We start from the raw sequence: 56174 nt of genomic DNA on the forward strand, positions 1-56174 counted from the left end.
CCGAAGTAGCTACCGCCTTTCCAACCTACCCACTCGAAACAGCGAAAGGCCGAAATAGGTTCGGAGTCAGCGAAGAAAAGGTTCCGCGGCGGGCCGGGGGAAAGCTCCGGGGAACCAAGTTTTTCAGGCGAATGCTACCACCGAGACATGGGGGTTAACCCGAATACTGAAACTAAATTCCCCCCGGGTCACCGGCTGCGACACTTTTTCGACCATGCGGGGTGAAAATATGTCTTGAGACCCGGGGAAGTTCAGATCCGCGGGCCTGCAGCAACACTCAAAGAAGGGAGGTTCAGACATGAAACGCTTTCTCCTTGCCCTGATCGCCGGCGCGCTCATCGCGCTCACGGCGCCGTTCTCGACCGCCCCGGCCGTGGCCGGACCCGCCGAGGACGCGATGACGCCCCCGGGGCGCGTCTATGACAGCTCCGGGCGCTACCAGGGCCGCGTCGACGACCGCGGCCGCCGGTATGACTCGTCGGGGCGCTACCAGGGGCGCGTCGACGAGAACGGCCGCTCGTATGACTCGAGCGGCCGCTATCAGGGGCGCATTGACTCGAACGGCCGCGCTTACGACTCGTCGGGGCGGTACCAGGGCCGCGTCGACTCGAACGGCCGCGAGTACGACGCCTCCGGGCGCTACATCGGCCGCACGGACTCGAACGGCCGGCGCTATGACGCCTCGGGGCGCTACGTCGGCCGCGTCGGCGAATAGGAGCGCGGTTACTTGATGTGGTCGAGGATCGAGCGCGCGGGGTAGCCCACGGACTGCGCGGCCACGACCATCTCATCGTCCTTGAGGTGCAGCGCCTCGGCGAGCCGCGCGGCGGGGAAGCCCGTGCGGGCGACGCAGGCGAGGCGCATCGCGGCGGCGGCGAGGTAGACCGACTGGACCTTCACGCCGACGTCGAGGTGATAGGCGCGCAGTCTCATCTCCTCGAGGTCGTCCTCCTTGACGCCCGTGCGCGCGATCTTCGGCGCGAGCGTCTCGACCGCCTCGGTGAGGAGGTTCCGCGTGCGCTCCTTGTTCGTGACGTAGACGATCTCGAGCGGCGGGAGCGTGAGCTGCGTCGAGATCACGTAGCTCGCCTCGCGCACGTCGTGCTTGGCGCAGAAGAGGAGTCCCCGGCGCTCGGGAACCCAGCGCCAGATGCCGTTCGACTTGAGAAGATAGATGTCCGTCTCGCGCCAGTCGAGCGCGGAGGGCGTCGTCCGGCGGCCGTTCTTGCGGTTGATGCCGTCCGCGGCGAAGAGAAGGTTCGAGACCATCTGGTCGGTGAGCGGCTCGTTGCTGAAGTTGCGCTCGCTCCTGCGGGTCTGCAGCGCCCGCATGAGCGTCATCTGCATGCCCCTGGGCTCGGGGAGCGGGCGGAAGACCTCGTCGTCATCGCGGCGCTTGCCGAAGCGCGCCTCGATCTCGGCTCTGAGCTCCTCGTACTGGTCCTCGAGCTCGGTGCGGAATTCCTTGATTTTCTCGACAGCTTTCTTGATCGACATGGAGACGGTTCACCTTGGGCGCGCGGAGAAGACGCGCGTCCTCAGAAACTTTGGAAACTTCGGCGATTCTATCGCCTGAGGCCCGAAGCTCGCCCCGGCCCGCACGGACGGCAACATTCGCTAAAGTTAACGCCGGAATCAGGCAGAGGAAGGCCCCCTGAGCAGAAGGAGCATCGTCATGGAGTTGAGGAAAACCGCCGGCCCGGCCGGCACAGTGACCTTCACGATCACCGTTCCCGCGGCGTCCGCGCAGGCGGTGGAGACGATTCTCTCGGGCGTCGCGGGCCTCTGCGGCGCGTCGCACGCGCCCGCCGCGCAGCCCTCCGGGGAGGAAGAGGTGCGGGAGCTCCCGGGTGTTCTTCTGAAGCGCCTGCGGACCGAGGCCGGCATGACGCAGGGCGAGCTCGCGCAGGTGGCGGGCACAACGCAGATCCGCGTGTCGGGCTTCGAGAGCGGCGTGCGCAGGATTCCCCGCGAGACCGCTGAGGTCTTCGCCGCGGTCTTCGAGGTGGACCCGGCGGTGTTCGATCCGGCCTGAAATCAGACTTCGGCCCGTGCCTTCTCCGAGCGCTCGGCGGCGATCGGAATGACGTTCTCCATCGAGAAGAGCGGCAGGAAGTCGCCCGTGCTCGCGAGGTCGGCGAGCGTGATTGTGTTGAGCTCGGCGTAGAAGGCCTCGAGCGCCCGGTCGAGCGCGCGCGGCAGCCGGCAGCCCCTGGCCATGGGGCAGAGGGGTTCGGCGCAGTCGACGAGCGGCTCCGCGCCCTCGAGCGTGCGCACGATGTCCCCGAGGCGGAGTTCCGTCGCCGGAAGGGCGAGCTCGAGTCCGCCCGAGCGGCCGCGCTGCGTGCGCAGCCATCCCTCGCAGCTCATGCGGTGGACGACCTTGACGATGTGGTTGCGCGACCAGCCGATGCGTTCGGCGATTTCCGTCACGGTCGCGAGTTCCCCGGCCGGACGGGCGCTCACGTACATCAGCACGCGCAGGGAAAGATCTGTGAAGCGGGTGAAACGCATGGGGCGGAAAAATGCGCCGGGGTGCGGTTTTCGTCTGTGCCGCCCCCGGGGAGGAATTCATGATCCTCCGGCCGTGCGCTCCGTCCGGAGAGGGGAGCGCACGCGCGGAGGGGATGGAACGGATCAGACCGAGCCGGTGCCGAAGGCCTCCGTGTGGATGCGCGGGGCGATCACGCCGACCAAGCGCAGGCCGTTCGAGATGTCACGCATGAAGGACATCGGGCCGCAGACGTAGAAGTCGGCGTCCGGATCCTGGCAGAAGCTGCGGATGCGCTCGGGGGTGATGCGGCCGGCGGACTGGTAGTCCTTGCCGAGGTGGTCCTCGGCGGTCGGGCGCGTGAAGAAGACCGCGAGCGCGGCGTTCGGCATGGCCTTCACCACGTTCTCGAGATCGTTCCTCAGCGGGAAGTGCTTGCCGTCGCGGGCCGAGTAGAGCACGTGGACCTTGCGCATCGGGTTCTCGGTGGCGAGCGCGTCGAGCATCGCGAAGATCGGGGTGATGCCGATGCCGGCCGCAATGAGCACGAGCGGGTGCTCGCTCTTCACGTCGTCGGCGTCAAGGCAGAAGCGGCCCGTGGGGGCGGAGAACTCGACCGTGTCGCCGATGTTGATCGTGCGGTGGAGCTGGTTGGAGACGACGCCCTCGGGGTCGCCCTCGGCGCTCGGGATGGCCTTCACCGTGATGCGGAAGAAGCCCGTGCCGGAGGCGTGCGAAAGGGTGTACTGACGCGGCTGCGTGAGCTGCAGGCTCTGCGAGTAGACGCGCAGCGTGGCGTACTGGCCGGGCTGCCAGGCCGGAACGGCGCCGCCGTCGGTCGGACGGAAGTAGAGCGAGACCGCGTCGGCGCTTTCCTGGACGCGGTTGACGCACTCGAAGGGGCGCCAGCCGGACCAGCCGCCCTCGGCGGTGGTCTGCTTGTTGTAGATGTCCTGCTCGGCCTTGATCAGGATGTCGGCGAGCTGGCCGTAGGCGGCGGCCCAGGCGTCGACGAGCTCGGGCGTGGCGGCCTCGCCGAGGACCTCCTGGATCGAGGCGAGGAGGTGCTTGCCGACGATGGCGTACTGCTCGGCGCGGATGCCGAGCGAGCAGTGGCGCTGGGCGATCTGCTCGACGGCCGGCGCGAGCACGCCAAGGTTCTCGATGTTCTGGGCATAGGCGAGAACGGCGGCGGCGAGGGCCTGCTGCTGGGCGCCGTGGGCCTGGTGGGCGTGGTTGAAGACGTTGCGCAACTCGGGGTTGTGCTTGAGCATGCGGCTGTAGAAGTGCTTCGTCAGATCAACGCCATGGGCCTGAAGAACGGGAACGGTCGCCTTGATGAGTTCAATCTGGGACGGGGTAAGCATGTAGGGGAACTCCTTCTCTCCTGGTTGTTGCGCCGGAGCACCGCAATTTATGGTCCTGCGGCTCCTCCGGCCTCTTGATGACAGTATAGCTTAAAGTTGCATTTTTGGTGCAGCTTTTTGGTTTCCCTGCCCGTTGGAATTCACCTCCCGCGGGAGGTATCGAGACGTCTTTTTCCGGTCTTCTGACGTGCTCAGACCGTAACGGGAAAGCGGTCCCTTCTAAAATCGGTTTGGCTATGAGTGTTTCCCCCTAATACCATCGGCGGAGGTATTTCGGAAGGCGTAAAACCTAGGGGTTAGTCCTTCTAACTAGTGGATATATCGGGAAAAGGCAGTAGTTTACAAATTGATACAACTAACACGGGCAAACCTATCCTGAGGATAGTTTTACAACACGAAACCTTGGATATACTTTCTTCCGTGTTCAGCAGATTCGATCGAAGAAAAATTGATCGTTCGAATGTGCTTAACAAAGACGCGCCATGACGTCGAGGTGCTCCTCATTCACGGCCGCACTTCCTGTAAGTGTGTTTTTTCTCCTTTTTTGTGGTTGACAGGAGCAACGTGCGGTTATCGGCTGGTCCCCGGTCTCCGCTTCCGGTAAATCCGGCGACATCGTTGTTTCCTCTGGGCGGAAGCCCGGAACGCCCGGTGGTGCGTTCCCTCAAGGCTCCGTCCGCTGCGCGGCCGCTAGAAAGGGAGGTGAATTTCTCCGTTCATCTCCTGGCCGCGCAATCCCCTGGGGCGGCGATTCGGTTTTTCTCCTTTTCCGAATCGCCGCCAATTTCTTTTTACAGCTCCGCGTTTTCCGCTCCGGCGTCGGGCGGTATCCTTCAGATGTCTCCCAGAACAGAAGGATCCCCGATGCGCCGTCCCATCCGTCTCCTCCCGCTCGCGGCAGTCCTCGGCCTTGTCGCAGGCTGCTCCGTCGTGAACATCAACGGCTCCTGGCGCACAGATGACAATGCGCTCTGCCTCATCGGCCCGGAGCGCAAGGACTCCGCGATGCACGCGGCCCTCCTGCGGTTCTTGAAGCGCAAGAACTTCGACGTGACCGAGCTCCCCGCGGGCACGCCCCCCGGCGTCTGCCGGCAGACGCTCGTCTACCGCTGGGGCCTTGAGCAGTACTACCTCCCGGCGCTCGTGAAGCAGTATCCGGTGAGCTTCGACTTCTATCTCGGGGGCGACAAGTACGCGAATGCCTCGTACGACCCGACGCGGAACCTGATCTCGCCCCACGTGAAGTTCGTGCCGAGCGCGGGCTACTGGGCGAGGGCGCTCGACCGGCTCTTCCCCGGCAGGCCCGAGGCGGCCGACTGATTCCCGAAGACAAAATGAAAACCCGCCGGGGAGAGATTCCCTGCGGCGGGTTCCTGGCCGGCCGGACTCACACAGGCGTGAAGCCGGCCGTTTCCTTTGGTAGGAAGATCAGGCGAGGCCGGTGATGCGGCCGTCGACCACGTCGATCGACATGGCGGCGGGCTTCTTGGGCAGGCCCGGCATGCGCATGATCGAGCCGGCCATCGCAACGACGAAGCCGGAGCCCGCGTTGAGGATGAGGCGCTCGACCGGAAGCGTGAAGCCCTTCGGGGCGCCGAGGGCCTTCGGGTCGGCCGTGAGCGAGAAGGGGGTCTTCGCGACGCAGACCGGGAGGTTGCCGAAGCCGAGATCCTCGAGGCGCTTCAAGTCCTTCAGGGCCGCGGGGGCGAGCTTCGCGCCGGCGCCGCCGTAGACCTTGGTGACGATCGCGTCGAGCTTCTCGAGGATCGGGGCGTCCTCGGCGTAGGTGTTGACGAGCTCATGGGGCTCGGCCGCGGCGGCGACCACCTGCTCGGCGAGCTCCGTGGCGCCTTCGCCGCCCCTGGCGAAGCCGTCCGAGACCGCGAAGCGCACGCCGAGCTCGGCGCAGCGGGCGCGGATCGCCTCGATCTCCTCCTCGGTGTCCGTGTGGAAGTGGTTGAGCGAGACGACGATGTTCGGCCCGAAGTTCTTCAGGTTCGCGATGTGGGCGTCAAGGTTCACCATGCCCTTCTTCACGGCCTCGAGATTCGGCTGGCCGATCTCGGGGAGCGGGACGCCGCCGTGCCACTTGAGGGCCTTGGTCGACGTGACGATCACGACCGCGGCGGGCTTGAAGCCGGCCGCGCGGCACTTGATGTTGAAGAACTTCTCGGCGCCGAGATCGGAGCCGAAGCCGGCCTCCGTGATCGCGTAGTCGGCGAGCTTGAGTGCGGCGCGGGTGGCGGCGACCGAGTTGCAGCCGTGGGCGATGTTGGCGAACGGGCCGCCGTGCACGAAGGCGATGTTGCCCTCGATCGACTGCACGAGATTCGGGCGGCTCGCCTCAAGGAGGAGCGCGACGAGCGAGCCCGTGGCGCCGAGCTCCTTGCAGGTGAAGGGCGTGCCGTCGGGCCTGAGGCCGAGGACGATGCGGTCGATGCGGGCGCGCAGGTCGTCGAGGTCGTTGGCGAGGCAGAGCACGGCCATGAGCTCCGAGGCGGCCGTGATGTCGAAGCCCGCCTCGGTCGGGATGCCGTTGGCGGAGCCGCCGAGACCGGAGACGATGTTGCGCAGCATGCGGTCGTTCACGTCGAGGACGCGGCGCCAGTAGATCTCCTTGAGGACGACCTGCCCCTGGTGACGGGCGTTGTCGAGGAGCGCGGCGAGGAGGTTGTTCGCGGCCGTGATGGCGTGCATGTCGCCCGTGAAGTGCAGGTTGATCGCCTCCATCGGGAGCACCTGGCTGTAGCCGCCGCCGGCGGCGCCGCCCTTCATGCCGAAGACCGGGCCGAGGGAGGGCTCGCGCAGCGCGAGCGCGGCGCTCTTGCCGATCTTCTTGAGACCCTGGGCGAGGGCGATCGAGGTGGTCGTCTTGCCGGAGCCCGCCGGCATGCCGGAGGTGGCGGTGACGAGGATGAGGCGGCCCTTCTCCTTGCGGGCGGGGTCGAGGGAGACCTTGGCCTTGTCGCGGCCGTAGGGCTCGAACTCGCTGTCGGCGAGGCCGGCGGAGTGCGCGAGTTCATCGATCGGGATGAGCTTGTGCTCCTGGGCGATTTCAATGTCGGTCTTCATAGAGGGGAAACTCCGTTTGAAAGGTGAAAAAGGAAAAAAGGGAATTCGGTGGAAGGGCTGCCTCAGCCGAAGGCGACGGAGCGGGGCTCGACGTCGCGGGGGCGCTCATGTGGGGTCGTGCGCCTGGGGGAAGCTTCCGGGGCGATAGGTTAAGCCATCAAAACCCGTGCCGGGGTACGTCGTACGCAGGAAGGGTTTTCTCTTATGTAAAAGAAAGCGCCGCTCGCGGTCCGGTGAGGGACTTGCGGAAGCGGCGCTTCAGTGCGTTCAGTGCTGCGCGGTCATCAGAGCGGGTCGCCCGAGAGGAGCAGCAGACGCGCGATTTCGGCGGCGTTGTGCAGTTCAAGTTTGCGGTAGGCGCTGCCGCGGTGGACCTGGACGGTCTTCTCGGAGATGCCGAACTCGTTGGCGACCTCCTTGTTCGAGTAGCCCTGGGCGACCATGCGGATCACCTCGCGCTCGCGCTGCGTGAGCTGCTCGAGGCGCGCCTTGAACTCCGAGACCTCGGCCTGGTCGCGGCGCATCGCCTTGTTGCGGGCGACGGCGGCCTCGATCGTGTCGATGAGGCGGCTCTCCTTCGGCGGCTTCTCGATGAAGTCGAAGGCGCCGTTCTTGACGGCGTTCACGGCCATGTCGATGTCGCCGTGGCCGGAGACGAAGACGATCGGAAGGTCGCAGCCGATGTCCTTGAGCTTGTTCTGCAGCTCAAGACCGGACATGGCCGGCATGCGGACGTCCAGCAGAATGCAGCCCGGGCGGCGGAAGTCCGCGGAGGCGAGGAAGGTGCCCGCGTCGCTGTACTCGGCGCACTCGTAGTTCTCTCCGGAGAGGAGGAAGCTCCAGGAGGAGCGGACGGCGCTGTCATCATCGATGATGCGAATCAGGGGCTTGTTGAGTTTGCTGTCCATCTGTGTCTTCATTGGATAAGGAAGCGTCCGGCCTCGGGGAACCGGGCTTTCCGGGGGACTTCAGCAGCGCGGAGACAGCGTCTGTTACGCTTCACCCCGGGTGCATCACGCTATTTTAACGGTGATTTCCCCCAAGCGGGCCCAACGTGGCGCAAAATGGATAACTAAAACACCTGACGGGCCGCCAGCCTTCAGAGCGGCCTCGAAAAATAATTCACTTCGGAGACGCACGGAATGATGAATGAGAACGAGGATTTCCTTGAGGAGGCGGGCACCCGCGGCCGGCCGATGCGCCGCCGCGACCGCGAGCTCTCGCTCACCGACGCCCTGCGCGTGGTGAGGGCCGCCGGCCACGCCGTGCTCTCGACGGCCGACTCGGCCGGCATCCCGTACGGCGCCCCGGTGAGCCCGGCGCTCGACGGCGAGACGAAGCTCTACTTCCACACGACCCGCGAGAAGAGCAGGAAGGCCGACAACATGCTTGACTCGCCCGAGGTCTCGCTCTGCTTCATCGCCTATGCGAAAACCGACGTCCCCGCGTTCTCGGTCGACTATGCGAGCGCGATCGTGCAGGGGCGCGCCGCGCTCGTGATCGACGAGCCCGAGCGGCACCATGCCATGATGCTGATCGCCGGCCGCTACTCGGACGGCGACGCCTCGGAGAAGCGCGCCGCCGACACGGCCGCCTACTGGGAGGCCTCGGGCCGCGCCGTCTCGGTCTGGCGCATCGACATCTCGAACGTGACCGGCAAGTCCCGCGGCTGGGAGAAGATCCAGGCGGAGATCGCCGCCCGCGGCTTCTGAGGCACTGAATACCAAAAGACTTCAAATGAACAAGCTCATCTGCACTCTGCTTCCCGCCGCGCTCGTGGCGGGCTGCGCCGTCGGTTCCTCCGGGCCCTATGACGAGACGCCGGACTTCGCCCCCGTCTCCTACAAATCGGTGTGCCTGCTCGCCAACCCCGACGTGAAGATTCCGCGCGTGATGGAGGCCGTCGAGGCGGGCCTGAAGAGGGGCGGCGCTGAGGTGAAGCGCATCGCCGCGGGCTCGGGCACGCTCGTCTGCCCCTTCGTCATCACCTACGACCTGCCGAGCGATGACGGGATCGTGAGCTCGATCCGCTTCCAGAGCTTCGAGCACGGCATCCCTCGTCTTGACGCCGCCGGCCGCGCGCCGAAGGGCAAGGCCCTCACGATCGCCGCGGTCGAGGCCTATGCGGCGGAGTTCCTCAACCGGGCGAGCCGACGCGGCAAGCCCGCGGAGGCCGAAAAGGCGCCGGAGGCGGAGAAGCCCGTCACGGCGAGCACCTTCCGCAGCGTGCCGAACTGGCAGGCCGGGCAGAAATCGACTGAGTAAGCACCTGCGGCTCCGCTTTAAGGAGTAGTCCGCGGGAGCGCTTCCCGCGGCTAGAATGAAGGGGCAATCCATAAGTGCGCTGGAGGTATCGGCGCGCGGCTCCCCTTTCCGGGTAACCGCCGCGTCGGTTGAGAAACACTCCCACAACCGGATCAGGTTCACACCTGCGGCGGGAAGCGCTTTCAACATGCATCAGCTCCAACGCCTTCGCCGGGATCCGTCACGGGTCCTGCCGGAGGCGTTTGAGTTTTTTGATGAGTGATGCAGGTTCCCCACCCGAAGCGCACAGTCAACTTCAACATTTCCCCCTTGAAGGAGCCCGACTGTGACCAGCCATCCCTCCCCTCTGCACGACCGTCGTGCCTCCGCCGCTCCTGCGGCTGATTCCTCCGATCCCTCGGGGCTCGGCCTCTTCGCCGGGAGGCTCCCCGGCGTGCGCGCCTACGGCCTCTCGGACGCCGGCGAGCCCGTGCCCTTCCGCGCCGTGCAGCTCTCCGACACCCCGGACGCCTTCGGCGGCGGCCGCCAGCCCGTGCTGCACTTCACCGACGTGACCGGCCCCTTCGGCGAGGGGACGGGCGAGGGGCTCCCGCGCCGCCGCACCCGCCCCGCGCCCGGCTCGCCCACGCAGTACGAGTCGGCGAAAGCGGGTGTCGTCACCCCGGAGATGAGCTTCGTCGCCGAGCGCGAGAACCTGAGGCGCGCCGACCTCCTCACGTCGCTCGAGACCCTCGGCAACCCGCGCGCGAAGAAGCTCTTCGAGGCCGCGGCCTCGGCGCCGCTTCTCACGGGCGAGTCCGTCCGTCAGCTCGTCGCCCGCCGCGAGGCGGTGATTCCGCTCAACTTCTCGCACCCCGAGGCCGAGCCGATGGCGATCGGCCGCGCCTTCTCGACGAAGGTCAATGCCAACATCGGCACCTCGGTCGCCTCGAAGGACTGGCACGAGGAGATCGGCAAGCTCCGCGAGGCGCTTTTCTGCGGCGCCGACACGGTGATGGATCTCTCCACGGGCCGCGACATCCGCGCGACCCGCGAGGCGCTGCTGCGCCGCTCGCCCGTGACGCTCGGCACCGTGCCGATCTACGAGGCGCTCGAGCGCGCAGGTCGCCCTGAGAAACTCTCCTGGGAAGGGTTCCGCGACGTGATGGTCGAGCAGGCCGAGCAGGGCGTCGACTACATGACGATCCACGCGGGCGTGCTGCGCGCGCACGCGGCGCTCACCCGCGAGCGCCTCACCGGCATCGTCTCGCGCGGCGGCGGCCTCCTTGCCCTCTGGATGCACGTGACGGGGAAGGAGAACTTCCTTTACGAGCACTTCGACGAGATTCTTGAGATCGCCCGCAGGCACGACGTCACGCTCTCGCTCGGCGACGGCCTGCGCTCGGGCTCCGTGCGGGACGGCACGGACAAGGCGCAGCTCGCGGAACTGAGGACCCTCGGCGAACTCAACCGGCGGTCGGCCGCCGCGGGCGTGCAGGTGATGATCGAGGGTCCGGGCCACATCCGGCTCCCCGACGTCGTCAGGAACCAGCGCCTTGAGGAGGAGCTCTGCGACGCGGCGCCCTTCTACACCCTGGGGCCGCTTGTCACCGACATGGGCGCGGGCTACGACCACATCACCGCGGCGATCGGCGGCGCCGTCATCGGCGCGAGCGGCACGGCGATGCTCTGCTACGTGACGCCGAAGGAACATCTCGGACTCCCCGACGCCGACGACGTGCGCGTCGGCATGGCGGCCTTCAGGATCGCCGCGCACGCGGCGGACCTCGCCCGCGGCGTGCCCGGCGCGGAACTCCGCGACCTCGCGATGAGCTCCGCGCGCTTCGAGTTCCGCTGGGCCGATCAGTTCCGGCTTGCCGTCGATCCCGCGCACGCCGCGGCGCTCCACGACGAGACGCTCTCGGGCGCAGGGTCGCGCGACGCGCACTTCTGCAGCATGTGCGGCCCGGCCTTCTGCCCGATGAAGCTCGCGCGCGATCTCTTCCCGGAATCCGGTTCCGGCAGCTGATCGGTTGAGGTATTACCGAGCGGAATTCCGCGGGGCGGGGGTAAACTACATCCTCACAGACGCCCCGCGGGGGCGCTTTTCCGGGGTGCGCAGCCCCATACACGATCCTCCCGGACGCCTTCGAGGAAGGCCCAGCTCCGCCGGGGGACTTCCGAGGAAATCCTCGCTCCGTCGGAAGCCGCTGCGCACCCGCCCTGCCCACAGGATTCCACCACCCCAGTTTCCCCGTCCGCACGGCCTCAGGGCCCGGACGCAACGGGAAGCGTCTCCCCTCCAAGGAACCGTCGAGCCCCCGCACTGACCAGACCCGCGCCGGCGCTCCCTTTCCGGGGAAGACCTTCCTGAACAGATTTCAGACGTTTTTTTGAAGGATTTCTCCCATGCAGCTCAAGAACATTTTCACGACGCTCGCTCTCTCGGCCGCCGTCGCCCTCTCCATCGGCTCGGCCTCCGCCGGCGAGCTCAAGATCGGCGTCACGCCGGTTCCGCACGGCGACATCGTCAACTTCATCAAGCCCGCGCTTGAGAAGCAGGGCGTCACGCTCAAGGTGATCGAGTTCAACGACTACGTCCAGCCGAACCTCGCCCTCGCCGAGAAGGAGCTCGATGCGAACTTCTTCCAGCACAAGCCCTACCTCGACACGTTCTCCTCCGACCACAAGCTCAAGCTCGACGTCCTCGTCGCGGTGCACCTTGAGCCGATGGGCATCTACTCGAAGAGCCTGAAGAACGTCGCCGACACGCCCGCCGGCGCCAAGATCGGCATCCCGAACGACCCGACGAACGGCGGCCGCGCCCTCAAGGTGCTTGAGTCCGCCGGTCTCATCAAGGTCCGTCCCGAGGCCGGCATCCTCGCCACGCCGCTCGACGTGATCGACAACCCGAAGAAGCTCCGCTTCGTCGAGGTTGAGGCCGCCCAGCTGCCGCGCGCCCTTGATGACGTCGCGCTCGCCGTGATCAACTCGAACTTCGCGCTCGCCGCCAAGCTCAACCCGACGAGGGACGCCATCGCGATCGAGGCCAAGGACTCGCCCTACGCCAACGTCGTCGCCATCCGCACGGGTGACACCAACGCCGATCTGCAGAAGCTGAAGGCCGCCCTCACCACGCCCGAGGTGAAGAAGTTCCTCGAGGACAAGTTCCAGGGCGCCGTGGTGCCGTCCTTCTGATCCTCTGATCCAAGTTTCTTTGAGGTCTCCGTTCCGGGAGGTGCCCCTTGAATAGCTGCTGACGGGGCGCCGCCCTCCGGAACGACAAAGCCGACGTGCTGATATCCAGTCCGTCGGCTTTGTTTTGCCCGGGGCTCCGGGATACGGGCCCTGATTCGTCGCGATCAGAAGGTCACGGTGTCGGGGTGGAGCCCCGAGAAGGCCGTCTGCGGCATGAGCGAGAGCTCGCTGATCTCGTCGGGCGTGAGCTCGAAGCCGAAGACCTCGAGGTTCTCGCGCTGATGGTGGAAGTCAGTGGCCTTCGGAATCGGCGCGATGCCGAGCTCGAGGCACCAGCGGAGCGCAATCTGCGCGGGCGTGACGCCGTGGGCTTGGGCGATGCGCTCAAGCGTCGGGTGCTTCAAAAGCGTGCCGCGGCCGAGCGGGCTCCAGGCCTGCACGCGGATGCCGCGCTCCATGCAGAAGCGCACGGCCGCGCGCTGCGCGTAGCCCGGGTGGATCTCGAGCTGGTTCACCATCGGGATCACCTTCGCGCGCGCGAGAAGCGGCACGAGGTGGTGCGGCAGGAAGTTCGAGACGCCGATCGCACGGACGGCGCCGGCCTTGTAGATCTTCTCGAAGGCGCGCCAGGTGCCGGCGTTCTGCGCCTGCCAGACCATCGGCTCGCCCTGGGCGGCCGGCCAGTGGATGAGCAGCAGGTCGAGATAGTCCACCTGCATCTGCTCGCGGATGATCGAGTACGCGTCCTCGGCGCTCTCAAAGGAGCGGTGCGACGCCCAGATCTTGCTAGTGAGGAAAAACTCCGAGCGCGGAATGCCGGACTCGCGGATCACATCGCCCACGAGCGCCGCGTTGTTGTAGATCTGCGCGGTGTCGAAGTGACGGTAGCCGAGCTGGATCGCCGTCTGGATGGTGCTCTGGAAATGCTCGTTGATCGGGATCTGCCAGGTGCCGAAGCCGATCGTGGGCATCTGCACGCCGTTGGCAAGCTCGGTGGTTTCCGAGAGGGGGTGAACCTGTACTTCTTTTTTATGGGGCATTGTTCTTCGCTCGGGGGTAAGTCTGGTCCGGGTTCCGGGGCGTCATTGAAATAAGCGTCAACGAATAATCCTACATGAGTAGGAAAGACTGCATATTGATAAAAATAAAGGATGAGTCTGTATTCTGTGTTCCGGAGTGTCTCCGCCGGGCATTTCCCGGGCGCGGTTCGGGGGGCTCCCGGGCCGCAGGTACAATCACCTGAGTTTTCTCCTCGGAAATCCCTGAACTCAATGACCGCCTCCGACCAAGAACTTCTCACCTGGGTTTTCATCGCGCTCGCCGTCGCCGCGCTCGCCGGCATCTTCCTCATCGGACGTCTGCGCCGCGGCGCCGCGCCCGCAGGCTCGAAGCGTGATGCCGAGCCGCCGGCCCGTCCCCGCCGGGACCGGGTCGCCTCGCGTCCCGTCCGTCCGGAGATCCCGCGGCCGCCCGAGCCCGAGAAGCCCGTGCGCCCCGTGATCGAGGGGCCCGGCCGTCCCGCGGCGCTCGTCCTGAGGACCGCCGCCGCGGGCGAGACCGTGCTGGTGCTGCAGCGCGCCTCGGACCGCGAGGAGGCCGAACTCGAGGGCGCATCGGACATTCCGGTGCTTGAGCCTGCCGAGACGGCTTCCGGAAGCTTCGGCCGCGTGCTCGAGCGCTCGCGCGCTCTCGCCCGCGAACCCGAGGACGGTTTCGCCGGGAGCCTCTTCGCCGTGACCGTTCCCCCGGGCGCGGAGAAGCTCGAGGGTGCTCTTCAGGCGCTGTGGCTCAACGGGAAGGGTCTGCCGATGGGCGAGCCCGAACCGCTTGAGGAGACGGCCGAGTCAGTGCTCGCCGAGGCGGGCCTCATGCTCGCCCGCACCGAGCCCGGCGTCGCGGGGCTCACGGACCTTCTGTCGCTTGAGCGCGCGGGGCTCGAGGCCGCGATCGCGCGGATGCCCGCGCAGCGTGTCGACATCTGGCGGGGACTTGCCGCGAATCCGATGGCCGCCGAGGCCGCCGCGAGGCGCGTCACGGTGACAGGCGAGTTCACGGGACTGCTTGAGGCGCTTCGGACCTCGCCCGACCTCGCGACCGCCGAGCATGCGCTCAGGAAACTCGTGGAGATCGAGGCCGCGGTGAGAATCGAGCGCATCGCCGCGCTCTCCGGCGTCATCGCCTCGGGCGACTTCCGCGAGGGAGCCCACGCGGCGAGCGCGATCCTCGCGCTTCCCTCGAGCCTCCCGCAGCCCGAGTCGGTGCCTGAGACCGAGGGCGAGGCGGACGATGAAATCCGCGCGACTCTCCGTAAACTCGCGCGCGGGTCGGAGGCGCTCCGCGCCGGGCTCGCCCGTGAGGCGGGCGAGCTCTCGCAGGCGATCGATACGAGGCTTCTCGCGGTGCGGCCGCTCGAGCGCCGCCTCATCCGACTGGGATGAATTGAAACTGGTTGATATCAAAGGAAAAAGCGCGTGGCCTCCCTCTCGAAACCTCGCGCTTTCCCCCGTTTCCCGTCCGAGGATCGATTTGAGCCGCCTCCCGGACGAAATCGTTGCCGCGATCAGGCGCCCTCGCGGATGAAGACGAACTCGCCGCCCATCATCGTGCGGTCGATCTTCGTGCGGCGCAGCTCCAGCGGATCGATCGAGAAGATGTCCTCGCTCAGGACGACCAGGTCGGCGTAGAAGCCCGGGCGGAGCCTGCCCTTGATGTTCTCCTCGAAGCTCGCGAACGCGCCCTCGGTGGTGTAGGCGTCGACCGCGTCATAGATGTCGAGGCACTCCTCGGGGTGGAAGCCGCCCTCGGGCTCGCCCGTGAGACGGCGGCGGTTCACCGCGCAGTAGAGGTTGTCGATCGGGTTCATGTCCTCGATCGGGCTGTCCGTGCCGAAGGACATGTGAATGCCGAGGCGCTTCATCGTGCCGAAGGCGTAGGAGGTGCCGGCGAGCTCGGCGCCGACGCGCTCCTCGACGATCTTCGTGTCGTAGTGCAGGAAGATCGGCTGCACGAGGGCGAGGATGCGGTTCTTCAAGAACCTCTCCACGAGCGGGCGGTCGGTGATCTGCACGTGGACGATGCCGAGGCGCAGCGGGTTCATGCCCGTCGTGCAGACGGAGTCGTAGGCGTCGAGAACGCGCTCGATCGCGCCGTCGCCGATCGCGTGCGTGACGATCGAGCAGTTGTGGCCGTTGGCCATGACGACGAGCTCGTGGAGCTTCTCGGGCGTGAGCGTCGCGATGCCCGAGGTCGTCGGGTCGTCATGGTAGGGCTCGCGCATGAGCGCGGTGCGGGCGCCGAGGCTGCCGTCGACGAAGAGCTTGAGCGGCCCGAAGCGGTGCATGCCGTTGCCGCGGCCCGTGACGCAGCCCTCGGCGAGGAACTCGCGGTACTGCAGCGGATCGTGGAAGTTCGCCTGGTGGTAGATGCGCACGAGCGGCCGGTCATCCATCACGCGGTTGTAGGCGGCGAGCATGTTGCGCCAGGAGCCGGGCCTCAGGTCGCAGGTGTGGACCGAGGTGACGCCGCACTCGGCGGCGTGGCGCATCGCGGTGCGGATGAGCTCGACGTTCTCCTCGACGGTGTGGCTGCGCAGCAGCGCGAGGAGCGGCGCGCGGGCGTTCTCGGTGAAGATGCCGTCGAGGCGCCCGGAGGCGTCGCGGCCGATCGAGCCGCTCTCCGGGGCGGTGATGTCCTCGGAGACGCCGGCGCGCGCGAGCGCCGCGGAGTTCGCCGTGAGCATGTGGCCGCAGGCGCGCTCGAAGACGAGCGGATAGTCGGTCGTGATCTCGTCGAGGTCGGCGCGGGTGAGCATGCGCGCCTCGTCGGTGAAGTAGTCCTGGTTCCAGCCCATGCCGTGAAGGAGCGTGCCCGGCGCCGGACGGCGGCGCTCGATGAACTCGCGCGTGATGCGCTTCACGTCGGCGATGCTCGTCGCATGCTGCAGCTGCACGCTCGAGAGCGCGACGCCCGTGTTGTGCAGATGCTGGTGCGAGTCGATGAAGCCCGGGACGATCGTGCGGCCGCCGGCGTCGAAGACCTTCGCGTCGGCGGGCGCGGCGGCGCGGACCTCCGCCTCCGTGCCCACGGCACGGATGAAGCCGTTGCGGACAAGCAGCGCCTCGGCGAAGCGGCCGCGCTCGACGTAGATATGGGCGTTTGTGATCAGTGTGCTGGACATGACGAATGTTCCTGACGATGAATTCTGGTCAATGCTGCTTCTTGCAGGGAGAATTTTCTCAGCTTCCGGAGCCTTCGGCCGGATGACGGCGGCGGAAGAAGATCTCCCAGATGCCGAGGCCGACGATGGGCACGAAGATGCCGAGCGCCGCGGTCACAGGATCCTGATAGATCGTGTTGATGATAAGCGCGAGCATGAAGGTGACGACGAGAATGATCGACCACGGGTAGAACCAGACCTTGTACGGACGCTCGAGGGTCGGGTACTTGCGGCGCAGCACGATCACCGAGAGGAAGGTGAGGCCGTGGAAGATGAGGCCGCTGATCGCGACGAGGCTCGTGAGCTCGGAGAGCGAGCGCGAGCAGATGAGGATGATCGACATCACCATCGAGGCGATCTGGGCGTTGATCGGCGTGCGGTACGTCGGATGGAGCTTCGCGAGCGCGGGGAAGAGCGCGCCGTCGCGGGCCATCGCGAAGTACATGCGCGGGAAGACCATGATGCAGCCGTTCAGTGAATTGAAGATCGCGAGCATCATCGCCGTGCCGACCACGAGCATGCCCAGCCCCCCGAAGAGCTCCTGCGCCGCGGCCGTGCCGAGGTAGAAGTTGCCGCTCTTCACCATCTCGAGGATCGCGTCATAGGGGAGAACGCGGTAGACGGAGTAGTTGAAGAGCACGTAGAGCGTGGCGACGCCGAGGATCGAGAGGATGAGCGAGAGGGGGATGTTCCTCTTCGGGTTCTTCATCTCCTCGGCGATGGTGTTGAGGTTCGACCAGCCCTCGTAGGCCCAGAGGGTGGCGAGCACCGCGAAGGCCATCATCGAGAGGATCGTCGTGAGCTCGGGCGTCTCCGCGGGGAAGTGGAAGAGGTCCGGGTGCTGCTCGCCCATGAAGAGGCCGCAGACGATGATGAGCGCGATCGGCAGGAGCTTGAGGACCATGAAGATGTTCTGCACGGTGCTGCCGAGCTTGATGCCGCGCATGTTGATGAGCGAGAGCACGATCACGCTCACGACGGCGATCGTCTTCTGCTCGATGATCCCGAGGGGATACATGCTCGAGATCGCCGCGGCGAAGGCGAGCGCGAGCGCGGAGATCGAGCCCGAGCTCGAGAGGAAGAAGTTCGTGATGCCGCACATGATGGCGACGCGCTCGCCGTAGGCCTCGTGGAGGTAGACGTAGTAGCCGCCGGCCTTCGGCATCATCGCGCCGAGCTCGGCGAAGCAGATGCCCGAGAGCAGGGTGATGAGGCCGCCCACGCACCAGACGAGGAGCGCGAGGCCGAGGTTGTCGCCCGAGCGCTCGAGCACGATGCCGCCGATGTAGAAGATGCCCGAGCCGATCATGATGCCGGCGAGGACCGAGATGCCGCCGAAGAGGCCGACCTCGCGGCGCATCGTCACCTGGCCGCCGGGTGTGTGGGGTGTGGGACTGTCTGTCATTTTTCTGCTCCCGCCTGTCTGTGAAGGTGTTCCTGTTGTCGGAATGGTTTTCGGGGAAAGCCCGGGACAGCAAAAAAGGCTGCCCCGCCATCCTGAGCGGTTGCAGCCTTCTCGTTCCCGGAGTCTCCTTCAGCTTCATCCGCGGACCTTTCGATTCTTTCCGCCGGCGGGCCCTCGGCCTCCGACGGAAGGAGTGAAAGGCGCCTGACGGAAAGGGGAAGGTCTCCGAACCAAGGGGAGCTTCGCCGCCGATAGCGCCTCCGATGACGGATCCTCCGTGGATCCGTCCCGGGAGTCACCGGCGTCTTCCGTCGGTGCCCAACCTCGCGGACATGCCTGTCCGCCGGTTTCGGCCGCCCGGCCTCCTGCCGCTCGTCTTGAAACGGGTGCCCCCGGTTCGAGCGGCGCTCATCCGTAAGCGGCGCCTCTATTCAGCTTTCGCAGAAAGAAATGTTGCACACCCGGGGCGCATCCGTAAAGAACGCCTGAACGACAGGACGCCCGTTGTTTGAGCACAGCGGGAGAGGGCTAGGCAGTAGTGCCTAGCCTCGGTGCATTGCGGGAGGGGTTCCCGTGGATCAGCGGTCGCGGCCGCGCTGGGTCGTCGTGTTCGTGCGCCGGTAGGTGCCGCGCTTCATGGCGATGCGGGCGTTGACCTGCATGAAGGCGGCGATGAGGATGGCGAAGACGCCGAAGATGATCGGGGCGGGCTCCTGGCTGTCGATGCCGATGAGCGCGCCCATCAGGCCGAACATGCCGAAGGCGGAGGAGACGAAGTTGAGCGCGGGGTCGATCTTCTGCGACTTCCTCGCGGGGGCGGTCTGGGCGGGCTCGCGCGTGGAGGCCTCCATGCGCTCGAGCGCCTCGGTGCGGACCTCGTCCTTCGTCTCGCTCTTCTTCTTGAAGGCGCCGAGGAGGTCGCGCATGCTCACCCCCTCGCCCGAGGTCTTCGGGTGAGCGGTGGTGTCGGGCGTCTGAAGCGTGTCAGGCACCTCCATGGGCTTGAGCTCGCCGCCGCGGCCGCTCTGCAGGCGTTCGATGTAGCGGACGTAGTCGCCGTCATCCGGCTCGATGCTCTTCCGATCGGTCATGCGTTTAATTCTCCTGGGCTCCGCTCTGATGCGGAGAACCTCCAAATAAAAAGGATACCGCAGGAGGAGAGAAAAAAGCGCCCGGGATCCTGCAGGAACCCCGGGCAACATGCTTGAAATGGTATGGAATTGTTCTCAGGCCGGTCAGGCCGCGGCCGCGGCGGCGGCTTTCGGCGCGGCGGCGGGCTTCTCCTCGGCGGCCTCGTCCACGGCGCGGGCCATGGCGTCGAGGCGCTTCTTCGCGCGGAGCATCCGCATGCCGTTCGCAACCACGATGAGGCAGGTGCCCGTGTCGGCGAAGACCGCCATCCACATGGTCGCCATGCCGCAGAGCGCGAGGATCGTGAAGATCACCTTGATGCCGATCGCGAAGGCGATGTTCTGCACCAGCACCGTGTGCGTCATGCGCGAGAGCCTCACGAGGGTCGCGACCGACGAGACGCGGTCGTCCATGAGGGCGATGTCGGCCGCCTCGATGGCGCTGTCCGTGCCGCGCACGCCCATGGCGATGCCGATGTCGGCCTGCGCGAGCGCCGGGGCGTCGTTGATGCCGTCGCCCACCATGGCGGTGAGGCCCTCGGCCTGCAGTTCGCGGATGCGCTCGAGCTTCTGCTCGGGGAGCAGGTCCGCGCTCACGTTCTCGAGACCGAGCTCATGGGCGAGCGCATTCGCGGCGCGCGCGTTGTCGCCCGTGAGGAGCCAGGGCGTGACGCCCTCGGCGGCGAGCTGCCTGAGACCCGAGCGGGTGTCGGCCTTGATCTCGTCGGCGAGCGCGAAGTGCGCGATGACGCCGAAGGGATCGGTGAGGGCGACCGACGACCGTCCGGCGGCGGCGGCCTCCTCGAAGGCGGCCTTCACCTCGGGCGTCGCGAAGCCCTTCTCCTCGATGGCGGTGAGGTTGAGGAGCGCCGCCTCACCGCGTCCGACGCGGCCCCTGACGCCGCTTCCCGGGAGCGCCGTGAACTCGGTCACCTTGGAGATCTGCGCCTGCTCGGCGCGGGCGAGCGCGACGATCGCCTGCGAGAGCGGGTGCTTGTTCATGGCGCCGAGGCTCGCCGCGACGGAGAGCGCGCGCGAGCGCGGAGTGCCGAAGAAGAGCGTGACCTTCTCGACCTTCGGCTCGCCCTTCGTGAGGGTGCCCGTCTTGTCGAGGCCGACGTTCTTCAGTTTCCTCGCTTCCTCGAGGAAGAGGCCGCCCTTGATCAGCAGGCCGCAGCGGGTCGCGGTGGCGAGCGCCGAGACGATCGTCACGGGCGTCGAGATCACGAGCGCGCACGGGCAGGCGATGACGAGGAGGCACAGCGCCTTGTAGAGCCAGCCGAGCCAGTCGCCGAGGAAGAGGGGCGGGAGGATCGCGACGGCGAGCGCCACGACAAAGACAATCGGGGTGTAGACCGCGGCGAAGCGGTCGACGAAGCGCTGCACGGGGGACTTCGTCGCCTGCGCGTTCTCGACGGCCTCGATGATGCGCGCGGTGAGGCTCTGGCCGGCGGCGGCCGTGACCGTGACGAGAATGGTGGAGGAGAGGTTCACCGTACCGGCCCAGACCGTCTCGCCCGGGCCCTTCTCGGCGGGCATCGACTCGCCCGTGACCATCGACTGGTCGAGGGTGGTGTTCCCCGACTCGATGCGGCCGTCCAGAGGCACGCGGTCACCCGGCGCCACGCGGATCATCGCGCCCGGCCCCACCTCGGAGACCTTCATCTCGGTGAATTCGCCGTTCGCGCCTTCGACGAGCGCCTTCTCGGGGGCGACGCTCATCAGGTCGCGGATCGAGCGGCGCGCGCGGGTCATCGAGAGCTGCTCGATCGCCTCGGAGATCTCGAAGAGCACGAGCACCATCGCGGCCTCGGGCCAGGCGCCGATCAGCACGCCGCCCGTGACGGCAACGGCCATCAGGGTGTTCATGTTGAGCGTGCCGCGCATCGCCGACTGGATGCCCTTCCTGAAGGTCGTGAGACCCACGAGCGCGATCGCGACGAGGGCGAGCACGAGGGTGACCACGTTCGCCACGGACTCCTCGAGCGGGATGACGCCGTTCTCCGCGCCGATCTCGATGAATTCGCAGCCCACGGCCACGACGAGGGCGAGGATGTAGCGGCGCCAGGGCGTGCGGTCCTCGAAGTCCGCCTCGCGCTTCTCGCCCGCCATCATGGTGGAGGAATAGCCCGCGGCCTTGATCGCGGCCTGCGCGGCGGCCACGGCCCCCGCGGGAACCGCGATCGTGCGGTTCATGATGTTGGTCTCCCAGTCCGTGAGACCGGCCTTTCTGAACTCGCGCTCGATCTCCCCGGCCTCGACCGGGCAGTCCATCTCGGGGACCGAGATGAGCGTCCTCGCGCCTCCGGCGGTCGCGGGCGCAATCAGGGTCGCTTCGTACCCCGCGGCCTTCACGGCGGCAATCGCGGCCTCGGCCTGGCCGACATCCACGCCGATCGTGCGGTTCATCACGTCGATTTCATAACCCTCGAGACCGGCCTTTTTAAACTCGCGCTCGATCTCGCCCGCCTCGACCGGGCAGTCCATCTCGGGAACGGAGAGCTTCACGCGGCCGCCCGCGGCGGAGGAGCCCGAGAGCTCGGGTTCGTACCCCGCGGCGCGGATCGCCTCGATCGCACGCGACACCGTCGCGTGGTCGGAGGGAAGCACGACCGTGCGGTTCATGAGGTCGAAAGAGAAACCCTCGATTCCGGCCTTTTTGAACTCGCGCTCGATCTCGCCCTGCTCGACGGGGCAGTCCATCTCCGGGACGCGGATGCGCACAGGGTCGCCCGCAGGGGCGTCGTCGAGCCTGCGGAACTCGGTTCCGGTGGCGCGGACGGTCTCGAGCACCGCCGCCTCGTCGACGGCGCAGCCGTCGGGCAGCGTGATGCGCACCTGGCGCACGCCGTAGTCGGGCACGATGCGCACCGAGGCGTCAAGTTTCTGAAGGGCGCGCTCAACGGGGCCGAATTCAGCCGGACAGCACATGTCCGGCAGCGAGAGCGTGATGTTTTTCATGGGAAAAGAGGCAGGTTGCGAAAGTCTTCTGACACGGACGCGGCATGCATCCGGCTTCTTCATGGATGCCATTTCACACCTTGAAGTCGTTACAATGTCAAGCGCCGTTTTCCCATTCTTTCCCCGCACTCCGGCAGTGTCCGACCCAGTATCCGAGGTACGTCTCCCAAAACCGCACCGGATCCTCAGTGAAGGTGAAGGTGCTTCAAGGCAACTGGTCCATGCGCATCCGAGATCTAGCACAGCTCACCGGAAACACACCGGAAACCATCCGGTACTACGAAAAGATCGGGCTCCTGCCGCCGCCGCGGCGCGAGGCCAACAATTACCGTCAGTACGGGGAAATCCACGTCAGCCGCCTCGACTTCATCCGCCACTGCCGCAACCTTGACATCGGCCTCGTGGAGATCCGGTCGCTGCTCGGGGCCCTTGACGAGGGGAGCCGCGAGGGCGCCGACCTCGCGCACAAGCTCATTCACCAGCACCTCTCGCTCGTGGACGCCCGCATCAAGGACCTCAACGAACTGAGGCGCCACCTCAAGGACCTCGAGGCGCACTGCCGCGGCGAGAAGTGCGGCGCCGAAAGCTGCGGCATACTTGCCGAACTCAATACGCGCCCCGCGGACAAGGTGCCCGACCAGACACCGAGGTCGGCCGAGGAGATCCTGCGCGCCGTCTCCGAGGCGCAGCGCAGAGCCGAGGACGCCGCGGCGCAGAGAAAAAAGGAGCCTTTCTGATGTTTGAAAGTACAGTGCACTTCACGGGCATGGGCATTCTCTTTGCCGTCGCCGCCCCGTGCATCGTGGTTTTCTTCCTCTGGCTGCTCGGGCGCTCCGTGCCGCCCGCGGTGCGCCCGACGGGCAGGCCCGCCGGCGTGGGCGGACTGCTCCTCGTCGTGCTCCTCATTCTGTCTGCGAAGGCCGTCGTCTCGCTCTTCGCCCTCGGGCAGCAGGCGGGCGAGTGCGTGCGCGTGGTCTCCATGTCGCCCGACTTCCTCTGGCCCGCGGTCAAGAGCACGCTGCCGGCGGCGGTGAACGCCGTCGCGATCATGCTCGCGCTCGTGCTCCTCACGCTCGGCCGCTCGCCTGCGGCGCTCTTCACCGCGCTCGTCGCGGTCTGGGTGGCCGGCCCCGGCGACGATTTCTTGAAGTCCGTCATCCTCGGCGTCCCCTTCAACCCCTCGCAGGGCTTCATGGGGATCTCGTTCTTCACGATCATCGTGACCGTGTACCTGCTCTTCTCCTCGAGAAGCGCCCACACGTACGGACTGCCGAGCGCACGGCGCGCCGCGCGCTACTGAAGGCGTTGACTGAGCCCGCGGGCTCAATAGAATCACATACCGAAGAAACACTTTTCACGGGCCGGGCGCTATCGAAGTTCCCGGCCCGCATCACAAGACCGCAAGGCCCGCGACCCGGATGAAGCCGCGGCCGGCCGGAAGGAGACCACCACCATGACGAGTCCTGTTCTTCTCGTCCGCAACGCGGACGTCTACGCCCCGGAGCACCTGGGGCAGCGCGACATTCTCATCGCCGGCGGCAAGATCGTCGCCGTCGAGGAGAAGCTTGACGTCAGCGTTCCCGGCATGGAGACCCTTGACGCCGCGGGCCGCCGCGTCGCGCCGGGCCTGATCGACCAGCACATCCACGTCACGGGCGGCGGCGGCGAGGGCGGCTGGGCGAGCCGCTGCCCCGAGATGAACTTCTCCGCGCTCGCGGGCGCGGGCGTCACCACGTTCGTCGGCGTCTCGGGCACCGACAGCATGTCGCGCTCGATCGAGAACCTCCTCGCCAAGGTCCGCGGCCTCACCGTCGAGGGCGCCTCGGGCTGGATGTGGACGAGCAACTATGCTTTTCCCCCCACGACCATCACGGGGTCGGCCAAGATGGACATCTTCACCATCCCCGAGTGCCTCGGCGTGAAGATCGCCATGGGCGACCACCGCGCGTCCTTCCCCACGCCTGACGAGGTGCTCCGCCTCCTCTCCGAGATCCGCATCGCTGGCATGCTGACCGGCAAGACCGGGTTCCTGCACATCCACTGCGGCAACTTCGCCGCCGACATCTTCGACGCCCTTGAGTACGCGGTGCGCCGCGGCATTCCAGCGAAGCACTCGCGCCCGACCCACGTCGCGCGCCACCCGGAGGTCTTCGAGCGCGCCTGCGCCTTTGCGAAGGCGGGCGGCTTCATCGACATCACGACGGGCGGCGGCTGCTACCAGGGCTCGGCCGCGAAGGCCTTCCTCGATGCGCTCGAGAAGGGCGTCCCCGTCGAGCACCTCACGTTCTCCTCGGACGGCCAGGGCTCGATGCCGCGCTTCAATGACGCGGGCGAGATGGTGGGCTTCGGCGTGGGCTCGATCAAGTGCGACCTCGAGGCCGTGCAGGCCGTGGCCGCGGAGCTCGGCCTCGAGACGGCCCTGAAGCCCATGACCACCTCGATCGCCGACGCGCTGGGTCTTCCCGGCAAGGGGCGCGTCGCCGTCGGCTGCGACGCCGACCTTATTGTTCTCAATGACGCGCTCGCCCTCGACGAGGTCTTCATGAAGGGCCGCGGGGTGATGCGCGAGGGCAAAGTTGTCGTGAAGGGCGCCTTCGAGGAATAATCGAAGGAAAAACAAAAACTTTCGGTTGACAGAGTCACCGATCCGGCCCGGCGGGAGAGCTCATTCCGCCGGGCCGGAGTTTTTCATCTCGTGTCCCGCCGCGCAATAATTGGAACCGGACCGCCTTTCTTCCCACTCCGAACAAGAAAACCACAGTCTCATGAAGCCCTCCATTCTCCTGAGCCGTCTGCGCGAGCACCGGCTCTTCGAGACCGTCAGCTCGCTTTTCAGTTTCTCGGCCTCCCGCATGCGCGAGGCGCAGCTCCAGGAGGTCGCGTCCTCGATGACGCTCACGACGCTCCTCTCGCTCGTGCCGCTGCTCGCCGTTTCGCTCGCCGCCTTCGCCGCGTTCCCGAGCTTCGCCGACACGCGCAAGGCGCTCGAGGACGCGCTCTTCAACAGCTTCCTCCCCGATCAGTACTCGACCGAGATCATGGAGTACCTGAAGCTCTTCAGCGACCATGCCTCCGGCCTCGGCGCCTTTGGTCTCGCGGGTCTGTCGCTCACCGCGCTCCTGATGATCAACAAGTTCTTCGTCACGGTGAACCGCATCTTCCGCGTGAAGAACATGCGCCCCTGGACGCAGCGCGCCATGATCTACTGGGCGCTCCTCACGCTCGGGCCTCTCGCGATCGCCCTCTCGATCACCTTCACGACGCAGGCGATCCGCATCGCCTCGGGCTCGACCGACATCAGCGTGCCGGGGTGGCTCTTCGTCGTGCTGCAGCTCCTGCTGCAGACCTTCGGCTACGCGGTGCTCTTCAAGCTCGTCCCCAACTGCCGCGTGCCCTTCTCGCACGCCTTCGCGGGCGGCCTCATCGTGGCCGTTGCGAGCCAGATCGTGAAGATGGGCTTCGAGTACTACATCACCGCGGGCACGCTCTCCTCGATCTACGGCGCCTTCGTCGCCTTCCCCGTGTTCCTGCTCTGGCTCTACGTCGCCTGGATGCTCGTCTTCGCGGGCGCCGCGATCACGGCCACGATCCCGCAGCTCACCTCGGGACGGTTCGCCGACAGCTACATGCGCGGCAATGACTTCCTCACCGGCACGGTGCTCTTGGCCGAGCTCACCCGCGCCCGTCAGAAGGGCCAGCCCGTCGTGAGCGTCGACGAGCTCGCCCGCGCCGCGGACAGCTATCCGCAGGCGATCGAGCGCATCCTCGCGAGGCTCGCCGAGTACGACTACTGCGCCCCGGTGCTCGAGAGCGAAAGGCGCCGCCGCACGGGGTGGGCGCTCTTGTGCGATCCGGAGAAGCGCACGCTGCGCGACGCCGTCTTCGCGCTCCTCATCGATCCCGCTAACGGGCTCGTGCGCCCCGCGGGCGACGCCCGCCATCCCGAGGGACCGCTCTCGGCCTGGTTCTCCCGCTTCACCGAGGCCTCGATCATCGACGAGCCCCTCTCGGAGCTCGCCGACCCGGGGCGTGCGAAGGCGCTCGCGAAGGCCGTCTCCGAGGTCTGATCCCTCCGCCCCGAAGGCGCGGCCCTTGAGCTTCACTTAAGGTTGGGCCGCTAAAGTTCTCCCGCACGGAAATTCAAGTTCCCGGCGCCCCGGACTCACCCGGGGCGCCGGACATTTTGCGGAGACCCCTTCGATGCTCAAGTCCTTCATCCTCAGAACCGCCGCCGGCGCCATGATCGGCGCGGGACTTCTCACGATCGCGAGCACCCCGGCCGCGGCGAGTGTCGCGGATGGCGTGGCGCAGATCGAGGCGGGCAAGTACGCCCAGGCGATGAAGATCCTCAAGGCCGAGGCCTCGCGTGACGAGGCCGAGGCCTTCTTCTACATCGGCGACATGCTCAACCAGGGACTCGGCCAGAAGCGCGCCCCGCTCGAGGCGACCGACTGGTGGGAGAAGGGCGCGTACCTGGGCAGCGTCAAGTGCCAGCTCGCGCTCTCGCTCGCCTACCGCAACGGCGTGGGCGTCAAGGTGAACCCGCGCCAGGCCCTCATCTGGGACCGCGAGGCCGCCAAGCAGGGCTCGCCCGTCGCCTTCAAGAACATCGGTGACTACTTCGCCACCGGCAACGGTCAGGAGATCGACACGGCCGAGGCCGCCAAGTGGTACTACCGCGCGGCCGCGAAGGGCTATCCCGAGGGCTGCCTCGCGCTCGCGAAGCTCCTCGCCGACGGCGAGGGCGTGAAGCACGACCTCACGGCCGCCTGGGTGCTCGCCAGTGCCGCGGCGAACCCGGCCGAGGGCTTCGAGGCCGACCGCGACGCCGCCGCCGAGGCGAGAAAGCTCGGCCACAGGCTCTCCGCCTCCGAGATGGAGGCCGCCAAGTCGATGAAGCTCGCCGACGTGATCGCCCGCCTCGCGCCGCTCGACACCGAGGCGAAGCGCTGACAGCCTCAAGTCCGGGGGATCGTTCCTGATCCCTCGGAAGCTCAGAATGAAAGAAGCCCCGCGGTCAGAAATCGCGGGGCTTCTTCGTAATGGCGTCTCAGGTCAGGCGGATCAGCGGATCTCGGCCTTCTTCAGGATTTCCTGGAAGCGGGCGTCGTTTTTCTGATTGGCGATCGCGGTGCGCAGGAACCCCTTCCTCTGATCGTAGGACGGGAAGAGCTGGGCCTTGCGCTTCGCCTCAAGCTTCACGACGTGGAAGCCGAACTGCGTGCGGACCGGCTCCTGGGCGAGCTCGCCCGCCTTGAGGGCGGAGAACGTGGCGCCGAAGGACGGAACGACCGTGGCCGGGACGATCCAGCCGAGGAGGCCGCCCTGGGCCTTCGAGGCGGTGTCCTCGGAGAACTCCTGGGCGAGCTTGCCGAAGTCGCTGCCCTTCTTCAGGCGCGAGATCAGGTTCTTCGCCTGGTCCTCGGTCTTCACGAGGATGTGGCGGACCTGGTACTCGGTGTCGCCGTAGGCGGCCTTCTCCTGGTCATAGGCCTTGCGGAGCTCCTGCTCGGAGACCGGGTTCTTGCGGGCCCATTCCTGGGCGAGGCCCTGGATGAGGATGGTCTTGCGGGCCTCGTCGATCTGGAACTTCACGTCGGGGTTGTTCTCGATCTTGGCCTTCTTGGCTTCCTGCAGCAGCACGGTGCGCTGGATCAGGCTGTTCTTGACATTGCGCTCGAGCTGCTCGCCGGCGGGCTGGCCGGAGGCGACGAGACGGTCGTAGATCGCCTTCTGGGTGGCGACGGAAACGGTCTCACCGTTGACCTTGAAGGCCTTGAATTCGGCCTGAGCGGCACCGGTCGCGAGAAGAACGGCAGCGCCGATGGCAAAAACTTTCTTGTTCATTTCTAGGTGCTCAAAAAAGCCCTGCAGAGCCGGGCGCACCGGGATAGCGACGCGGCAGGGAGGGCATTGCATGCTGTGATTCAATCAATTCTGCCCATCGGTGCTTTGCTTTGTCATCCACACCGCCGCGCCAATTGTAAAAATCAATGTCAAGCTGAGGAGTCCGAAGAGCTTGAAGTCGACCCAGATTTCCGTGGGGAACGTGTAGGCGACGATGAGGTTGATGACGCCCACGACGAGGAAGAAGACGATCCACATCCACTGCAGCTTCGCCCAGGCGGCGTCGGGCATTTTGATCGCCTCCTTCATCAGCATGCGGATGAAGTTGCGGCCGGTGAGGCTGCCCCAGGAGAGGATGGCGCAGAAGATCCAGTAGAGGATCGTGGGCTTCCACTTGATGAACATCTCGTTCTTGAGCCACAGCGTCAGTCCGCCGAAGACGACGATGACGGCGAGACTGATCCAGAGCATCGGCTCGATCTTCCTGCCGCGGAGCTTCAGCCACCCGATCTGCAGGAACGTGGCGACGATCGCCGTCACGGTGGCGAGGAAGACCGGGGCGGTCGCGGCGGTGACGCCGTCGCCGAGGATCCCCGCGGCGATCGAGAGCGCCTCGTCGGGGAAGTGCTCGGCTCCCTTGAAGGCGCCGAAGAAGAGGATGACGGGGAAGAGGTCGAAGAGAAGCTTCATTGGGGAACAGGGACCGGGAAGTTTCAGGATGTCGGGGGATCAGGAGCGGCAGGATAGCGCGAAGCGGGCCCGGGCGTGATCCGCTGGGCCCGGGAAAAGCGCGCGGGAGCCGCGCGAAACGGTGCCTCAGACGGTAACATCTCGGAACGCAATCCCACAGTCCCCTTGCAGTGCGGCCGCTAAGGTTAACCGCAATTGCCTGAAGAGACGCATTCCGTCCCGCATCCCCTTCGAAGATAGGAGGGTGAGGCGCGGCGGTTCTTGTGAGGAACACATGCATCCAGTGAAAAACTTTCTGCTCGCCGCGGCCTGCGCCGCGGCGTTCACGGGCGGCGCCGTCGCGTCGGCCGGCGAGGAGAATAAAAACATGAATGAACAACCGGCGCCTTATGTGACGGTCGAGGGCATTTCGGAGTACAGACTCGAGAACGGCCTGAGGGTGGTGCTCTACCCGGACGCCTCGAAGCCCACCGCCACGGTCAACATGACCTATCTCGTGGGCTCCCGCCAGGAGAACTACGGCGAGACCGGCATGGCGCACCTCCTCGAGCACCTGATGTTCAAGGGCTCGAAGAACTACCCGAACCCGACTGCGGAGTTCACGCGCCGCGGCTTCCGCATGAACGGCTCGACGTGGCTCGACCGCACGAACTACTTCGTGAGCTTCACGGCGACCGACGACAACATGCGCTGGGCGCTCGGCTGGCAGGCCGACGCGATGGTCAACTCCTTCATCGCGCAGAAGGACCTCGACACCGAGATGACCGTCGTGCGCAACGAGTACGAGATGGGCGAGAACCGCCCGATCTCGGTGATGATGAAGCGCATGCAGAGCGTGATGTTCGACTGGCAGAGCTACGGGCGCTCGACGATCGGCGCGAGGAGCGACATCGAGAACGTCGAGATCCGCAACCTCCAGGCCTTCTACCATCTCTATTACCAGCCCGACAACGCGGTGCTCACCGTGTCGGGCAAGTTCGAGCCCGCCCAGGTCCTCGCCTGGGTCAACGAGCTCTTCGGGCCGATCCCGAAGCCTGCGCGCGTGCTCCCGAAGGAGTGGACCGTCGAACCGACCGCAGACGGCGAGCGTGAGTTCTTCATCCGCCGCAAGGGCGAGTCGCAGCTCGTGGCCGTGGGCTACCGCATCCCGTCCGCGCTCTCTGACGACTACGAACCGGCCGCCATGGCGGCCGAGATCCTCGCCGACGCCCCGACCGGCCGCCTCTACAAGGCCCTGGTCGAGACCGGCATGGCCTCGCAGGTCTTCGGCTGGCCGATCGCCGCGCAGAAGCCCGGCTTCGTCATGTTCGGCGCCATGGTGAAAAAGGAGGACGACATCGAGGCGGTGAAGACGAAGCTCATCGCCGAGATCGAGGGCGCCTTCGAGCGCGCCGCCGCCACCGACGAGGAGGTGAACCGCCAGAAGGCCGATCAGGAGACGATGTTCGAGCGCACGCTCTCGGATCCCGAGGAGTTCGGCGTCGAGATCTCCGACTACATCGCGCTCGGCGACTGGCGCCTCTTCTTCGCGGACCGCGAGAGCGTGAAGGCCGTGAAGCCCGAGGACGTGACCCGCGCCGCCTCGAAGTACTTCGTGCGTGACAACCGCGTGGTCGGCCTCTTCGTGCCCACCGACGAGCCGAAGCGCGCCGAGATCGCCGCCGCCCCGACCGCAGAGGAGCTCCTCTCCCGCTTCACCTTCTCCGAGAAGGGCGCCGAGGCCGAGGCCTTCGACCCCTCGCAGGACAACATCGACGCCCGCACCCGCTTGGTCGAGGCGGGCGGCGTGCGCCTCGCGCTCCTGCCGAAGAAGAACCGCGGCGGCACGGTCGTCGTCAAGATGCGCTTCAACGTGGGCGACAACAAGTCGCTCTCGAGGAGCGCCATCCCGATGCTCGCGAGCTCGATGATCACCCGCGGCACGTCGACGATGACGCGCGACCAGATCGAGGACGCCTTCACGGCGCTCAAGATCGACGGCACGCCCTTCAGCTTCACGACGGACCGCGAGCACCTCGCCGATGCGCTCAAGCTCGTGGGGTCGCTGCTGACCGACTCGACCTACCCCGAGAAGGAGTTCGAGACGCTGCGCTCGCAGACCATCGCCGGTCTGCAGTCCCGCTCGGACGATCCGGGCACGAAGGGCCGTGACGCCATGGCGCGCCACTTCAACACCTATCCCGAGGGCGACGCCCGCCGTCAGGAGACGAGCGAGGAGCTCATCGCCGACCTGAAGCGCCTGACGCTCGAGGACGTGAAGGGCTACTACACCCGCGTCTTCGGTCTCTCGAAGGGCTACATCGCCGTCGTGGGCGACTTTGATGCCGACCAAGTCGAAGCCGAGTTGAAGGCCGTGGTCATCGACCGCAAGAAGGCCGAGGTTCCCTTTGACCGCGTCATCGCCGAGTACCGCCCGGTCGAGCCCGCCCGCATCGTGATCGACACGCCGGAGAAGGAAAACGCGATGCTCTTCGCGCGCATCGACCTTCCCGCGACGCTCACGGACGCCGACATGCCGGCCCTCATCACGGCCGACTGGATCATCGGCGGCTCCGACGGTCTCTCGAACCGCATCGTCAACCGTCTGCGCCAGAAGGAGGGTCTCTCCTACGGCGCCGGCTCGGGCGTGACGATCCCGCCCTTCGGCAACCGCGCGAAGTGGTCCGTCGGCGCCATCGTCGCGCCGCAGAACCTCGCCCAGGCCGAGAAGAGCCTGCGCGACGAGCTCGCCAAGGCCTACAAGGACGGCATCACCGCCGAGGAGCTCGCCGAGGCGAAGCGCGGCCTCATTGAGAGCCGTGCGGTGAACCGCGCCCAGGACGGTCTCATCGCCTCGAACTGGATCAACAACCTCGAGCGCGGCGTGACCTGGCAGTTCTCCAAGGAGACCGAGGCAGCGATCGAGAAGCTCACCGTCGAGGACGTGAACCGCGCCGTCAGGCGCTTCGCCGACCCGGAGAAGCTCACCTTCGTGCTCGCGGGCGATCTCGCCAAGGCGAAGGCCGCCGGCAAGGACTTCTCGCAGCAGTGATGGTCCATGGCTGAGGCCGGAGGATTTCTCTCCGGCCCCGGTTGGCCCGATAATGACCCGGACGGCTCCGGGAAGGCGTTCGACCTTCCGGATCCGGCCGGGTTTATGTTTTTTGGGGAACAGGAAATGAAGATTGAGATCGAGTCGGGCGACTGGAAGAAGCTCGAGCATCCCGCCTCGCGCGTGCGCCTCATGGTGTTCGTCGCCGAGCAGAAGGTGCCGAAGGAGGAGGAGATCGACGATCTCGACCCGGTCTCGACGCACTTCGTCGCCTGGGACGAGCGCCATATGACGCTCGGCTGCGCGAGGCTCACGCCCGACGGACACATCGGACGCCTCGCGGTCCTGCGCCCCTTCCGTGCAAGGGGCGTGGGCGCCGCGCTCCTCGAGGCGGTGCTCGCCGAGGCGAGGAAGCGGGGGCTCCCCGAGGCGGTGCTCCACGCCCAGACCCATGCGCGCGGCTTCTACGAGCGTTACGGTTTCGCCGCCGAGGGCAACGAGTTTGACGAATGCGGCATCCCGCACATCCGGATGCGGCTTGCGCTCTGAAATTTTGTTTTTTCGGGAAATCCGCCATGAATTTGAAAGCTGTCACCGCCGATGAATACTGGCGCGAGCTCTCCGCCCGGACCCGCATCGAGCCCCCGGCTCTGCTGATGATCACGGCCGCGGCGATGGCGGAGCCCGGGCAGGGCGGCGGCGGCAGGGTGAGCCTCAGGGGCACGGAGTCCTTGAGGCGTTTCGTCACGGAGCGCTGCCCCTGGCTTGGGCGACTCACCTGGAACATCGCGGTTCCGCCGGAGCCGATCGAAATCGAGCTCCCCGAGGCCGTTCTTCTTGATCCCCGGGCGCTCGCCGAGTCGTACTTCAGGCTCTTCCGCCGCAGCTTCACGCGCAGGGCGGAGATCCGCGACGAACTCGCCCGGGTCGCCGTCGACTGGCTTGTCCGCGACGATCCTCAGGATGATCCCTGTAGCGGCGTCTGGGTCGCGGGCGAATCGCGGGCCTTCCTGCTCGCGGTGCGCCTGCTGCTCGAGGGGAGAAGCGTCCGTCTCGCCACTCCCTCGGTGATGCTCGCGCAGCTCTTTCTGGCGCTGCGCGCCTTCTCCTTCAACGCAGAGGCCAGGGTGCTTGAGCCCGGAGAGGGCGCGCTCGCCCGTCTCGACGGGCCGGTCTTCTCGGTTCCCGAGCCCAACACGGAGGAGGAGGCCCCTCGCCTCGGGAAATATTCGCTCGATGAGCTCAACTATGCCGAAGCGGCAGCGGAGTGCCCCGGCCGACTCGCGGTGCTCGTCTCGGGAGGCATGCTTTACCGGACCTTGGGTGACGACGTCGCGGTGAAGCGCCGTCTGCTCGAGTCGGGGCGCGTCCGTTTCAGCATCGCCTTTCCGATCGGCGCCGGCGCCGCGTCGGGCGTCGAGACCTTCGGGCTGCTCCTCTGCGGGGAGCGCGGTGACGAACGCCCCGGGGTCACGCTCATTGACTTCGTGAAGCCCGAGGGCGGCCGCACCGGCCGCGGCGGCTGGCCCGCTGACGCCGCGGAGGCCCTCGACGGCCTTCTTGCCGGCCGCGAGACCGCGCTCCTTGACCATGCCGCGGTTCCCGTCCCGAGGCTTCTCGAGCGCCAGTGCGCGCTCACGGTGGGCGAATACCTCCAGGCCCCCGGGGATGACGGCATCGACGCGCTCTTGAAAGAGCGCGGTTCCCGTCCGCTCTCGGCCTTCTGCGAGGTGATCCGCTGCCACTCGCTCGGCGCGCGCGCCTCGTCGGGCGCGGGCGCGGTCTTCGAGGCGATGCCGAACGACCTGACGCTCGCCGGCGACCTCAGGCAGCCCGCAAAGCGGATCGACATCGAACCCGGCGACACGAATGCCGAGAGGCGGCTGAAGAAACAGATCCTGCAGCCGGGCGACCTGCTCATCACGCAGCGGGGGCGGATCGGCCAGGTCGGCATCGTCCGGGAGATCCCGGAGGGCGAGTGCTGGGCTGCCGGCCAGCTCTTCCTCGTTCTCCGCCTGAGGGCAGGGGGCCCGGTCGGGTCGCCCGAGTACCTGATGAAGTACCTCCTCTCGGACGCGGTGCAGAAGCGCCTCAAGCGCTTCACGAGCAACACGTCGGTCCCGCAGCTGCGGGCCGGGCAGCTCGAGAGCTTCCCCTTGCCGCTTCCGGACCCGGAGTCCGGCACCGCGGCGGCGGAACGGTCGGTCGAGAGGATCCGGGCGCTCGCCGCCGAGGTCGAGGACCTGCAGGAGCGGCTGCGCCAGGAGATGCAGAGTCTCACCGTCTGAGGCCCTGCCGTACAGAAGAGGAAAACCCCGGAATCGCGAAATTCCGGGGTTTTTCAAAGGGTTCGGTGACCGGATGACGGTCAGTTCATGTGGACGCCTGCGTGGGCGTCGGAAGCGGTCCCGGTCTCGGGAAAGTCGATCGGCAGCGCGTCCTTCCAGGCCTCGCGGAAGAGCAGGATGATCGCCTCAAGGCCGGCGTGGCGGATGGCGAGCTTCGCCTTCGCCTGCACGACGGGCTTCGCGTGGAAGGCGACGCCGAGGCCGGCGGCCTGGATCATCTCGAGGTCGTTCGCGCCGTCGCCGCAGCAGAGGGCCTGATCAATGGACGCGCCGAGGAGCTGCGTGAGCACCTCGACCGCGCGGCGCTTGCCGTCGGCGTCAAGGATCTTTCCGCCCGCCGGGCCGCGGACCTCGCCCGTGAGGCACCCGTCCTTGAGGACGAGCTCGTTGCTCACGGCGCCGGTCATGCCGAGGCGCTTCGCGATGGGGCGGGTGAGGTTGGTGAAGCCGCCCGAGACGACGTAGCACTGAATGCCGTTCCTCGCGGCGAACTTCATGAGCTCAGGCGCGCCGTGCGTGATGCGCACCGATTCGGTCGAGTGCGCGATCACGCTCTCGGGCTGGCCCTTGAGGAGCGCGACGCGGCGCTGCAGGTTCTCGGCGAAGGGCCAGTGGCCCTCCATCGCCTCGCGTGTCATGCGGCGGACTTCCTCGAGGCAGCCGGCCGCGGCGGCCATGTCGTCGATGCACTCGTTCTGGATGAGCGTGCTGTCCATGTCGAAGAAGAACGCCCGGAAGTTCTTGATGGAGAGACCGGCGCGGACTTCGAAATAGTCGGCCTCGTGGCGCTCGGCCTCGGCGGCGAGCGCCGCGAGCCCCTCGGCGTTTTCCTCGACGCCCTCGAGGCGGAGCGACGGCTCCGTGGGACGGTAGAGAACGCGCTGCGGGCGGAGGGCCGCGATGAGTTCGTGAAGCGGTCCGTGCTGGTGGTCAAGGTCGTGCCCGGTGAGGACGATGTCGAGCATTTGGTCTCCGATCAGGATGAAGGCGGTTTGTGGTTCGGTGCGCGTGAGTCTATCGCGTCGCGGGCGCGGCCGTGACTCCCTCGGCGCCGCAGAAAATGGAAAAGTCCGCCGCTTCGGTTCAGGAAGCGACGGACTTCAGGTGAAGTTTCCTTCAGCCGGAAAGGAGAAGGGAAGGGGGCGGGCCTTGTGAAGCTCTTACCTCAGGGTTCCGGCTTTCCGAATCCGGCCGTGCAAATCCGTCTTCGGTCAGCTGATCCTGCGGTGGAGCTCTGGCGGAGGCGTTCGCTTGTTCTTCAGTTCTCCTTCACACGCGGAAATTACTTCTTCTGGGCATCGAGGCCGCGGGCGTAGATGTACGCCTGCTGACCGGCGATGCGGCCGAACGTGACGATGTCAGCCTGGGCGTTGCCGCCGAGGCGGTTGCCGCCGTGCACGCCGCCCGTGATTTCACCCGCGGCGAAGAAGCCGGGGATGACCTTGCCCTCGACGTTGTAGACCTGGGTGAGCGGATCGATCTTGATGCCGCCCATCGTGTGGTGCACAGCCGGGGTGATGGCGATGGCGTAGAACGGGCCCTTGTCGAGGTCACGCGGCATGTCGGCGCGGCCGAAGGCATCCTTGCCGGCGGCCTTGCCGGCCTTCCAGGCGTCCATCGAGGCCTTCAGGTCAGCGGCGGGAACGCCCATCTTGCCGGCGATCTCGTCGAGCGTGGCGCCCGTCAGGCAGTAGGACTTCTTGATGTAGCCGTTCGTCGCCTTGAGCGACTTCTGCATGTCGGAGTCGAAGAACAGGTAGGCGATGCCGTCCTTCTGCTTGAGGATGGCGGCGGAGACCTTGTCGCGGGTCTCGAGCTCGTTGTAGAAGCGCTTGCCTTCCTTGTTGATGAGGATGGCGCCGTTGCCGCGGACGGCCTCGGTGATCATGTCACCGACGCCCGGGACCACGGTCGGGTGCGTCTGGATCTGCTCCATCTGGATCAGCTGGGCGCCGATCTTCTCCGCGAGGGTGATGCCGTCGCCGGTGGCACCCTTGTGGTTCGTCGTGTCGAAGCCCTTCAGGCGGGGCACGTACTTCGCGACGAGGTCGTTGTTCGCGCCGAAGCCGCCGGCGGCGTCAACCACGGCCTTGGAGTGGATGGTGTAGACGCCGTCCTTGCCCTTGACCTTGATGCCGACCACGGCACCGTCCTTCGTGAGGATCTCGGTGGCCTGGGTGTTCGTGCGCAGGTCAATGTTCAGGTTCTTGGCGGACGTGTAGAGGGTGCGGACAACCTCGGGGCCGACGAGCGCGCCGCCGGTCGGGCGGTGCGTACGGGGCTGGGTGGCGCCGGCCATCAGGCCGACGTCGCGGAGGTCACCGCCGTGGGCGAGGAGCCACTCGACGGACGAGGCCGACTTCTGGGCGAGCGTACGCACGAGAGCCGGGTCGTTGAGCCAGTGGCCGCCCTTCATCGTGTCGTAGAACATGATCTCGACGGAGTCCTTCGTGCCCTTGGCCTTCTGGAGCGCCGTCTCGGCGGCGTTCAGACCGCCGGCGGCACGGACGGTGTTGCCACCGACCATGGCCATCTTCTCAACGACGACGACCTTGGCGCCGAGCTCGGTCGCCTCGACGGCGGCGGAAAGACCCGCGCCGCCAGCGCCGATGACGGCGATGTCGACGTTGATGTCCTCGGCGGCGCCGGCCGTGCCAAAGCAGGCCGTGACGGCGGCTGCAACGAGAATCTTCTTCATGTTTGCTATCTCCTTTCTGTGTCGAAGCACGGAAGTGCGGACGGGCGCGCTTCTCTCTTCCGAAGGGACTTCCCTCCGTGCGCCCTGTCCGACAGGGACGGATGCACTGGATGCGGCATCCTTACAAAGAGTTAATGTTAACCCTTAAGGAGGAGAAAGAAAAGGAAAATTTTCCCCACGGGCTACCTACTACAGGGTATTCAAATGTAAGACCTCTTCATTCGTTTGACCTGACTGCAGTGGCAGACGTCTGCCGTGCTGTCCAACAGGAATCGCTCTCTCAGCAGTCCGCGACTCGGAATGTCCCGGAAAACGGCGCATTCATTTGTTGGGCAGAATATTCGTAAAATCCCTCTGCCACTAACTGGGTACTTCCGGCAAACGGGTAAAATGCTGACGTTTCGGCTTTTTTCGCCTGCCTGCCAGGCGTCTCGGAGGGATCATGGCTCGTCTTCAACCGGAGACATTCAGCGCGCTCTACTCAATGGAAGTCCGGGCGGGGTCCGGTCTCGGCGTCGCGGAACTGCGCGCGGAGCTCTCGGCCACGTTTCCCGAGGGCGCTCGGGTGCTCAAATGCACTGACGAGGACTATCCCGGGGCGCTCCTTGAACTCGCCGATCCGCCCGAGGTGCTCTGTGCCTTGGGCGACCTCGCCATCGCCGAGCGGCAGCTGCGCGTCTCGATCGTGGGTTCGCGGGATGCCTCGCCCGAGCGGCGCGAGGCCGCGCATGACGTCGCGGCCGACCTTGCCGCCCGCGGCGCCGTGATCGTCTCCGGCATGGCCGCGGGCATCGACCGCGCGGCGCACGAGGGCGCGCTCTCCGCCTGGACCCCGGAGCGCCGTCCGGGACGCACGATCGCCGTGCTCGGGACGCCCCTCTCCTTCCCGTGGCCGCCCGAGAACGCGCAGCTCTATTCCGAGATCACCGCGAGCGGTCTCGCGCTCTCCGAGTGTCCGCAGGCCGAGGGCCGGCGCTTCGACCCCGAGGAGCGCTCGAGGTCGCTCAAACGCCGCAACCGGCTCGTCGCCGCGCTCGGCGTCGGCACCCTCGTGATGGCCGCCCGGCCGGGATCGAGCACCCTGATCGAGGCCCGCGCCGCGCTCGCGCTCGGCCGCCCCGTGCTCATCTGGCACGAGGCCGCGGGCGAGGAGTGGGCTCGCTCCCTCATTGCCGAGAACCTCAGGGACGGCCAGGGCCGCGAGCTCGTCGGCGTCTTCGACTCCGCTCGCAGCGCCGAGCAGATCCTCTCGCCCTGGGCCCGCGTCTGGTGGCTCTGAGCCCGCGGGGGCAAAAAAATCCGGATTCCCTCTGAGAGGAGAATCCGGTCTTCAAGAAAGAAAAGGAGAGAAAAAGAGCTTCGCCGCGGCAGGAAGGAGAACAGAAAACCTGCCGCGAACCGAAGAAAAAGGGATCAGGGCACCTTGTAGCCGAACTGATGGCACTGGTCGCAGAAGTTCTCGCTTTCCTGGTGCATCAGGTGGCAGTTCGTGCAGTCGAGCGTGTTGCTGTAGTGGGGCGACACGTGCGGGTTCGTGGGCTTGATGTTCTTGGTCGAGGCAACAAGCTGGTCAAGGTTGTGGCAGCCCGTGCAGTTGTCGATCGTCGGCGTCTGCGGGTTCTTCATGTCCGGGCCGTGGCAGGACTGGCACTGCATGCCGAGCTTGACGTGCTGATCGGCGAGCTTTTCGCCGGCCTGGGCCGAGAAGGCAGTCAGGGCGAGCGCGCCCGCGAGGAGCGCGGTGAGAACGGTGCGTTTCATTTGTGGGGCCTCGTGGTCTGGCGCGGTCGTCTTCGAGACTTTTGACCGCCGGGGAAAAGGATGGGGGAGGACTTTGACGGGCGGGGAACCCGTCTGTCCCGTCGACTCCGGAAAGGCCTCGGTGATCACGGGGATCTGCCTTTCCGCAGTCGCTTTGAGGTTTGGGCTGCCCGGGAGGACAAGGAGTCAAATCCTCCCGGGCAGGACCTCAAAGGAATCGTTCGATTACATCTTGGCGAAGTTCTCGCCGGCGATCATGCCGAACGTGAGGGCGTCGATGACGGCCACCGTGCCGAGACGCGAGGCGCCGTGCACGCCGCCCGTGATCTCGCCGCCGGCGAAGAGGCCCTTGATCGGCTGGTGCGTCTGAGCGGAGATCACCTGAGCCTGCTCGTTGATCATCACGCCGCCCATGGTGTGGTGGATCTTCGGAGCGACTTCGATGCCGTAGAACGGGGGCTTCGAGACGTCAAGGCCGTTGCTGAACTTGAGGTTGCGGTGGAATTCCGGATCCTCGCCCTTCTTGATGAACTCGTTGTAGCGGGCGACCTGCTCAAGGAACGGGGCCTTGTTGACCTTGTAGTAGTCGGCGAGCTGCTCGAGCGTGTCGAACTTCTTCACAGTGCCCATCTCGAGCGGGAGCTTGACGAAGTTCGGGTTGATCGACTTGACGATGGCGTCGTCGGCGACGGCGATCGGGTAGTTCTCGTCGGTGCCGATGACCTTGAAGAGGGCGTCGGACTTGATCTTGCGGCCGGCGTGCTCATCCATGAAGCGCAGACCCGTCTTGCGGTCAACGACGATGCCGTAGTCCATGCAGGCGTGGTTGGTGAAGTTCACGGAGACGCCGAAGCCCTTCTCACGCGGGTTGCAGTACGGGAGGAACTGCAGCCAGCAGAGCTGGACGGGCTGGGCGCCGATGCCGAGGGCCTTCACGAGCACGCCGGCGGTGGCGCCGAGCTGGTTCGTGGAGTCGGTCGACGGAACGACGCGCGGATCCTGGGCCTGACGGAAGAAGATGTCGCGGGAGAAGCCGCCGGCGGCGAGCATGACGCCGAGCTTGGCGCGGACGGTCTTGGTCTTGCCGGTCTTGTTCTCGAGGTCGTCGCTCGCGAGCTTGGCGTTGAAGCGATAGCCCTCGCGGTAGGCGACGCCGACCACGGCGCCGTTCTCGACGATGAAGTCATCGAACTTGGCACGGGTCATGACCGTGACGTTCTTTTCCTTCTTGATGGCCTCGTACATCGGGCGGATGTAGCCCGAGCCCGTGCCGGCCTTGATCTCATAGGAGCGCGGCACGGAGTGGCCGGCCTCGAAGAGCATCTTGTTGGGAACGAACTCGGCGCCCGTCTCCTCGACGAACTTGATCGTGTCGTTGCAGCGGTCGGCGATGACGCCGAGGAGGTTCGGGTAGTTGATGCCGAGACCGTCCTTCAGGCAGTCGGCGATGAAGAGCTCCTTGCTGTCCTTGATGCCCTGGGCGGCCTGGACGGGGTTGACCGGGCAGGCGACGTTGCCGCCGCAGATCGCGGAGTTGCCGCCGACGACGCTCATCTTCTCGAGCATCAGGACGGACTTGCCGCCGCGGGCGGCCTTGAGGGCGCAGGCCATGCCGGCGAAGCCCGAGCCGATGATGACAACGTCGTACTCACCGTCGAACTTCTGGACCTGGGAGGCGGGGATGCCGGCGTTGGCGGCGGCGCTCGCCATCAGGGAGGCGGCGAGAGCGGCGCCCGACTTGAGCATGTTGCGGCGGTTGAGATTGATTTCAGACATCTTTCATTCCTTTGAAGTGTGGGGTTGGAACCTTTCGGTCCCCGCGCCGTGACCGGGCTGGTCGAAGTCCGTCAGGCGATGCAGTCATTCTGAAGTACCTCCGCTCCCCCGGAACTAGACCTTGGTCTAGGTCCGCCTCGACCTTTCTGCGGATCCGCTCTACGCCTTCCAGCGGATCCGGCAGCCGCCTCCCCCGGGGCATTCCGGCGGGGAAATCCATGCGGGACGGACGGAATCTCAGTGAAAAAACTGAGGAAACGCTTGCTCCCGTCGTGCATCGGCTACGAACCGACTCCGGATCAATCGCGCGGAATGTTGACTTCATACGTGACTACGTAGTGGGCGGTCGGGAGAACAATGCGGGTCAGCGGATGAGTGACCCAATAGAAGCTCATCGGCTGACAGCCCCGGGGATACAGGGGTGCCATGAACTGACCGGGCGGCGGGTGAACCAATTGTTTCTCCTCTCCCGCCGTCCGGACATTTTTCCCCGGCACTTCAGACCCTCAACGATCGGAAACGATCCGTAATAAGAAACCAGAGACCAAGAGAAAGAACATGTCTGAGAAGAAGTTCACCATTTCGCGCCGTTCGCTCCTGAAGACAGCCGCCGCGGCCTCCGCCGCCGCCTCCGTGCCCGTCCTCGGCTCGACCGCGCATGCGTCGACCGCGCCCGAGACCGCGCACATCCGCGACTTCGCGATGATCGAGGCGTTCTACCGCGACTATCCGAAGCGCCTCGCCGCCGTCCGCGGCAAGCTCGGCCGTCCGCTCACGCTCGCCGAGAAGGTGATCTTCACGCATCTCTACCATCCCGAGAGCCTGCGCGAGTTCAAGCGCGGCGCCGACTACATCGAGCTCCGTCCGGACCGCGCCGGCACGCACGACATCGGCGGCCCGATGGCCATCATCCAGTTCCTCTCCTCGGGCAAGGAGCGCATTGCGCTGCCGGCCGCGCTCGTCTGCGACCACCTCGTCATGGCCAACGCCGGCGCCATCCCCGACCTCAAGGTCGCCGAGAAGGGCAATTACGAGACCTACGACTTCCTCGCCCGCGCCGCGAAGCGCTACGGCTTTGACTTCTGGCCCGCCGGCGCCGGCATCTGCCACCAGGTGTTCATGGAGAACTACAACTTCCCGGGCGGCATGATGCTCGTCACGGACAGCCACACCCCGACCGCCGGCGGCATGGGCATGCTCGCGATCGGCGTGGGCGGCGCTGACCTCGTCGACGGCCTGATGGGCATGGAGTGGGAGCTCAAGATGCCGAAGTTGATCGGCGTCAAGCTCACGGGCGAGCTCTCCGGCTGGACCTCCCCGAAGGACGTGATCCTCAAGCTCACCGGCATTCTCTCCACCAAGGGCGGCACGAACGCCATCATCGAGTTCTTCGGCGAAGGCACGAAGGCCCTCTCCGCCACCGGCAAGGCCACGATCTGCAACATGGGCGCCGAGACGGGCGCCACGACCTCGGTCTTCCCGTTCGATGACTCGATGGTCCGCTACCTCAACGCCACGGGCCGCGAGGCGGTCTCGAACCTCGCCAAGGGCGTCGCCGCCGACCTGCAGGCCGACCCGGAGGTCATCGCCGACCCGGCCAAGTACTTCGACCGCGTCGTCGAGATCGATCTCTCCACGCTCGAGCCGCACATCAACGGCCCGTTCTCGCCCGACGCCGCGATGCCGATCAACACCGTCGCCGAGAAGCAGAAGGAAAAGGGCTTCCCGCAGAAGCTCGAGGTCGCCCTCATCGGCTCCTGCACGAACTCGTCCTACGAGGACATCACCCGCGCCGCCTCGGTCGCGAAGGAAATGCTCGACAAGGGCATCGAGGTGAAGACCCCGATCATGGTCGTGCCCGGCTCGGTCCGCATCTACCAGACCCTCGAGCGCGACGGCCTGCTCGACGTCTTCAAGAAGCTCAACGCCACGGTGCTCGCCACCGCCTGCGGCCCCTGCATCGGCCAGTGGCACCGCACGACGGGCGACATGACGAAGCCCAATTCGATCATCGAGTCCTTCAACCGCAACTTCGCCGGCCGCAACGACGGCTCCACGAAGACGGCCGCCTTCCTTGCGTCGCCCGAGATCGTGATGGCGATGGCCGCCGAGGGTGACATCACCTTCAACCCGCTCGAGGGGTCGCTGCGCTCGAAGACCGGCATCAACGTGCGCCTCTCCGCCCCGAAGGGCGAGGAGCTCCCGAGCAAGGGCTTTGTCTCCGAGATCACGGGCTGCGTGCTGCCGACCTACGAGAAGATCAGCATGGAGGTGAGCCCCACGAATGAGCGCATCCAGCTCCTGAAGCCCTTCAAGGCCTGGGACGGCAAGGACTTCGCCGCGCTCCCGCTCCTCATCAAGGTGAAGGGCAAGTGCACGACCGACCACATCTCCCCGGGCGGCAAGTGGCTCCCGTACCGCGGCAACATCGACCGCATCTCGGACAACCTGCTCGAGCGCGGCATCAACGCCTTCAACGGCCAGGCGGGCAAGGTCTGGAACTTCGAGACCTCGTCCTACGACACGCCGGCCAAGGTCGCCCGCTACTACCGCAACCACGATGTCTCGAGCGTGATCGTCGGTGACGACAACTACGGCGAGGGCTCGAGCCGCGAGCACGCCGCCATGGAGCCGCGCTACCTCAACGTCGCCGTGGTGCTCGCGAAGAGCCTCGCCCGCATCCACGAGTCGAACCTCAAGAAGCAGGGCGTCCTCGCGCTCACCTTCGCCGATCCGGCCGACTACGACCGCATCCGTGAGAAGGACCGCATCTCGGTGCTCGGCCTCGCCTCCATTGCCCCGGGCAAGACCGTCACGGTCGAGCTCACGCACGAGGACGGCACGAAGGAGCAGTTCCAGGCCGCGCACTCCTACAACGAGAAGCAGCTCGGCTGGTGGCGCGCCGGCTCCGCGCTCAACTGGATCGTCGCCGAGGAGAAGAAGGCGAAGGCCTGATTCCCCTCCGGGCGAGCCCGGAAAGCCGCGCGTCCCCGGCCCGACGGCCGCGGGTGAGACCGTCCCGCCCGGGTGCGCGCGGCCCCTGCTGAAAGCCTTTCAACCGTCCGCGAAACCGGCCCGCGGACGGTTTTCAAATCCCCGAACCTTGACTTCACTACGTACTACGTAGTGGTCGATCGGCCGAAAATTTAAGCGTGGAGCAAGAATTCCTCCCCCGGACCTCCCGGGAAGGCTGAAATCCCGCGGCCCATGACCTCTCTCCCCCGGGCCCGCCGCTTCAGGCCTCTCCGGAAAGCGTCCTTCCCCAGATGGAATTCCCGCGCCACGCCTGCAAAGCCAAGAAACCGTCGCCGTCCCTTGACTCCATATTCCCCGGGGCCGGCTGAACGGACCAATTAGGAGAAAAAGAATGTCCAACACGGATATGAGCCGTCGCGGTCTGCTGAAGACCTCCTTCCTCGGCGCCGCCGCCGCCGGTGTCACGGGTCTCACCGCCACCGCCGCCAAGGCCGAGCCCGCCCAGGCTGCCGATGCTGAATACGACGTCATCGTCGTCGGCGCCGGCCCCGCCGGTCTCATCACCGCCATCACCGCCCATGACCTCGGCGCCAAGGTCGCGCTCTTCGAGAAGCGTGACCGCCCGGACGGCAACGCGATCTTCGCGCTCGGCTCGATCTGCGGCTGGGGCACCCGTCACCAGAAGGAACAGGGCATCGAGGACACCGCCGACGCGTTCTACGCGATGATGATGGATGTCTCCAAGCAGATGGGCGACAAGGCGCTCAACCGCACCTACACCGACAACATCTCCGAGGGCATCGACTGGCTCGAGAGCGAGATCGGCGTCAAGTTCGGCAAGATCCGTCCGATGCCGTATCCGCGCCTCGGCCGCACCTGCCGCGTCCTCGGCGACGGCATCACGGGCGGCGCCCGCCTCGTGCAGTACCTCCTCGCCGCGGCCAAGAAGCGCGGCATCGAGATCAAGTACGAGCACAAGGTGATCGAGCTCATCCATGACGAGAAGTTCGCCGTCCAGGGCGTCGTGGCCCTCACGGACGACGGCCGCAAGCGCTTCCTCTCCCGCGGCGGCGTCTGCATCACCACCGGCGGCTTCTCCGCCAACCCCGAGATGGTCGACCGCTACATCGGCGGCTGGGCCACCCGCATGGTGCTGCGCGGCTCGAAGTCGACGACCGGCGAGAACATCTCGCTCACGCTCCCGCTCTACACGAAGTTCGTCAACATGGACCAGTTCCACAGCGGCCCGATCATCGGCGTGACGCATGTGAACCCGGCCGACGTTCTGAACTCCGGCTACGGCGTCCAGGTCAACACCTCGGGCAACCGCTTCATGGACGAGAACAACACCTACGTCGTGAAGGCCCGCACCACGGCTCTCCAGACCGTTGACAACCAGGCCTGGGTGATCGTCGACAGCGACTGCTCGGTCCTCGACAAGGTCATCCCGAAGTTCGACCGTCTGCACAGCCCGTACGGCAAGGCCGACACGATCGAGGAGCTCTGCAAGCAGGTCAACCTCCCCGTCAAGAACGTTCAGAAGGCCGTTGACGCCTACAACAAGGCGCTCGCCGAGAACAAGCTTGACGAGATGACCCCGCCGAACACCTACAAGAAGCCTCATCCCATCGCCAAGGCTCCGTTCTACGCCGTTCCCTTCCAGGGCGGCATGACGGCCACCTTCGGCGGCCCGCTCATCAACACCCGTGCCGAGATCCAGAATCTCGACGGTGCGAGCATCCCCGGCCTCTACGCCGCGGGCAATGCCGCGGGCGGCATCTTCTACTTCAACTACGCCGGCGGCGCTCAGCTCGGTGCCGCGACCGTGTTCGGCCGCATCGCCGCCCGCGAGATGGCTGCCCGTGCCAAGAAGGCGAAGTAAGAACTGACCCCCACTGGGAAGAGAGAATCAAAATGACCAAGAAGACCCTTATCGCGCTCGCCGCCGCCCTTGCGCTCGGCTCCGCTTTCACTTCCGCCACCGCCGCGGACTTCACGGCTGACTTCCATGTCTCGAAGGGCCTGAACTGCGCCACCTGCCACAAGACCGCCCCCGTCGAGGGCGCGAAGGTGAAGAAGGCCACGTGCCAGTCCTGCCACAGCTACGAGTCGCTCGCCCAGAAGACCGCCAAGGTCGAGCCGAACCCGCACTACAACCACCTGGGCGACGTGAACTGCACGGACTGCCACAAGGGACATCAGAAGTCCGAGCTGATGTGCAACCAGTGCCATCAGTTCCAGCTCAACGTTCCTCACTCCAAGTGATCTGGCTTTCAGTGATGCCCGTCACTTGCTGAGTGGCTGCTCTTCGCAAGGCTGAACGAAAGAACTTCCAACCGGTTTCTTCCTAAAGGACTTTGCAGGAAGAAGAGCAAGGCCTTCGGATTCCGCGGTTCTCCCCGCGGGATCCGGAGGCCTCTTTTTATTCACGGCACGCTGATGCGGAAAGGGCGCCCGGCTTCTGGCCGGACGCCCCTTTTCGATGATCAGTTCCGTGCTTCGCTTCAGGCCGAGAGCAGGTCGATCTGTTCCTTGAGGTGCTTCGAGAGCAGATCGCGCGCGAGCTCCTCGTCGCCGCGCTGGATCGCGCGCAGCAGTTCGCGCTCCTGGCGGGCGATCGCCATGAAGAAGGCCGGGTCGTTCTGCGGCAGGTTCGAGGTGGTCTTCTCGAAGTACGTGATGAGCGCGGCCGAGAACACCTGCAGCACGCGGTTGCCGCAGGACTCGAGGAGGATCAGGTGGAACTCGCGGTCCCAGCGGTCCGCCTCGCGGGTGTTGCCGGCGTTGGCTTCGATCCTGCAGATCGCATCGTCGAGGCGCCCGAGGAGCGCCGGCGTCATGCGGCGCACGCAGAGCGGGATGATGTTCACCTCAATGAGGAGCCTCGCCTCGATGAACTCGCGGATGTCGAAGTTCGCGATGTCCATCTGCACCTGGATCTGCGAGGAGAGGTGCTTCGGGCCCATGGCGTTGACCGTCATGCCGCGCTTCGGCGCGCGGTCGACGATGCCCATCTGCGAGAGCACCGAGAGGGCCTTTCTCACCTTGTAGCGCGTCACGTTGAAGCGCTCGGCGATCTCGGCCTCGGTGTCGATGCGTCCGCCCGCCTTCGCCTGGCGAAGGATGTGCTTGTGGATGTCACGGAATAGCGTGTCCTCGTCAATCGGGGCGTTGGAGGAGAGATAGTTCTTTTCCAAGGCGGTTCCTTCGGGCGTTGCAGGTGGAAAAAGAGGGGAAACCGGGGCGGGGACGACGGCTCACGGTCAATTTGTCGACAAAGGTCGAACAAATAGGAATATTACCGCACGGCGCGCGTGCCGCAGTGCCCGGAGTCCGGGACTCCGGGCCTTCAGCGCGCGCCCGGCGGCTGTCCCCGGGCGACAGGCCCGCTCAGAGTGCCTCAGAGCGCCTCGTCGCGCAGACGCGCGGCCTCGGCCGCGAGCTCGTAGAGGAGGTCGAGCGCCGCGCGCGGCGTGAGGCTGTCGGTGTCGGTCGCGGCGACGCGGTTGACGAAGGCGGCGAGCGCCGGGTCGGGCGCGGCAGGCGTCTCGTCCGCGGGGTCGGCGGCCGGCTCGTCGGCGGGCATGGGGAGCCCCCCGCCGAAGAGGTCGGGCTGCACGGCGCCCGGCGCCGCGGCGCGCTCCTCGAGCCTCGCGAGGAAGCTCTTCGCGCGGCGCACGACCGGGGCGGGAACGCCCGCGAGCTGCGCCACGGCGATGCCGTAGCTCTTCGAGGCCGGGCCCTCGCTGCACTCGTGGCGGAAGACGACGCCCGTGCGGGTCTGCGAGGCCGAGAAGTGGATGTTGGCGACCTCGCGCACCTCCTGCGCGAGCGCGGTGAGCTCGAAGTAGTGCGTGGCGAAGAGCGTGAAGCTCCTTGACACCTGCACGAGCTCCTGGGCGATCGCCGCCGCGAGCGACAGACCGTCGTAGGTCGATGTGCCGCGGCCGATCTCGTCCATCAGCACGAGGCTGCGGTCGGTCGCCTGCGAGAGGATGCCCGCCGCCTCGGTCATCTCCACCATGAAGGTCGAGCGCCCGCGGGCGAGGTCGTCCGAGGCGCCGATGCGGGTGTGGATGCGGTCGACCGGGCCGATCTCGGCCGCGTCCGCGGGGACGAAGCTGCCCGCCCAGGCGAGGAGCGCAATGAGCGCGACGCTCCGCATGAAGGTCGACTTGCCGCCCATGTTGGGGCCCGTGATGATGAGCATCCGGCGTCCGTCCTCGAGGCGGCAGGAGTTCGGCACGAACCCCTCGATTGTCGTCTCGACCACCGGGTGGCGGCCGCGCTCGATGCGGATCCCGGGGCGCGCCGAGAGCACCGGGCGCACCCAGCCCGCGTCCTTCGCGTGGAGCGCGAGCGCGGTGAGGACGTCAAGCCGCGCGATCGTGCGCGCGGCGGTGAGGAGCGCCTCGGCATGCGCGCCGATCTCGGCGACGACGCGGTCGTAGAGCTCCTTCTCGAGCGTCTGCGAGCGGTCCTTGGCGGAGAGCACGCGGTCCTCGAGGCTCTTGAGCTCCGGCGTAATGAAGCGCTCGCAGTTCTTGAGCGTCTGCCGGCGCTGGTAGCGCACGGGGGTGTTCACGGCATGGGCCTTGGGGATCTCGATGTAGAAGCCGCTCACCTTGTTGTACTGCACGCGCAGCATGCCGATGCCGGTGGCGGCGCGCTCCTGCTGCTCCATCTCAAGGAGGATCCTGCCCGTGTCGTCGCGGAAGTGCCTCAGCTCCGCGAGCTCGGCGTTCCACGCCGAGGCGATCACGTCGCCGTCGCGCAGAAGCGCCGGGGGCTCGGGCACGAGCGCTTCGGCGAGCGTCTTCCCGATCGCCTCGGGGATGCGCATCGCGGCGCTCATCTGCGGGAAGGCCGGTTCGGGCCGGTCGGCGAGGAACCGCGCGAGGAGGTCGATCACGGGAGCGGCGTCGCGCAGCGCGGCGAGCTCCCTCGGACGGACCGTGCCGAGCGCGATGCGGCTCGAGATGCGCTCGACGTCGGGAAGGGCATTGAGCGCCTTCCGCACGGCCTCGAGCATCTCCGGGTTCGCGACGAAGCTCGCGATCACCTCGTGGCGGGCCCGGGCCTTCTCCGCCGACCTCACCGGCTGGTTGAGCCAGCGGCGGAGCTCGCGGCTGCCCATCGCGGTTTCGCAGTGGTCGAGCACCGAGAAGAGCGTCGGGCCCTCGCCGGTGGCCGAGAGCGAGGCATCGATCTCGAGGTTTCTTCTTGAGCTCGCGTCGAGCACGACGAACTCGCTCTCCTCGACGAGCTTCAGCGGCTCGATGAAGGGGACCATGTCGACCTGGGTCTCCTTCGTGTAGTCGAGGACGGCGTTCGCGGCGGCGAGCACGCCGGGCATGTCGGAGACGCCCCAGGCGTCGAGCGTCGAGAGGCCGAAGAGCTTGCAGAGCGCCTCGGTGCCGTGCTTCGCGTCGAAGTGCCAGTCGGGGAGCGACGAGACGACGAGCCCCGGGTGCGAGTCCCTGAGCTCATTGCGGTGCTTCTCGGAGACGAGCACCTCCGAGGGGGAGATGCGCGCGAGCGCGCTCTCGAAGGCCTCGGGCGAGACGCGCTCGGCGCGGAAGTCGCCGTTCGAGAGCGTGAGCCAGACGAAGCCGAAGTCGTCTGACTTCCTCGCGGGCCAGCTGATCGCGAGCAGGATCGCGTCGGACTTCTCCGGGAGGAGCGACGTGTCCGTGAGCGTGCCCGGCGTGATGATCCGCGACACCCGGCGGTCGATCATGCCCTTGCCCGGCTGTCCGACCTGCTCGACGATCACGACGCTCTCGCCCATGCGCACGAGCCTCGAGACGTAGGTGTCGAGCGAGACCGCGGGGACGCCCGCCATCGGGATGGGCGTGCCGTCGGTGAGCTTGCCGCGCTTCGTGAGCGTGATGCCGATCAGGCGGTTCGCCTTCACCGCATCGTCGAAGAAGGTCTCATAGAAGTCGCCCATCCGGAAGAGCACGAGCGTCTGCGGATAGTGGTTCTTCACCTCGATGAACTGACGGATCGAGGGCGTGAAGAGCGCGAGATTCGTGAAGTCGGGCTGGGCGGCGGGTTCTTCCATGGAGCGTCTCTATAGAAAGAAAGGCCGCGCCATGGGGCGCGGCTTCCGGGCTCCGCGCGCTCCGGAATGTCTGCAGGAGCGGACGGTTCGCCCTCTCAAAAAAGGTTCTGACGGGGTCCGGCGAGGGGCCCCGCAGGGGACGGGGAATCAGGCGTTCTTCTTCGTCGAGAGCTTGCGGCGCGGCTCGGCCTTCTTCGCGTCATCGGCGTCCTCGTGATGCGCGACCTCGCCGACGAGCGGGAGGAGCTGCGCGAAGATCTTCGGCGCGCCGGCGCAGATGCAGCCGGTTTCGAGCCACTTCTCGCCGCCCTTGAGGTCGGTGATCAGACCGCCCGCCTCGAGCACGATGAGGCCGCCGGCGCAGATGTCCCAGGGCTTGAGGTTGAATTCCCAGAAGCCGTCGTAGCGGCCGCAGGCGACCCAGGCGAGGTCAAGCGCGGCGGAGCCCGGGCGGCGGATGCCGGCGGAGCGCTCGGCGACGCGCGCGAAGCCCTTGAGGTAGCTCTCGATGTCGCAGCCGCGGCGGAAGGGGAAGCCCGTGCCGATGAGCGCGCGGCGCATCTCGTCATTCTCGGTGACGCGGATGCGGCGGCCGTCGAGCTTGGCGCCCTGGCCCCTGGCGGCCGTGAAGAGCTCGTTCTTGGCGACATCGTAGATCACGCCGACGATCGGCTCGCCGCGGAACGTGAGGCCGATCGAGACGCAGTACTGCGGCAGGCCGTGGATGAAGTTCGTCGTGCCGTCGATCGGATCGATGATCCAGAGGTAGTCGCTCGAGTTGTCGCCCGTGCGGCCGGCCTCCTCGGAGAGGATGGCGTGGCGCGGATAGGCGGTGGAGAGCTCGCGGATGATGATCTCCTCGGCGGCCTTGTCGGCGCTCGTGACGAAGTCGTTGACGGCCTTGTCGGTGATCTCAAGCATGTCGCGGTTCTCCGCGGCTCGGAGGATCTCACGGGCGGCGAGACGGGCGGCCTTGGTGGCGGTGGCGACGAAGGCGTGGAGCTGCGACGTGTTCGTGGACATTTTGTATTCGGATTTCGGAGTGGTGATGAATCGGGGACGCCCGCCGCCTGTGGGCTGCGTCTGCAGCGGAGGCCGGGGAGGCGCGGGGCGTCTGCGGGGAACGGTGCCCCGGGCCGGCGCGCGCATCCGTCTCGGGCCTTCGCGGGCGGAGGTGGTGCTTGATCTGACTGAAACTAAAAATTTTAACCCATGGCGCCCGGGCAGAGTTGGGAATTTTCTGCCGTGCGGAGGCCGGCACCGCGGACCGCCCCGAAGGGGCACTGTTAAAGGCTAAAATTTTCGTTTGCCTTTGAGAATCACCGACGGGTTCCAGAGCCCGTCCGATCAGCCGCTGGAAGAACACTTTTCATGACGAGCCCCAAGTCCCCCCGAGCACAGGATCCCGCAGTCGAACAGCCGAGTCTCCTTGACGATGACCCGGGTCCGGAGGTGTTCGTCACCTCCGGCATCGGCGTGACGGGCCGCGGACTCGCGGGCGAGCTCGCCGAGAAACCACGCCGCGCGAAGCGTGCGCCGGCGGCCGACGACGCCGCTTCCGAGGAAAAGCCCGCGCCGAAGCGCCGCGCCTCGAAGATCGGTGCCGGCACCGCTCCGAAGAAGCGTGCGCCGAGGCGCACCTCGGCGATTGACGCGGCGGCGCTGCTGCGCGCCCGCGAGCGCGAGGAGGCGCGCGCCGCCCGCCCGGTCACGCCCGAGGCGGAGGCCGAGGCCCGGGCGTTTGACGAGGCCTTCCCGCTCTTCTCCGACGAGACGCAGACGGATCCGAACGCGCCGCGCACGGGCCCGGCGAAGCTCCCCGACCTCGCGCTGATCGAGAAGCTCGAGGCCGAGGCCCGCACGAAGAAGCCCCGCCGCCGCCCGGCCGCGAAGAAGCTCACGGGCGCGGGCGCCGCGCTCACGGCGAAGCTCTCCGGCGCCGTGAGAACCGCGCTCGAGGAGGCGGCCGACCATCTGCTCGGGCGCTCGAGCCCCGAGTTCGCGCTCGTGCCGCTCAACCCGGTCCGCGTGGTGGTCGCCATCTCGGGCGGCAGCGACTCGATGGCGCTCCTTGACATCGCCGCGAAGCTCTTTCACGAGAAGCGCCAGGCGCTCATCTCGCGCCTCTGCGCGGTCTACGTGCACCACGGCATCGAGCCCGACGCCGACAAGTGGCAGAAGCTCTGCGCCGAGGAGTGCGCGAAGCGCTCGGTCGAGTTCGAGTGCATCCACGTGCGCGTGGCCCTGAAGGGCGAGAGCATCGAGGCCGCGGCCCGCGAGGCGCGCTACCGCGCGCTCGGGCACTTCGCGCTGCGCGAGGGATTCGACATCGTGATGACCGCCCACCACGAGGACGACCGCATCGAGACGTTCCTGCTGCAGTGGATGAGGGGCGCGGGCTTGGACGGCCTCGCCGCCTTCCCCGAGGCCCGCGAGCTCGCGGCGCCGTCGGCCGAGGACGCCCGCGCGGTGCAGTCGGGCAGCGTCGCCTTTCTGCTGCGTCCCTGGACGGGGATCGCCCACGGCGACATCGAGCGCTACGTGCGCAACCACCGCATCGCCTGGGTGAACGACCCGGACAACGAGAGCCCGCGCTTCTCGAGAAGCCGCGTGCGCGCCGAGGTGATCCCGGTGCTCGAGAGCATCCGCCCGGGCTTCCGCAGCGCCGCGGCCCGCTCGGTCGCGCTCGTCGCCGAGGCCCTTGAGGTCTTGAAGAGCGTCGCCCGCACCGACCTCGAGAGCTGCCGCTCCGAGGAGCACCCCCGCGGTCTCTCGATCTTCAGGCTTCTCGAACTCATTCCCGCGCGCCAGGCCTGGTGCCTGCGCGCCTGGCTCGCCGCGGAGGGGCTGCGCCCGATCTCCAAGGCGCGCCTTGAGGACATGCTGCGCCAGGTGCGCGAGACGCACTCGGACGCCACCTTCGCCATCCGCGTGCAGGGGAAGGAAATCCGCCGCTGGGGCCCCGATCTCGTGATCCGCGAGGCCGTCGTGCGCCGCCTCGCCCCTGCGAGCGCGGCGGTGGTGAGCACCGCCCGCGACACGATCGCCGTGCCCGACTGGGGCGGCGCGATCGAACTCATTCCCTGCGGTCCGGACGAGTCCGGCATCGCAAGAGAGCGCCTCGCGGGCAGGAGCGCCCGGCTCGAGGTTCGGGCGACCAACGGCGCGGCGAAGCTCCGCCTCTGGGAGCTGCGCCCCGCTCGGCCCTTGAAGGACCTCTACGCCCAGGCGGGCATTCCCGCCTACGCCCGCGCGGACCTGCCGCGGCTGTGGCTGAACGGCGAGCTTCTCTTCGCCGCGGGCCTCGGCATGGACGTGCGCTTCATCGACGACCCGGCGAAGTTCCCCGACCGCGTGCGCCTGCGCTGGCACCCGGACCTCTCGCTCTGGGACGACCGCGCGGTGCCCAACTACGCCGAGCTCCCCGAGGAGGACCGCCGCGAGCGCGAGGAGCGCGTCAGGGCCGCGGTCAAGGCGCTTTCCGCCGGCCGCCGCCGCGGGGAGTGATGCGTGACGGGAGGGGATGACCGCCGCGGCCGCGCGCTCGAGACACTGCGCTTCTGGGAGGAGATCGAGCTCCTCACGCCGCCCGACTACCGTGACGACGAGGACGAGAACCTCCGCTTCACCGAGTGGAGGCCCGGGCGCCTCGTCGCCGTCGAGAAGCTCGGCGTGAGCGAGTGGGAGGCCTCGCGTCTGCGGGAGCCCTTCGACTACCCGGCGAGCGACTCCGTGCGCCGCCGGCTCGGCGTGGGCCCGATTCCGTTCTTCACCGTCTACGTGGGGCTGCTCCCGAAGCGGACCGTCTACGAGCGCATCCTCGAGGAGTTCGGCGAGGAGAGTCCCGAGGGCGAGGACCCGGACCTCGTGCTCGACCACATCCGCGAGGAGACCGCCTCGGGGGCGCAGGGCGCCGCCGTGGACATCCAGGGCCGCACCTATCTCGCGAGCTTCGACATGACGCCGTGGGGGAAGTACGTCGACGGGAGCTTTCACGCCTCGGGCTTCGCCGGGGCTCTGAGGCACCTTGTCGCCCGGCGCCAGGGGGCGACGCTCGCCGCCGTGAACGACGGCGACAATCTCGTCGCCCTGGGGCTCAGTCGCTGCGAGCGCATGGCCAACTGGTTCACGACCGAGGTCGCGAGGACCCTGGGCCAGGTCGGAACGACCGAGCCCGGCCGCCGCATGAACGTCACGCAGCTCTCCGACACCGACCCGAAGATGGTCCGCCTCGAGGATCCGCACCCGGAGGCCGAGCCCGTGCCCGAGGGATTCATCGGGATGGTCGCGCAGGAGATCGCCCGCTCGATCGGCATCGCCGAGGATCTGCCCAGCGCCGTCTCCGTCTCCTGGGAGTCGCCCACCCGCCGCACGCCCTCGAGGGGCGGCGCGATGACGGGAAGCTTCTTCCTCGGAGACCTGAGCGCTGCCCGGCGGTCGCTCGAGATCGCTGGGTCTGTCGCCTGCGACGCGCCGATGCTCGACGGGATGACCCCTGACGGCGCGGAGAAGGACGCGGTGCGCGAGCGCGTCTCCGCCGTTCCCGCGTCGCTCACCGAGGCGCCTCCGGAGACGGTCGTCGAGGCACGCATGAAGGGCTTTGACCCGCTCACCGCCGGGGACTTCATCGTCGCCGATCCGATCAGCGCGCCGCTCTCCCGCATTCTTTTCCTCGGCGACGCCGAGGGCATCCCGAGAATCGATCTCCTGAGGCGCCCCGACGCGCTCGCGCAGCTGCTCGCCCCCGCGGATCTGCCCTCGGGGCGCTGGCCCGCGCCGTCCGGGCACCATCTCTACATCGCACAGCAGGCCGCGGTCGCCGCGATCCTGCGCGCGGGCGAGGGCACGGGGCCGCTCGTGAGCGTGAACGGCCCGCCCGGCACGGGCAAGAGCTGGCTCCTGCGCGACATCGTCGCCGAGATCGTCACGCGGCGCGCCCGCCGCATCGCCGCGAAGAATTCCTCGCGCGAGGTCTTCGACACCGAGCGCCCGGTCGCCTTCCGGCCCGAGCCGAACCGCGTCGAGACGCTCGTGCCCTTCGCGGCCGACGTGATCGCCGACTCGCTCATCGTCGTCGCCTCGAGCAACAATGCCGCGATCCGCAACATCACCGACGCGCTGCCGAGGAGCTACGGCCTGCGCGAACCCGTTCCCGACGGCTCCGGGCGCACGCGTCCGGCCTTCACCTACTGGCGCGACTGCGCCCTCGGGCTTCTTGCGCTCTCCGAGGAGGGAAGGGGCGCGGGCAAGGGCCGCCACGGCAAGGCCGGTCCCGAGAATCTTCCCTCGCTCTTCTCAAGAATCGAGCGCGAGCGCGCCCGCTCCCGGTACGAGGCCGCGGGCGGCGACCCCGCGGAGGAGAACGCCCGCCGGCGCCGTACGCGCGACGAGATCCGTCAGGAGCTCCGCTCGAGGGTAAAGCGCACCGAGGAGGTCTGGGGACTTGCTTCGGCGACCCTCGGCAACCGCGCGAACTGCGCCCGCTTCGCCCGCGCCGTCTCGGGCCTGGGCAAGGCCAATCCCTTTGACTCCACGATCCAGCAGCAGATCGATGACGCGCTGCTCTTCTTCTCGGAGACGAGGAATCTCCCCGAGGATGTCTGGAACGACGCGAGGAAGGCGTTCATCGAGCTCGACCGGAAGATCGGGGAGCGCCGCCGCAGCATGGCAGAGCGCGGGCAGAAGAAACCGCCGCGCGCCTTCTCGGTGCCGCTCGCCGACGAACCCGTCCAGCACAAGCAGTCGCTCTGGGTGGACGAGGAGTTCGAGCGCATGCGCTCGGAGCTCTTCGAGGCGGCGCTCAGGCTCCATGCCGCCACCCTCGTCGCCCAGGCCGACGTCGCGAAGAAGAGCCTGCGCGCGGCCTGTGCCTACCTTCTCACCTCAAATCCCGTGTTCGAGTCGGGGAGCGCCCTCGACGTCTTCGAGACGCTCGGCTTCCTCGTGCCCGTGCTCTCGACGACGCTCGCGAGCGCCTCGAGGATCTTCTCCCAGATCGGCGCGTCGCAGCTCCCCTGGGTGCTCATCGACGAGGCGAGCCAGGCCTCGCCCCAGGCGGCCGTCGGCATGCTCAACCGCGCCCGCCGCGCGGTGGTGCTCGGCGACCTGAGGCAGCTGATGCCGGTCGTGACGATGCCGCCCGCCCTGGCCGAATACCTGCGCGCGCGCCGCCCGACGGTCGGGCGTGAGTGGTCGCCGCTCGAGTGTTCGCTGCAGTCGCTCGCCGACGCCTCGATGCAGATCGGCGCCGAGATCGGCGGCGGCATCGGCTCGGGCTCGGTGTGGTCGGGACTCCCCTTGAGAACCCACCGCCGCTGCGGGTCGCCCATGTTCGACATCGCCAACACGCTCTCCTACGGCGGGCAGATGGTGCAGATGACGCCCAAGCCCTTCGACGGACTGCCCCCGCTCTCGCAGTGGTACGACGTGAGGGGCGAGAGCTACGTGAGCACCGCCCGCACCGGCACGCGCCGCACGGGCGACCCGAAGATGATCCGCGAGGAGATGGCGTGGCTGAGGCACATCCTCAAGAAGCTCATCACCGACCCGGACCGCCGCGGCATGAAGATCTTCGTGCTCTCGCCCTTCCGCTCGGTCGCGGCGGGCGCGCGGCGCATCATCGGCGAGATCGGCCGCGCCGCGGGTGACGTGAAGGCGGGCACCGTGCACACCTTCCAGGGCCAGGAGGCCGACCTCGTGATCCTCGTGCTCGGGAGCGCCCCGGGCGCAAGAGGCCGCCGGCAGCGCGCCTGGGCGTCGAGCCCCGCGAACCTCCTCACGGTCGCCGTCACGCGCGCCCGGCGCGACCTGATCGTGGTCGGCGACTGGGGCGAGTGGACGCTCGAGCCCACCTTCAGGACGCTCGCGAACGAGATCCCCCGCATGCCGGTCGACGT

The 56174-nt window shown here is 67.0% G+C and carries 41 protein-coding genes and 1 riboswitch; of the genes, 22 read left to right on the top strand and 19 right to left on the bottom strand.

Going from position 1 to position 56174, the window contains the following annotated elements; all coding sequences use genetic code 11:
• The first annotated feature begins 298 nt into the window (after positions 1-298).
• On the top strand, positions 299-715 hold the full coding sequence (locus Q4F91_RS02995) for a transcriptional initiation protein Tat (RefSeq protein ID WP_303334412.1): 417 nt from the start codon (positions 299-301) through the stop codon (positions 713-715).
• 8 nt (positions 716-723) lie between these two features.
• Here Q4F91_RS02995 and Q4F91_RS03000 read toward each other — a convergent pair whose 3' ends face one another.
• Positions 724-1497, bottom strand: a complete 774-nt coding sequence (locus Q4F91_RS03000; protein WP_303334413.1) for a nitroreductase family protein — start codon at positions 1495-1497, stop codon at positions 724-726.
• 178 nt (positions 1498-1675) lie between these two features.
• Between Q4F91_RS03000 and Q4F91_RS03005 the strand changes: the two genes are divergently transcribed.
• Entirely contained in the window at positions 1676-2035 is a 360-nt protein-coding gene (locus tag Q4F91_RS03005) for a helix-turn-helix transcriptional regulator (protein ID WP_303334414.1), read from the top strand.
• Between the two features lie 2 nt (positions 2036-2037).
• On the opposite strand, the gene Q4F91_RS03010 is transcribed toward Q4F91_RS03005, so the two are convergent.
• Both Q4F91_RS03010 and hmpA read right to left on the bottom strand, forming a co-directional pair.
• On the bottom strand, positions 2038-2514 hold the full coding sequence (locus Q4F91_RS03010) for an Rrf2 family transcriptional regulator (RefSeq protein WP_303334416.1): 477 nt from the start codon (positions 2512-2514) through the stop codon (positions 2038-2040).
• A gap of 123 nt (positions 2515-2637) precedes the next feature.
• Positions 2638-3858, bottom strand: a complete 1221-nt coding sequence (gene hmpA / locus Q4F91_RS03015; RefSeq protein ID WP_303334418.1) for an NO-inducible flavohemoprotein — start codon at positions 3856-3858, stop codon at positions 2638-2640.
• A gap of 864 nt (positions 3859-4722) precedes the next feature.
• Between hmpA and Q4F91_RS03020 the strand changes: the two genes are divergently transcribed.
• A complete protein-coding gene (locus Q4F91_RS03020) occupies positions 4723-5178 on the top strand; it encodes a hypothetical protein (protein ID WP_303334420.1) in 456 nt (151 codons plus the stop codon).
• Positions 5179-5286: 108 nt separating this feature from the next.
• Here Q4F91_RS03020 and Q4F91_RS03025 read toward each other — a convergent pair whose 3' ends face one another.
• Complete coding sequence (locus Q4F91_RS03025; protein ID WP_303334421.1) at positions 5287-6930, bottom strand: formate--tetrahydrofolate ligase; 1644 nt, start codon at positions 6928-6930, stop codon at positions 5287-5289.
• A gap of 284 nt (positions 6931-7214) precedes the next feature.
• Positions 7215-7838, bottom strand: a complete 624-nt coding sequence (locus tag Q4F91_RS03030) for a response regulator transcription factor (protein WP_303334423.1) — start codon at positions 7836-7838, stop codon at positions 7215-7217.
• Positions 7839-8072: 234 nt separating this feature from the next.
• Here Q4F91_RS03030 and Q4F91_RS03035 point away from each other — a divergent pair, with 234 nt between their 5' ends.
• The 4 genes from Q4F91_RS03035 (at position 8073) to Q4F91_RS03050 (ending at position 12372) form a co-directional block, all read left to right on the top strand.
• Positions 8073-8642: a pyridoxamine 5'-phosphate oxidase family protein gene (locus Q4F91_RS03035; RefSeq protein WP_303334425.1), complete on the top strand. Its 570-nt coding sequence runs from the start codon at positions 8073-8075 to the stop codon at positions 8640-8642.
• A gap of 25 nt (positions 8643-8667) precedes the next feature.
• Positions 8668-9195, top strand: coding sequence for a hypothetical protein (locus Q4F91_RS03040; RefSeq protein WP_303334427.1), 528 nt, complete (start codon positions 8668-8670; stop codon positions 9193-9195).
• Positions 9196-9266: 71 nt separating this feature from the next.
• A riboswitch (TPP riboswitch) is annotated at positions 9267-9387 on the top strand.
• A gap of 133 nt (positions 9388-9520) precedes the next feature.
• The gene (gene thiC / locus Q4F91_RS03045) at positions 9521-11203 is read left to right on the top strand and encodes a phosphomethylpyrimidine synthase ThiC (protein WP_303334429.1); all 1683 of its coding nucleotides are present in this window, start codon (positions 9521-9523) and stop codon (positions 11201-11203) included.
• Positions 11204-11583: 380 nt separating this feature from the next.
• Entirely contained in the window at positions 11584-12372 is a 789-nt protein-coding gene (locus tag Q4F91_RS03050) for a MetQ/NlpA family ABC transporter substrate-binding protein (RefSeq protein ID WP_303334431.1), read from the top strand.
• A 164-nt stretch (positions 12373-12536) separates the two neighbouring features.
• On the opposite strand, the gene Q4F91_RS03055 is transcribed toward Q4F91_RS03050, so the two are convergent.
• Positions 12537-13412 (bottom strand): aldo/keto reductase, encoded by an 876-nt coding sequence (locus Q4F91_RS03055; protein ID WP_303334433.1) that lies wholly within the window; start codon positions 13410-13412, stop codon positions 12537-12539.
• 231 nt (positions 13413-13643) lie between these two features.
• Here Q4F91_RS03055 and Q4F91_RS03060 point away from each other — a divergent pair, with 231 nt between their 5' ends.
• Complete coding sequence (locus Q4F91_RS03060; RefSeq protein WP_303334435.1) at positions 13644-14810, top strand: hypothetical protein; 1167 nt, start codon at positions 13644-13646, stop codon at positions 14808-14810.
• Between the two features lie 122 nt (positions 14811-14932).
• Here the strand turns inward: Q4F91_RS03060 and Q4F91_RS03065 are convergent, their stop codons facing one another.
• The 4 genes from Q4F91_RS03065 to Q4F91_RS03080 form a co-directional block, all read right to left on the bottom strand.
• Positions 14933-16549: an amidohydrolase gene (locus Q4F91_RS03065; RefSeq protein WP_303334436.1), complete on the bottom strand. Its 1617-nt coding sequence runs from the start codon at positions 16547-16549 to the stop codon at positions 14933-14935.
• Between the two features lie 58 nt (positions 16550-16607).
• Positions 16608-17993, bottom strand: a complete 1386-nt coding sequence (locus Q4F91_RS03070; RefSeq protein WP_303334439.1) for an APC family permease — start codon at positions 17991-17993, stop codon at positions 16608-16610.
• 578 nt (positions 17994-18571) lie between these two features.
• Positions 18572-19084, bottom strand: a complete 513-nt coding sequence (locus Q4F91_RS03075; RefSeq protein WP_303334441.1) for a hypothetical protein — start codon at positions 19082-19084, stop codon at positions 18572-18574.
• Positions 19085-19228: 144 nt separating this feature from the next.
• Positions 19229-22084: a heavy metal translocating P-type ATPase gene (locus Q4F91_RS03080; protein ID WP_303334443.1), complete on the bottom strand. Its 2856-nt coding sequence runs from the start codon at positions 22082-22084 to the stop codon at positions 19229-19231.
• Positions 22085-22305: 221 nt separating this feature from the next.
• Between Q4F91_RS03080 and Q4F91_RS03085 the strand changes: the two genes are divergently transcribed.
• The 5 genes from Q4F91_RS03085 to Q4F91_RS03105 all read left to right on the top strand — a co-directional run bounded on the left by Q4F91_RS03085 (position 22306) and on the right by Q4F91_RS03105 (position 27037).
• Positions 22306-22821: a MerR family transcriptional regulator gene (locus Q4F91_RS03085; RefSeq protein ID WP_303334445.1), complete on the top strand. Its 516-nt coding sequence runs from the start codon at positions 22306-22308 to the stop codon at positions 22819-22821.
• On the top strand, positions 22821-23384 hold the full coding sequence (locus Q4F91_RS03090; RefSeq protein ID WP_303334447.1) for a hypothetical protein: 564 nt from the start codon (positions 22821-22823) through the stop codon (positions 23382-23384). Before Q4F91_RS03085 ends, Q4F91_RS03090 begins: the two co-directional genes overlap by 1 nt.
• Before the next feature lie 153 nt (positions 23385-23537).
• Positions 23538-24689: a beta-aspartyl-peptidase gene (gene iadA / locus Q4F91_RS03095; protein ID WP_303334449.1), complete on the top strand. Its 1152-nt coding sequence runs from the start codon at positions 23538-23540 to the stop codon at positions 24687-24689.
• A gap of 160 nt (positions 24690-24849) precedes the next feature.
• Positions 24850-26151, top strand: coding sequence for a YihY family inner membrane protein (locus tag Q4F91_RS03100; protein WP_303334451.1), 1302 nt, complete (start codon positions 24850-24852; stop codon positions 26149-26151).
• A 133-nt stretch (positions 26152-26284) separates the two neighbouring features.
• Entirely contained in the window at positions 26285-27037 is a 753-nt protein-coding gene (locus tag Q4F91_RS03105; protein WP_303334453.1) for a tetratricopeptide repeat protein, read from the top strand.
• A gap of 111 nt (positions 27038-27148) precedes the next feature.
• Here the strand turns inward: Q4F91_RS03105 and Q4F91_RS03110 are convergent, their stop codons facing one another.
• Both Q4F91_RS03110 and Q4F91_RS03115 read right to left on the bottom strand, forming a co-directional pair.
• Positions 27149-27931, bottom strand: a complete 783-nt coding sequence (locus tag Q4F91_RS03110; RefSeq protein ID WP_303334455.1) for a peptidylprolyl isomerase — start codon at positions 27929-27931, stop codon at positions 27149-27151.
• 84 nt (positions 27932-28015) lie between these two features.
• On the bottom strand, positions 28016-28621 hold the full coding sequence (locus Q4F91_RS03115) for a septation protein A (protein WP_303334457.1): 606 nt from the start codon (positions 28619-28621) through the stop codon (positions 28016-28018).
• A 274-nt stretch (positions 28622-28895) separates the two neighbouring features.
• Here Q4F91_RS03115 and Q4F91_RS03120 point away from each other — a divergent pair, with 274 nt between their 5' ends.
• The 3 genes from Q4F91_RS03120 to Q4F91_RS03130 all read left to right on the top strand — a co-directional run bounded on the left by Q4F91_RS03120 (position 28896) and on the right by Q4F91_RS03130 (position 33940).
• On the top strand, positions 28896-31652 hold the full coding sequence (locus Q4F91_RS03120) for a pitrilysin family protein (RefSeq protein WP_303334459.1): 2757 nt from the start codon (positions 28896-28898) through the stop codon (positions 31650-31652).
• 126 nt (positions 31653-31778) lie between these two features.
• Positions 31779-32201 (top strand): GNAT family N-acetyltransferase, encoded by a 423-nt coding sequence (locus tag Q4F91_RS03125; RefSeq protein WP_303334461.1) that lies wholly within the window; start codon positions 31779-31781, stop codon positions 32199-32201.
• Positions 32202-32227: 26 nt separating this feature from the next.
• Positions 32228-33940, top strand: a complete 1713-nt coding sequence (locus Q4F91_RS03130) for a restriction endonuclease subunit S (RefSeq protein WP_303334463.1) — start codon at positions 32228-32230, stop codon at positions 33938-33940.
• Positions 33941-34020: 80 nt separating this feature from the next.
• Here Q4F91_RS03130 and serB read toward each other — a convergent pair whose 3' ends face one another.
• Positions 34021-34965 carry a phosphoserine phosphatase SerB gene (gene serB, locus Q4F91_RS03135; protein WP_303334465.1) on the bottom strand — a complete coding sequence of 315 codons (945 nt, stop codon included), beginning with the start codon at positions 34963-34965 and terminating at the stop codon, positions 34021-34023.
• Between the two features lie 317 nt (positions 34966-35282).
• Complete coding sequence (locus Q4F91_RS03140) at positions 35283-36698, bottom strand: flavocytochrome c (RefSeq protein ID WP_303334467.1); 1416 nt, start codon at positions 36696-36698, stop codon at positions 35283-35285.
• 442 nt (positions 36699-37140) lie between these two features.
• Here Q4F91_RS03140 and Q4F91_RS03145 point away from each other — a divergent pair, with 442 nt between their 5' ends.
• Positions 37141-37977 (top strand): DNA-processing protein DprA, encoded by an 837-nt coding sequence (locus Q4F91_RS03145; protein WP_303334469.1) that lies wholly within the window; start codon positions 37141-37143, stop codon positions 37975-37977.
• Positions 37978-38111: 134 nt separating this feature from the next.
• Here Q4F91_RS03145 and Q4F91_RS03150 read toward each other — a convergent pair whose 3' ends face one another.
• Together Q4F91_RS03150 and Q4F91_RS03155 are read right to left on the bottom strand one after the other, a co-directional pair.
• Entirely contained in the window at positions 38112-38459 is a 348-nt protein-coding gene (locus Q4F91_RS03150; RefSeq protein WP_303334472.1) for a cytochrome c3 family protein, read from the bottom strand.
• Between the two features lie 225 nt (positions 38460-38684).
• Positions 38685-40235, bottom strand: coding sequence for a flavocytochrome c (locus Q4F91_RS03155; protein WP_303334474.1), 1551 nt, complete (start codon positions 40233-40235; stop codon positions 38685-38687).
• A gap of 558 nt (positions 40236-40793) precedes the next feature.
• On the opposite strand from Q4F91_RS03155, the gene Q4F91_RS03160 reads away from it, so the two are divergent.
• The 3 genes from Q4F91_RS03160 (at position 40794) to Q4F91_RS03170 (ending at position 45476) form a co-directional block, all read left to right on the top strand.
• On the top strand, positions 40794-43190 hold the full coding sequence (locus tag Q4F91_RS03160) for an aconitate hydratase (protein WP_303334475.1): 2397 nt from the start codon (positions 40794-40796) through the stop codon (positions 43188-43190).
• Between the two features lie 412 nt (positions 43191-43602).
• A complete protein-coding gene (locus tag Q4F91_RS03165) occupies positions 43603-45093 on the top strand; it encodes an FAD-dependent oxidoreductase (RefSeq protein WP_303334477.1) in 1491 nt (496 codons plus the stop codon).
• Positions 45094-45125: 32 nt separating this feature from the next.
• Positions 45126-45476: a cytochrome c3 family protein gene (locus Q4F91_RS03170; RefSeq protein ID WP_303334479.1), complete on the top strand. Its 351-nt coding sequence runs from the start codon at positions 45126-45128 to the stop codon at positions 45474-45476.
• A 239-nt stretch (positions 45477-45715) separates the two neighbouring features.
• Here Q4F91_RS03170 and Q4F91_RS03175 read toward each other — a convergent pair whose 3' ends face one another.
• From Q4F91_RS03175 to Q4F91_RS03185, 3 genes are all read right to left on the bottom strand, one after another.
• Entirely contained in the window at positions 45716-46408 is a 693-nt protein-coding gene (locus Q4F91_RS03175) for a FadR/GntR family transcriptional regulator (protein ID WP_303334481.1), read from the bottom strand.
• Positions 46409-46611: 203 nt separating this feature from the next.
• Positions 46612-49278 (bottom strand): DNA mismatch repair protein MutS, encoded by a 2667-nt coding sequence (gene mutS / locus Q4F91_RS03180; protein ID WP_303334483.1) that lies wholly within the window; start codon positions 49276-49278, stop codon positions 46612-46614.
• 147 nt (positions 49279-49425) lie between these two features.
• Positions 49426-50301: an inositol monophosphatase family protein gene (locus Q4F91_RS03185; RefSeq protein ID WP_303334484.1), complete on the bottom strand. Its 876-nt coding sequence runs from the start codon at positions 50299-50301 to the stop codon at positions 49426-49428.
• A gap of 348 nt (positions 50302-50649) precedes the next feature.
• Between Q4F91_RS03185 and tilS the strand changes: the two genes are divergently transcribed.
• Together tilS and Q4F91_RS03195 are read left to right on the top strand one after the other, a co-directional pair.
• The gene (gene tilS / locus Q4F91_RS03190; protein ID WP_303334486.1) at positions 50650-52785 is read left to right on the top strand and encodes a tRNA lysidine(34) synthetase TilS; all 2136 of its coding nucleotides are present in this window, start codon (positions 50650-50652) and stop codon (positions 52783-52785) included.
• Positions 52786-52788: 3 nt separating this feature from the next.
• A partial coding sequence (locus Q4F91_RS03195; protein ID WP_303334488.1) for a DEAD/DEAH box helicase occupies positions 52789-56174 on the top strand: 3386 nt, incomplete at its 3' end.

The organism is Sutterella sp. (assembly GCF_030539355.1).
Classification (GTDB): Bacteria; Pseudomonadota; Gammaproteobacteria; order Burkholderiales; family Burkholderiaceae_F; genus Sutterella.

What these genes read in the sequence shown, in the direction of transcription:
- Q4F91_RS03120 (WP_303334459.1), top strand. Translation starts at nt 28,896, where the DNA reads ATGCATCCAGTGAAAAACTTTCTGCTCGCCGCGGCCTGCGCCGCGGCG.
- Q4F91_RS03115 (WP_303334457.1), bottom strand. Translation starts at nt 28,621, where the DNA reads ATGAAGCTTCTCTTCGACCTCTTCCCCGTCATCCTCTTCTTCGGCGCC.
- Q4F91_RS03010 (WP_303334416.1), bottom strand. Translation starts at nt 2,514, where the DNA reads ATGCGTTTCACCCGCTTCACAGATCTTTCCCTGCGCGTGCTGATGTAC.
- Q4F91_RS03020 (WP_303334420.1), top strand. Translation starts at nt 4,723, where the DNA reads ATGCGCCGTCCCATCCGTCTCCTCCCGCTCGCGGCAGTCCTCGGCCTT.
- Q4F91_RS03185 (WP_303334484.1), bottom strand. Translation starts at nt 50,301, where the DNA reads ATGTCCACGAACACGTCGCAGCTCCACGCCTTCGTCGCCACCGCCACC.
- Q4F91_RS03140 (WP_303334467.1), bottom strand. Translation starts at nt 36,698, where the DNA reads ATGAAGAAGATTCTCGTTGCAGCCGCCGTCACGGCCTGCTTTGGCACG.
- Q4F91_RS03125 (WP_303334461.1), top strand. Translation starts at nt 31,779, where the DNA reads ATGAAGATTGAGATCGAGTCGGGCGACTGGAAGAAGCTCGAGCATCCC.
- Q4F91_RS03145 (WP_303334469.1), top strand. Translation starts at nt 37,141, where the DNA reads ATGGCTCGTCTTCAACCGGAGACATTCAGCGCGCTCTACTCAATGGAA.
- Q4F91_RS03160 (WP_303334475.1), top strand. Translation starts at nt 40,794, where the DNA reads ATGTCTGAGAAGAAGTTCACCATTTCGCGCCGTTCGCTCCTGAAGACA.
- Q4F91_RS03080 (WP_303334443.1), bottom strand. Translation starts at nt 22,084, where the DNA reads ATGAAAAACATCACGCTCTCGCTGCCGGACATGTGCTGTCCGGCTGAA.
- Q4F91_RS03055 (WP_303334433.1), bottom strand. Translation starts at nt 13,412, where the DNA reads ATGCCCCATAAAAAAGAAGTACAGGTTCACCCCCTCTCGGAAACCACC.
- Q4F91_RS03000 (WP_303334413.1), bottom strand. Translation starts at nt 1,497, where the DNA reads ATGTCGATCAAGAAAGCTGTCGAGAAAATCAAGGAATTCCGCACCGAG.
- Q4F91_RS03040 (WP_303334427.1), top strand. Translation starts at nt 8,668, where the DNA reads ATGAACAAGCTCATCTGCACTCTGCTTCCCGCCGCGCTCGTGGCGGGC.
- tilS (WP_303334486.1), top strand. Translation starts at nt 50,650, where the DNA reads ATGACGAGCCCCAAGTCCCCCCGAGCACAGGATCCCGCAGTCGAACAG.
- hmpA (WP_303334418.1), bottom strand. Translation starts at nt 3,858, where the DNA reads ATGCTTACCCCGTCCCAGATTGAACTCATCAAGGCGACCGTTCCCGTT.
- Q4F91_RS03060 (WP_303334435.1), top strand. Translation starts at nt 13,644, where the DNA reads ATGACCGCCTCCGACCAAGAACTTCTCACCTGGGTTTTCATCGCGCTC.
- Q4F91_RS03100 (WP_303334451.1), top strand. Translation starts at nt 24,850, where the DNA reads ATGAAGCCCTCCATTCTCCTGAGCCGTCTGCGCGAGCACCGGCTCTTC.
- Q4F91_RS03170 (WP_303334479.1), top strand. Translation starts at nt 45,126, where the DNA reads ATGACCAAGAAGACCCTTATCGCGCTCGCCGCCGCCCTTGCGCTCGGC.
- Q4F91_RS03075 (WP_303334441.1), bottom strand. Translation starts at nt 19,084, where the DNA reads ATGACCGATCGGAAGAGCATCGAGCCGGATGACGGCGACTACGTCCGC.
- Q4F91_RS03050 (WP_303334431.1), top strand. Translation starts at nt 11,584, where the DNA reads ATGCAGCTCAAGAACATTTTCACGACGCTCGCTCTCTCGGCCGCCGTC.
- Q4F91_RS03005 (WP_303334414.1), top strand. Translation starts at nt 1,676, where the DNA reads ATGGAGTTGAGGAAAACCGCCGGCCCGGCCGGCACAGTGACCTTCACG.
- Q4F91_RS03035 (WP_303334425.1), top strand. Translation starts at nt 8,073, where the DNA reads ATGATGAATGAGAACGAGGATTTCCTTGAGGAGGCGGGCACCCGCGGC.
- serB (WP_303334465.1), bottom strand. Translation starts at nt 34,965, where the DNA reads ATGCTCGACATCGTCCTCACCGGGCACGACCTTGACCACCAGCACGGA.
- Q4F91_RS03105 (WP_303334453.1), top strand. Translation starts at nt 26,285, where the DNA reads ATGCTCAAGTCCTTCATCCTCAGAACCGCCGCCGGCGCCATGATCGGC.
- mutS (WP_303334483.1), bottom strand. Translation starts at nt 49,278, where the DNA reads ATGGAAGAACCCGCCGCCCAGCCCGACTTCACGAATCTCGCGCTCTTC.
- Q4F91_RS03025 (WP_303334421.1), bottom strand. Translation starts at nt 6,930, where the DNA reads ATGAAGACCGACATTGAAATCGCCCAGGAGCACAAGCTCATCCCGATC.
- Q4F91_RS03165 (WP_303334477.1), top strand. Translation starts at nt 43,603, where the DNA reads ATGTCCAACACGGATATGAGCCGTCGCGGTCTGCTGAAGACCTCCTTC.
- Q4F91_RS03150 (WP_303334472.1), bottom strand. Translation starts at nt 38,459, where the DNA reads ATGAAACGCACCGTTCTCACCGCGCTCCTCGCGGGCGCGCTCGCCCTG.
- iadA (WP_303334449.1), top strand. Translation starts at nt 23,538, where the DNA reads ATGACGAGTCCTGTTCTTCTCGTCCGCAACGCGGACGTCTACGCCCCG.
- Q4F91_RS02995 (WP_303334412.1), top strand. Translation starts at nt 299, where the DNA reads ATGAAACGCTTTCTCCTTGCCCTGATCGCCGGCGCGCTCATCGCGCTC.
- Q4F91_RS03090 (WP_303334447.1), top strand. Translation starts at nt 22,821, where the DNA reads ATGTTTGAAAGTACAGTGCACTTCACGGGCATGGGCATTCTCTTTGCC.
- Q4F91_RS03065 (WP_303334436.1), bottom strand. Translation starts at nt 16,549, where the DNA reads ATGTCCAGCACACTGATCACAAACGCCCATATCTACGTCGAGCGCGGC.
- Q4F91_RS03110 (WP_303334455.1), bottom strand. Translation starts at nt 27,931, where the DNA reads ATGAACAAGAAAGTTTTTGCCATCGGCGCTGCCGTTCTTCTCGCGACC.
- Q4F91_RS03155 (WP_303334474.1), bottom strand. Translation starts at nt 40,235, where the DNA reads ATGTCTGAAATCAATCTCAACCGCCGCAACATGCTCAAGTCGGGCGCC.
- Q4F91_RS03070 (WP_303334439.1), bottom strand. Translation starts at nt 17,993, where the DNA reads ATGACAGACAGTCCCACACCCCACACACCCGGCGGCCAGGTGACGATG.
- Q4F91_RS03085 (WP_303334445.1), top strand. Translation starts at nt 22,306, where the DNA reads ATGCGCATCCGAGATCTAGCACAGCTCACCGGAAACACACCGGAAACC.
- Q4F91_RS03130 (WP_303334463.1), top strand. Translation starts at nt 32,228, where the DNA reads ATGAATTTGAAAGCTGTCACCGCCGATGAATACTGGCGCGAGCTCTCC.
- Q4F91_RS03030 (WP_303334423.1), bottom strand. Translation starts at nt 7,838, where the DNA reads ATGGACAGCAAACTCAACAAGCCCCTGATTCGCATCATCGATGATGAC.